Here is a 57,671-nt window from a genome sequence, read left to right on the forward strand (position 1 = left end):
TTAAAACAGACAAGAGTAAAGACCCATTGAAGATTAATCGTAAAACTATTCGTAAAGCGATTAGTTTTTTCTTCTTTTCAAGAACGAGCATACGAGAAGATATGGAGAAATTCAGTAAGTTTTCTTCCGCTATCTTTGCTATCGTATATGCCTGTTTTGAAAAGAATTCAAAGTTGCAGCTTTTAAAGAATGGACTATACAGACTTTCTTTACTCGGGACTCGATTCTTTGCTAGTGGTCTTGAACGAGATCCGGCAGTTATGAAACTCTATAAAGAGATTAACGGTAAATATGTACTCTATAATTACATGAGTATTTTGGAATCCCCAAATTGCCTGCAGAAACTCGACGAACATGATATGTACTGTTTAATTGATAGCGGTGCATTCACATTGTTTAACCAAAAGAAAAAGAAACGGCAAAAGCTTCAGCATGACTTATTCAGTGAAGAAAGTCTCGATGATATGGTATTGGAAGGGTATGCACGTTTTATGAATGCAAACAAAGACAATCCCAGGATCATAGGTTTCCTGCCTTTAGATTGCATAGGGAATGCTGAAAAGACAAGAGAGAACTATACGAAACTAAAAGCACTCACAGACGCCAAAATCTATCCTGTATGGCAATGTACGGATTCTTTAGGGGAATTGGACACTATAGTTCGGGAAGAGCATGAGATAGTCTTTATTGGCGGTCTTGTGCCTTATGTAAGCAAGAGAAAAGACTTCATAAGAGATGTGCTTAATCGAGTAACAAATCGATACCCAAACGTAAACTTTCATTTGTTAGGGATTGCTGATGAATTACTTATTGATTACGGCATCTTCTCAGCTGATTCTACAGCGTTTTTAAACGCTCGGAAGTATGATGATGGTCGTAAGGTATATATCCCAAATGGAGAACGTGTAGAAGCACCAGAACATATGTCTACGGTGGGTATAATCAAACAAAACTTAATGTTTCTTAGCGGATTAGAAGGCTGTATAAACCCTCAATTGTCCATTAATGAAATGTTTTTGGAGGGAGCGTAATAATGGAACCATATTTCAGCTGCTGCCACAGATACGCTGAATGCGATTATGGCAGGAAAGAGTGTTGTTTCGCTGAAACAAAACCAGATATGAAAGAACGTTGTCGGTGTTATGACTTAAAGAGAACAAAGAATCTAGAGGTAATAAGAGGGGAAGAAGAAATATTTGAAGAATTCACAGCAGAAGTAAGTACAGATGATAATCAAGATCCGCTTTCACTTGAACAATTAAGTTTATTTTAAATGTAAAACCGTTTGTAGCTTGTGCTATGAACGGTTTTTTTGCTTACCATAAACTTGCCTAAATACAAATTTAAAGTAGAACAAGAAGGTTTTTTATTTTGACAGCAGAATTTATCAATATAATCTCTGTAAAGTTAGAAAGGAGCTAATATATGCATCCGGAAATTTATTACTCCAGATTAGAAGTTAAAGATATTTACAATGATATTGAAGCTCGAGAGAGTTTAGAGTTTAGTCTAAAAGCGTTTGGAAATGAAATAGATACAGATGAGGATATATGTTTAGCTGAAATTAAAGGGCATATTCTTGATAATAAGATCTCCCATCGAAGCATTTTAATATCAGCGGATATGATATCTGCTCAAATTTGTCATTGCATTGAAAGTTTTTTTGTAATTGAAGAACCTAAAGATTTTCTGGATATCATTGCAACAGAAGATAAAAGACTGCCGATATGGGGAAGAGTTGCAGTATTAACGGATTTGGTGATTGAAGAAACCTATCAAGAAGAATTTAATGATGATATTCTCAGTGAATTTATAGACTATATTCAGACCACTAAAGGAGTAAATTTCATTATTATTCATCCAGAGGAATGTCCGATTATTAAAGATTCAAAGAATCCAATGCAAAGTACAATGGAGTACTTACATACGGAATATGACTTTATTTCTTCAGAAGGTAGCCACCCTTATATGCTTTTAAAAACAGAAATAGAAGAACTATCACCATTTGAAAATGAGGAATTATTCGGAGATGACGATGATGAAGAACATGAAGAAGAGGTTTTTCATTCTATTATGACAGATGTTATTTCTTCTATGGTATCTAAAGTAATGACCGATAATACCATATCTCTTAAAGCAAAAGCTATTTATAATTTACTAGTAATACATGATTTTGAGCTTCATGTTAATGATTTGGTTCATATTGCTAAAGAAGGAAAAGGCGCAATTATCAATGGCATGAAAGAACTTTTTGAAAAGAAGTATATTGATGGTGATTTAAAGAATAGTGAGTATGGTTTTAATCCGGAAATGTTCTTAAATGAATTAGAAAGTATAAAGGAAGAATTAGAAGATGATTTTCAAGAATCAGAGATATACGCTGAACTCAATCAACGAAACGAAATAGAACCAAAATATCAGATAATATTTGGAGATAAAGAGTGGTACTCATCCTATTGCCGACCTTTAATTGCAAGGTCCATACTCATGAAAAAGGATATGGACATAAACGATAGAATGAAATTTGGTAATACAGCATTAATATATGCATCGTTTCATGGAGACATAACTATGGTGAAAGCGCTCTATGAACTAAATAGTGATGTATTTAAACACAATGAAATTGGTGAAAATGCTTTTACCGCTGCTATTATCGTTGACCAATCACATATCGTTAGGTATTTCCTTAATTCAGGAACAACACCATTATCAAATGCAGAAGGGATAAGCGCACTTGCCATTGCTCAATCCCATAGCAGTACTAATTGTATTAAGTTGCTTGAAAAATAATATATAACCATTCTATTAAAAAAGTACTCTGGATAAGAGTGCTTTTTTATTTAGGTTATATAATTTCCCTCTAATTCCCACATCCAAAATGATTCTTTGTTTACCTGCTTATTGATAGAATATGTGCAGGTGATTAATATGTATTTAAGTCCTATGTTACTTCATAAGAGTGAGCCATTTTCTAATTCTGATTGGATATATGAACCCAAAATGGATGGGATTAGAATTACAGTTTCAAAATTTAAAGGAAAGATCAAAATTTGTACTAGACATCATAATGATGTGACCGAACGCTTCCCTGAGCTGTTTGATATTCCAATCAAAGAAGATTTTGTCCTGGATGGTGAGATTATCGTTTATGATCCAGAAAGTAAGAAAATTGATTGGGAGCTCTGTATGGAACGGTTTATGACCAGGAAATTTGAAAAGCGGAAGTTGCTGCCGGTTAACTATGTAGTTTGGGATATTTTACATTATGATGGTGAAGATTTAAAAAACCTCACTTTATTAGAAAGAAAGCTTATACTGGAATCTGTATTAACAGATACGGAGATTGTTTCAAAAATAAGATATATCAAAGAGCATGGAGAGAAGTATTTTGAAGCTATCAAGAATATAGATCTTGAAGGCATGGTTGCAAAACATATTGATTCTACATATGTAGTTAATCATCGTTCAAAAAATTGGTTAAAAGTGATCAACTGGAAGTATGTTGATGTATATATTACGGGATACAGAAAAGAAAAATTTGGGTGGTTATGTTCGGTTGAGGAACACGGTAAACTCCGTACAGCTGGTGTTTTAGAATTAGGTACTACTCCAACTGACAGAAAAGCTTTTTATAATGTGGCCAGTAGCATCATTCAAGAAGAGGACAGTAATTATACTTATATAGAACCGAAAATTAAAGCAAGAGTAAAGATAAGGAACTGGACTAGAAATAATATGTTGAGAACTCCCGCTTTTGATGCATTTATAGTTTAGTTATAAAAAGGGTAAACATCTCCATTTGGCGAAAATGTCAGGTGGAGATGTTGTTTTCTTTTTACGAAAGGAGGAAGAAATATGAGAGACGATTCAATCATTATTCCGTTAGAATTTATACTGGACAATAAACATACTCACGAAATGGTAATTAAGGAGATTGAAGAAATAAGTGTACTTCAAGTAGTTGAAAACGTTGTTCAAGAAGAAGAATATACTACTTTCTATATAAATTTTATGAACTATTTATGCTATTGGTTCTTTATGAGTGAGTTTAAACAAAAAGAAGTTTTTAAACTTACTACACTATATCTTGAAGAGGATAACTCAGCACTCATCGAATCAATTAAAAAGAAATCAATTAATTGGGAAATTGAGCATGTTGAAAAAATTTTGACCGAAAAGGGTGGATGGTGGAGTAAGAGGGGATATGAGAGATCATGGTACGAATTAGCAGCATTATTATCCAAAGGGTACATTGATGTTGATGTAAAACCTTGTCCTATTTATGAGATCCCAGGAAAAAAGCAATTTAATGATGAAGGTATTCATGATTATTTTTTCTACCGGGCTGCTAGAGACTCTAAGGGAAATGAAAGAATTGGTATTATGAATTGGTGTGCATGGAAGTGGCTTAAAGAACAGGGTGAACCACAACCAATATTACCTACAAGCGGATGTAATGTTTTTGCTGAAGAATTAAGAATATGTGTTAAAGTCGGTGAAGGTAATCCTACTTCAATCTTATCAAATCATCTTATTATGGGAAAAACGTATATACATATTCCCTATGGTGATACTCTTACTCTCTATATTTTTAAAGGAAATGAAAAATTTAAAAATTGGAGTATGAGAAAAGAGACAGAACGGTTAGATATCGCTGCTGAAGTAAATAGGTTTTATGAATTAGCTCGAGTTAAACAGGAGAAAGATGAAAAACTAAAACAACAAAAGTTTATTGAATCTGTCCAGTTAAAAAACATTAATGAAAATAAACTTCTTAACAATGAAACGATCATGAATATTTGTAGATACGATGAAGATAGTCCATTTAAAAATTCGTATATCTCCAGTGATAAGATAAGAAATTGGATAAAAACAGGTGAACTGAATGGAGTGAAAGACGGTAATCGGTGGTATGTTTCAAAAGCCGATTTAAAAAATTTCCTTAATAAACAAAAGCCAGATAAGATGTTTTAATAATAAAATCCCCGAGATACTTCGGGGATTTTTTGTGGAGGTAAAACCTATATCTAACGAGTAAAGCCGCTTAAATTTGATTGAGCTAGTGAAACTAATCTTTTAGTGATTTCTCCACCAACTGAACCATTTTGGCGGGAAGTTGTATCGGCCCCGAGATTCACTCCAAATTCTCTAGCAATTTCATATTTCATGGAATTAATAGCTTGTTGTGCTCCTGGAACCAATGCTTGATTAGAGTTTTGTTGTCGTGCCATTTTTAAGCTCCTTAACTTGTTTGATTTGAGTTTACTTTTAATTTGTGTATTTTTTACAAATGTATACATAACTTTCCAAAATTAATTATAATATGATTATCAAAATTAGATTTAAGACTAGGAGAAGAATATCATGTCAATAAGCGTAACACGTGAGATGGATCATTTAGGACGCATTGTTATACCAAAAGAAATAAGAAGAAATTTTGGAATAGAACATAACGATCCAATGGAGATATTTATTGATGGTGAGCAGGTAGTATTAAAGAAATATGTACCAAATTTCGCATGTGCAGTTACAGGTAAAGTCTCTAGTGAAAATAAGAAATTTGGAGAAAAGGGTCTTATTTTAAGTCCTGAAGGGATTAAAATCATTTTGGAGCAGCTGGAACAGAGAAAATAAGAGCTAGAATTTGTTGCTCTCTCAAGAATTACCTGTATAACACGAACATATATTCTTATATAATGAGCGTAGGATGGTGATTTGAATGTTGAGAGATCGCGGAAATATAAAATGGCAAGGTATGTTTCTTACAGAGCATGTTAAAGCATTAAGAGAGCATCAACTTGAACTTAAGAAAAAAAGTAAACCGGTAATTGACTTGCAACAGGTCGAACTAATGGAAGAAACTATTAGGGAAGCAATGGAATTTAATCAAGCTTTAAACTTTGTTTATTTTCGGGACGGGGAGAATCAGCTTTTAGTGGGGAAAGTACATTATGTTGATCCCTTTAAACAAGAATTAAGGATTGTAGATGAATTCGATAGTTTACATATGATGTTTGTTAATGAACTTGTAGACGTTCGTGTAAATTAGTATATTGTGAAGACTAAGCAGCCTTAGAGGCTGCTATTTCTATTCTGTTTATTGGGAAAATGGGCCTCATTAAAAGTAATTAAATCACTCGTTAGTATGATATTTTTCCCAATTTTCCTTTCTTTAAATTATGCTATCATGGAATTAAATGGTAGCAACTAAAGAAAAGGAAGGGACTATTTATGAGTATTGATACAGTTCGTATAGAAGAAATTACTCACCTATTGAACGACTGGTATCACGAAATAAGATCAAGAAACCTTATAACATCAGAGAAAATCAGACAAGAATTAGAGCGTAAATTTCAAATCATTGATGTTAAACAACTTCCTGATCTTTACATTCAATATTGGTTATTTGAATACCGTTATTTACTTTTGGTAGAGGATTTTGAACAAGCGGATAAAATTCTAACAAAGATCGAACCTAAAAGAATAACCCACAGTATCTTAGATTTTCATTACAACTTTTTTAAAGCTATCCATCACACAGTAAAAGAAAATTACAGCGAGGCCCGCAAATACTTCGAAGAAGCTAAAAAACAGTTAAAGTGGGTATCGGAACCCATAGAAGAAGGAGAATTCTTTTATAAAATAGCGGAATATTATTATCATATCGAACAACCATTATTGGCGGTACATAATGCATCGATTGCTAAGAAAACTTTTAATCAAGATGGATACGAGATTAAACAAGCAGGATGTGAAAATATCCTGGGGCTTTCTTGTATTTTATTAAAACAATATGAACAAGCAGAAGATTATTTGCTTGCTGGTTTAGATTTGGTTTTAAAACAGAAGGAAGAATCACTAAGCTTGTTATTTAGATACAATCTCGGTCTCTTGTATTCTGAACAGAATCTATCACTGGTTGCAATTACTCACTTGAATGAAGCTTATGAAAAAAGATTTAGACCACATAAGACAGCCTTTTTACTAGCACGGGAACATTATAAGCTGGAACAAAGGAATGAAGCAGAACTTTTAATAGAACAAGGACTTGGTCATTGTAGTGAGTTAGAAAATAATGAATATAAGTATCACTTAACTTTACTTCGTATGTTTCATAATGACTTTTCTGAAACAGTTTTCTCTGAAGGAATTACGTATTTTGAAAGAGAAGAATTATGGGGATACGTCCAAGAATATTGTGAAAAGGCTGCCCTCACCTTTTTATCAATGAATCAACATGATAAAGCATGTAATTGTTTCTTTTCTGCATACAAAGCAAAGCAAAAATTGGTAGAGAAAGGATTGTTAAAATGAAGAAAAGTCTTGTGATCTTAAGTATTGTTACTTTAATGGTTTCTGGCTTTTTTACTTTAAAAGAAACAACCGAACAAGCAGGCCATGGAGAAACTTTTACACCGATGAAATTTTAAATTATGGATAGAATTATAATTCAACAAAAACAGCTGATAAAGCTGTTTTTTGCTGACTAAGAACAAATACCTTTATAGAAGTTATACTCCTCAAGGGAATCAAAACACTTCAAACGGTCTCCTATGGTTAAACCAAAATCAAGATAAGCATGACTTTTGGCTGTTAAAAGATTTTTGTCTTGTACAATCTTTTTAGAAAGATATGATTCATTTAACCATTTACTTGCCTTTAATCTTTCATCATCTCGTAACGAGACAGTATAAGACCTTCCAGACAAAATTCCTGCTTTCCCTAATAATATAGGGGCATTACCTATTGCTGCGATGTATATGTTTTCCCTATCAAATGACTGTAAGAGTTTTAGGAAATGCATATTTCCCAGTATAAATGCATTTTTCCCCCCAGGTATAATCAACATTTCATAATCAAGTGGCCTTATTCTCTTAATATTAATCCCAGGTTGTATTGTTAAGCCACATTCACTTCTAATAGAACCCGGCGTATCGGAGAATGTGAATATTTCGTATTTCTTTCCAATTATCGATAGGGCTGTCATGATCTCAATTTCCCTACATTGTTGATATAAATAAATCAAAACCTTTTTCTTCATGATAAACCACCAAATACCTTTAATAGTTATTTATCCCAAAAACCGAGGACTATTTAATTATATCAAGGGGATAAGAGACTCGTTATTGGGAAAATTGGCGCAGGTCAATCGTTTTGATTTATGATGATAAATCTATATTTTCCCAACTTACTCTAATTTCATAAAAAAAGCCTGACTCAGTTGAATTGAGATAGGCTTTTAATTTTAATCAAAATGACTCAACCAAAAATTCATCACTTCTTTTTGTTGAATATGATAACTTTCATGTCCTTCAGAACGGAAGCTCTCACCACAATGAGATTTAGTAACTTGTAGATTACTAAAAACAATTTCTTCGCCACTATCACCAGTATAACTTCCATTACCTCCAACAGAAGCACATTCTTCTTTTATAGGTGTTCTTTTACCCTTTTCATCAACATAAAAGTATTTATCATTTACTGTTCCATATTTCATATCGGATGTTGAGGTAAAAAAAGCTCCATAAGTATCCATTTGCGGATCTCCAAAAACATTGAATGCTAAAGCTTCAATTGGTATTACAGTGTATTTTCCTTCCTTTTTTAATTGGGGCTCACCTGGAACATCATAGAATACAGTAATCGAACCTTCAAATCCTTCCGGAATTAAATAAATGTTATCGGTAGTATCTTCCTTAATAATATTTGAACAGCCATAAACAAATATTGAAAAGATTGAAAGTGTAATAAACAAAATGACTTTCATAGTTTTTCATCCTCGTCCAAATGTATTTTATATAACGCAGCAATTATACCCACCCAAACATACTAATTAAAAAATCCTTTAGATACAATAACTCCTAAACTAATAAAATGGGAGGCCAATTCATTAACAATAATAATGTTTATTGGTAATCTAGTAAAATTATGTAATACATTCCCTTTTACTAAGTGGTAAAATTAAGTAAAAAAGAGGGTTATAATGTCAAAAAAGATGAGTAAACGAAGAGAGAAACAGATTGAAAGTCAAATCATGCTAGGATTAATGGGTGCATTTTTCTTGTCCTATTTCTTAACAGGTTCGATTGAGGTATCAGTTATTCTAACGAGTATGGCTGTCATAATTGCTTTAGCATTTTTTATTTTTCAATCCATTGAAAGAAGGAATAACCTTCGAAAATCAGGGATATCAGATATCGATAAAATGGACGGAATACAATTTGAATTCTATTTGAAAGAGCTGTATTTAGGTTTAGGTTATAAAGCGAGGAGAACCCAATCAAGTGGGGATTATGGAGCGGACCTTATCCTAGAAGCCGGCAGCAAAAGAATTGTAGTACAAGCTAAAAGGTATAGTAAAAATGTTGGTGTAAAGGCAGTGCAGGAAATAAAGACATCACAGCTGCATTATAAAGCAGATGAATCCTGGGTAGTCACAAATAGTTATTTTACGAAACAAGCAATTACCTTGGCCGCTTCTAATCAAGTTGTTCTCATTGATCGAGATATACTTATAAAGACCATTCTTAAATTGAAGAATACAAATACGAAGGCTGTGAGCTAAATATTTTGAAGTATGTGAGAAGTATAATGGGAATTACGTCTTATTTGAGATTTCTAAGCAAATTGATGGGTCGGCCTTTCGAGATTTTAAAAATATATGAAACGACTTAAGAATGCTGATTATGTTGAAAAAGTGTGATCGAGGAAAATATAGAGTATAAAAAGTTGAGATCCCGAGATTACCCTTATATGAACACATTGCAAGCTTTTTTACGGATTTTCTAGAAAGAGGTACCTTTGGATAACAATCCAAACGGTTAAATATAAGCGTAAGAGAAATTCAAACTGCGGGTTACATTAGTTACCTTACACATGTTTAATAAAATTACACTTAGTTGTTTAGGGGAGAAATTTTATGAGTAAAAATCGAATACTTCGCAAATTTATAGCAACGATATTTTCGAGCCTATTGTTTTCAGGTTTTATGGCATTAGGTTCATCCACTATGGGAAATCCTGGTCTCAACTATCTATTCTTTTCTGCTATCTTTTTTGTATATGCAGGAGTTATCATCTTTGTCTATGGAAACATTGTTTCAAATCTATTAGAATGGGTGTTCGACCGCTTTTTTAGACCATCTAAATTGGCATCAGTATGCTATATACTATTTCACGGAATCTTTGGTTCACTAATCGGTCTAATTGATTTAAACTTATCTATCGCGATAATGGGGTTTATCGCTGCCCTTCTCTATGGGTTTATTGACTTTTGGATAAACCTTCGTCAAACCCAAGGACGAACGTTGAAACCGATAACTTTGCTTTTAGTTATGTTTCTTATACCTTCTATTGTATTAGGTTTTTTTAGCGATACAATAGATCCCTTTACAGAAGAAGAAGCTCTGGATTTTGTGGTAACCTTACCTGAATATGATGGATTCCCGAATAAGGCAGGAAGATGGGAGTTAACAATCCATGGGTTTCATGTTGTACGGGAAACGATCGTTAAAAAAAAGGATGACGGGACGTATCACATCACATTAAAAGAAACAGGGACGAGAGGCGAAGAAAAAACCAACTGGGAGGTTACTTACCGTGTGGAGCGTGGAGCAAGTTGGTTAGAGAAGGGTGAACCGAGCATACGGCCTCATTATTCCAAAGAAGGAGCAGGGTTATATAGAGTCCAATAAGTTAACAACATTTTTGGCTAACCTTATTACGATGAGTGTATATCAATACCAACTGTTAAATATATGCGTATAATTTAAACTAGGGTATATAGGTCACATTATTATAAAGCCTAATGGAAGAATAGCAAGGCTTTATAAGATCTTAGAAGAACAGGTTCAATGCCTGTTCTTTTTCTATGTCTAATAAGTTAGTGCTTACCTACTATTTTCTTAGAAACTGAAAATATATGTATCTTTTCTCCTCTTAATAATTTAAAATTTTCCTGCTATACCAAATTTTTTATATAAAAAGGGGAGTATTGTTAGTGGTTTTTTACAAAAAATGTTTAATTTGGCTAATGGCGCTTTTATTAGTTCTTAGCTCAGTGCCAAGCTATCCCAAAGCAAAAACCAATGAAAAAAATAGTAGCATTGGGATATCTAGTAATAAAGACAAAGTAGATTCAAAAGTTGTTCCCGAATCAAAAAAATCTAAAAAACGTGAGATTGTTAAACAAAGGACTGATAAATCCAAAGTTTACGATAACGGAGATGGTACGTTTACCAAAAAAGTATACTTTGAACCAGTCCATAGAAAAGAAGATGGAGAATGGAAAGAAATAAGTTCAGTACTTACTGATGAAAATAAGTATGGTATAGAAACTGAAAATACCTGGATTAACGCTGTTTTTAACAAAAAGATGGAGGATGGGGAATACGCTACTTTTTCTTTTGGCGATGAATCTATTTCTTTCTCCATTTTAGAAGCAGCAGGAAGTAACAAAAAAGCTGATGTGAAAGATGTAAAACCTTCACATAAGGGTAACGAGTTATTCCATAAAGGAATTTTCCCAGGAGTAAATTTAAGAAATTTAACGTTTGACCAAAGCGTAAAAGAAGATATTGTATTAGATTCATATAAAGGATTTAATACTTTTACATTTAAATTGAACACTTCTCTCGAAGCTAAAGAACAAAAAAATGGATCAATTGCTTTTTATAAAAAAGGAAATACAGATCCAATCTTTGTCCTTCCAAAACCATATATGACAGATTCAAATATTGATAAAACGACGTTTGATTCAGTACGTTCTGAAAACGTTCATTATACTCTTACAAAAGAAGATAATGGTTATTTCTTGACAGTAACGGCTGACGATAAGTGGCTTAAAGATCCAGCAAGAAAGTATCCAGTTTATATTGATCCTACTACCTCAATAGAGACTAATGGTGATGCATTTGTTACCGACAGATATAAAGATAACAACTATGGTACTAAGGATAAAAAATGGAGTCCTTCACTCAATCAATATGCGCTAAGTGTTGGTTATACGAGTGGGACTGGAACGAACAACACCTTCCTTCAACAAGATATAGGAGCTTTAAAAGGTGCAATTGTTGAATCAGCAGAACTAAATGTATATGTAACTCAAGCATATGACTCTACTATCAAAAACGGCCTATGGCTAGACAGGGTATCTGGAACATGGGAACCAAACACTCTGACATGGAACAATAAACCTTCATCTGTAAACATTGGTAGTGTGACAGTAGGGCAAGATCAGTGGGCTAAATTTAACGTTTTAACTACAGTTAAAGAATGGCTAGACGGAACTAGACCTAACTACGGCTTTAAGCTTCATGCAAACAATAATGGGGAGACGTTTTGGAAAAAAGTAGTCTCTGGAGATAATGTAAACTACAAGCCATTTATCTCTGTTACTTATAGTTATAATACGCCTGCAGCTCCAACAGTTGATGCTAAGTCTAATGGTCCTGGCTCAAATTCAGGGTATTTATATTTAAATTGGGATAAAGTAGCTGGAGCAACGGGTTATAAGATTCACATTTATAACGGTGTGACGTATGACAAAGTGACCGTTGGTGATGTATCTAGTTGGTCAACAAAAGGAAAGAACTTATGGCCAACTGAAGCTCAAACTACAAAAGGTGAATATCAACTTAGAATTGCTGACAAAGATGGTGGAGAGTTTGCTTTCAATCCAATGCCCGTTTATAAAGCGGCTGAACGTGATGGAGGCTTATATGCTAATCGAAGAAATTACGTTGTAAGAGTCTCTGGGATATTCCCTGGTGGAGAGAGTCTTCCTTCAGCTGGTGTATTACCGTTTATGCCTATGGAAACACCACACACACCAACAGGAAGACCTTATCCTAATGAACAGAGCGAAAAATCAGGATATGTCAATTTGGAATGGAAGCCTACTCCGGATGCAGCCGGATATAAGATCTTCATGTTTAACGGAAAAGATTATGAAGAAGTAGACAATGTTCCGGCAACCCAAACATCATGGACAACACAAAATAAAGGCATATGGCCTACTGCAGCACAGATTACACAATCTTCAGGAGTAGTTAAACTTAACACTGTAAAAAATGGTACTAAAGGGCAGGGAACAGAATTAGCAATTGACCCTTCACCTGTTTACAACAAAGCAGCAAGCGGCTATGAAGGGAAAATGAACTACTGGTTTAGAATTCAGGCGTATAGCAATAACAGTCATCCTGAGAGCGCTATTTCATACGCATATATGCCTACCATGCCCGGTGCAGATCCTTTTCTTGGTATGGAAGATTATTGGACAGGAATAGGGGTTGAGAACGGTACGGTAAATGCCGCTACTGGGAACTTAATAATCTCTAAAACTGACGTTTCAATTTCCGGCAGAGGACCCGGATTGAGCATAGGTCGTACGTATAACAGTAAATCTACTGCTATCGGCTTGTTTGGTAGAGGATGGCACAGTGAAGCAGAAATGAAAATGGTTGCTAATGGAAATGAAGTGAAGTTTACAGATGAAGATGGAACCATACACCGTTTTCTAAAGCAAGCGGATAACTCATATCAACCACCGACTGGTGTTTACTTAGAACTTCAGGAAACAACAAATGATTATATTCTGACCTCAAAAGACCAGTCAAAAATTTATTTTGACAAGCTTACTGGAAATGTATTAAAAATGGTTGATGGTCATGGGAATACCACATCATATACGTTTACTAACAATAAACTCCAAACCATTAAGGATGCTTCTGGGAGAACGTTGACATTTGAGTATAACCCTGAAGGCTATGTATCAAAAATTATAGATCCTAAAACGCGTATTACATCATATCAATATCAAGGCGAACAATTAGCAAGTGTGACAAACCCACATGGGGAAGAAACACGTTACGAATATGATGGTAGTGGTTTTTTATTAAAACTCATAGAACCAACAGATACAGCAGATGTTCCTGTATCAACAACATACACCTATGACGAAGAAACAGATAATAGAATTAAAACAATCAAAAATCCTAAAGGGAAAATAACGAGTTTAGAATATGACTTTACGAATAGAAAATTAACCGTAATTGATCCAAAACTAAATAAAACTTCTTATGAGTTTAATCCTGCTGCTAATCCAATTAAAATGGTGAAAGATGCTGAAGGGTTAAAGTTAACAACCACTTATTTATATGAAGGGAATAACTTGAAAGAAAGTAGAGATCCAAAAGATCAAGGTGCAACCGCAGCGACTGAATCGTATCAGTATGATGTTGAAGGTAACGTTACTAGCGCCACCGATAGTTATGGTACAGAGAGCTATTCTTACAATAATAATAATGATGTAACATCTATTACTGATACAGAAGGGGACGTAACCTTAATCGCTTATGATGGGCTAAATGCTGTTTCGGAAACAGATTTAGCTGGGAAATCATCTTCAGTAGCCAAATATGATGCATATGGAAATTTAACGCAATCAAGTGTTGAACTAGGGACAGCAAACAATGAGTTAGTAAACAATAGCTTTGAAGCAGGTTTAGCATCTTGGGTTCAAGTTGTCAGTCTTGATACGGGTACTACAAGTGCAGATAGTTCCAATTCATATAAGAAGCTAGGGGGAGAAAAGTCGATAAAAATATCCCCTAAATCATCGTCGATTGGAAACGAATTTGGATATATTGCGCTGACTCAAGTAGTACCATCATCTCCTGATACGACCTACTCTCTGAGCGGGCTAATTAAAACCGTTGATTTAAAAAATGCAAATGCGTATTTTAACATACAGTTTATTGACCCAACTGGTAAAGCAATTAGTTACCTAAGTAATCGTTATAGTGGTTTAACAGGAACAAAAGACTGGACAGCAAGACAACTGACATTTAAAACACCAGCAAATACTGCGAATATTAAAGTATTTCTGGAAGTAGATCATAATTCAAATACTACGTCGGGTAGTGCTTGGTTTGATGCTATTCAACTTGAAAAGAGCGAGGTATCGTCTAGCTACAATCCACTCATTAACAGTAGTTTTGAGATGGACTTAACTAATTGGACAGGTACTGGTGGAATCATTGATACTCAACGCTTTGAAGGGAATAAATCTTTAAGATATACACGTACGAGTACATCTCAGGCTGACAATCAATATACGCAAACAATAGTTGTTGGACAAAAATTTGGTGATGAACCACTCACACTAACTCTAACGGGTCTATCAAAATCTCAAAATGTCGTGAACAATAGCAGTTCTGAACCTAATACAGATTATTCATTACTTGCAAAAGTCTTCTATACTGACGGTACAAGTGAAGATTTTTATGCCAAATTCCCGATCGGTACGCAAGAGTGGAATCGTTCGGCGGTAAAAATTACAAACAATCAACAAAAACTTATTGAGCATATCGATGTTCTGCCTATTTTCCGAAAAGGAAATACGGGAATCGTTTGGTTTGATGCTATTCGTCTGTTAGAAGGAAATGTACTATCAAAACAAACCTATGACCCTTCTGGAAATTACGTTATTGAGTCCGAAGATGAAATGGGTAGGACAACATCTTCATCTTTCGACGAAGTAGGAAGATTACTAGAAGAAGTTAATCCAAAAGGTATTAAGAAAACATTTAAATACGATGCTTCTGATCGATTAACAGAGCTATTGTTGTCAAATAACACCAAGATTATTTATGACTATAACAAAAACGGCAGTATGACATCAAAGACAATAGTCTCAGCAAGTGATAATAAAACGCAAAAGTTTGAGTATATGAACGATGTAAATGAACAGTTAGTACAAGTAACTGATCCATTAAGTAATGTTACAAAGTATGATTATGATGATAATGGCAACTTAAAACAGGCTGAACTTCCAAATGGAAAAACGATTGAATGGAAGTACGATGGGGCAGACAGATTACACCAAATATTACGAGATGGAACTATACGTTTTGAGTTTGGGTATGATACAAATGGTAACGAAATATCCGTAAATGATATTGCTACCCCATTTATTAAAAATAGAGTGTTTGACAAACAAAATCGTGTAACTTCTATCACAGAGCGGGGCGGTAAAGTTGACTGGACATATCCAACTGATTCCGACAAGTTACAATCTGTTTCCATTACTCATGGAACAAGTTTAGAAACCCGAAGCTTTGTTTATAACGAGCTAGATCAAAATACTTTAGTTAAAGATGGTACGTTAACATATCGCTTTAATTACGATGAACGTGGTAATGTTCGTACTTACACCGCTGCAAATGGTTCAGGAGCAACATTTAATTACGATGATGCAGGACAAGTAACAAATCTATCTGTAGGAACAGCTTCTGGAGAAAATATCTTAAGTGAGCGTTATACGTATGATAAGAATGGTAATCGAACAAAAATCGTTGGTGCAGACGGTACGTCAACACTTTATGAGTATGATTCCTTTGATGAATTGACAAAAGAAACCCTGCCAGATGGAACGATTTTCGATTATCTGTATGATGGATTTGGAAATCGGACCAAGGTTACCAAAACGTCTGGTTCACAAACTTCTGAGACTATAAGTGAGTTTAACGATGCAAATCAACTAGTTAAGTTTGGTAGTGAAACTATTACTTATGATGAAAATGGGAATCGAAAGTCAGATGCTCGGTTCAATTATGAATGGAACGCTGCGGACCAATTAGTAGCAGTAATTAAAAAGGGAGAAACATGGCCATTTGCGACTTACGAGTATGATGAAAATGGGCGAAGAATCCAAAAAGTAGTTAACGGTGAAGTAACCAATTATTTCTATAACGGTGACGGATTAAACGTTTTGTATGAAACTGATGGTAATAATAACGTTGTTCGCTCTTACATCTATTCCGAATCTGGACAATTAGTTGCCTTGAAAAAGGGAACAGAAGTTTACAATTATCATTACAATGCCCATGGTGATGTCATAGCATTAACAAACACTCAGGGGATAAAAGTCGCGTCTTATTCATATGATGCCTGGGGAAATATATTAAATGAACAAGTAGACTTAGTGGTTAATGATAACCCATATAAATATGCTAGGTACCGATATGATAGTGAAACAGGATTATATTACCTTATGGCAAGGTATTATAATTCAAAACAGGGAGTATTTTTATCAATCGATGCTTACCCTGGTAACGAGAATGACAAACTTTCTCAAAATGGATACATTTATACTAATAACAACCCTGTTATATTTATTGATCCAGATGGGAATAAGCATGTGTATGCCAGGGGATCAGATTTTGGCAGTGGCCCAATTGCGGGCGGATTTAGAGGTACGAGGTTAGGTAAGTGGGTTACCGTATCTAAAAATAAGAATTGGACACGTCATTACGGTAGTATGGATAGTTTCTTAAAGAAAAATGGCTATACAGTTGGACCAGCCAAAAATACATTTGATATGCAAAAAAAGATTGTTTATAAAAAAGGTAAACCTGTTGGTGAAATCCATATTGGGCAACCCCAATATATCGGTAATAATACAAGAAATGGTATGACAGGAAGTATTTATCCTACACATTACCAAAAGTATAAAACAGGTACTAAGCAATTATCGAATAATCATATATATTTTAAACCTTAAAAAGGAGGGATTTCTTTGAGTAGCTTTAATTATATTACCAAGTTTCATCAAGTTGATATACAGGATGTGATTTCGATAATATTTTCGTTTAATACTGAAAATGATATTGTTCTATTCAGTGCTATCGAAAATAATTTAGAATATGAAAGCATTGAAGATAAAGAGTTTATAAATAAAAATAAATTGTATAAAAGTAATCAGTGGATATTCCCTGAGGAAGTACCAGGAAATATACCGAATATTATTTGGTATAAAACAAAAGGTAGAGAAGATATTAAACGAGCAATAGAAATTGAAAGTTTGTTTAGATGTATCATTTTGCCAAAGGGCTTAGATATCGTACATTTTAATTATTTAATCTATATAATTGAAGATTATGAAGGACCAGTTTTATGTGTATATGATAAAACAAATAATTTTAATGACAAAGTGCTGCCCAAAATACAACCTTATTTGGGTGATTGTAGAATAAGTAAAAGTATTTAAAGCTTATTCAAGCCTTAGGAGAATATTTCTCTTAAGGCTTTTTTAGGAGGGAGTGCTGAATGAAAACTTTTTTATCTGCAAGAAAGTTAATCAAATTAAACCTCGCATAATCTTATTTATATAGATGTAAAAGCAGCTTAACTCTGACAGGTACTAGTTTTTTATCTATTATTCAGTTACTACACTTTGCTTATGTGAACGGATTTATTAACTGAAAAAAATAACCACTATTTATAAGGTAGTCTCGTAATTCTCCGGAACAGAGGGTTATTTTATTTACTGTACTATGCCTTTAATTGAATGGAAAATTATTTATTAAATGAATCGAAATTATATAGAAAGGTTTTGATATTGTGTACGACAATGAAGTTTACAACCTAATTAAAAAAAATATCTTAGTGGATAGACACAAGATTATTGTTGCAAAAAATTATATTTTAGAACAGGATACAGTTGTAATTGAAATAGAAAATTTGTTGAATAAATTCACCAGTTCACAAGGTTATCCTATGATAACTACTTTTGTTATTCATGAAAGCGTCCCTTTAGAAGAACAAGTTCAGCAAGCTAGTGGATTTATTTCTTGGTATATAGCTTTTTCACAAGCTATTTTAGAGTTAATACATAATAATTATCTACTTGTTACCAATCAGCAACTTTATCCCTATAACGGACTTCAAATCAACTGGACAACAGTAGTCCCTGGTTACGGTGGGAGATCAGCAAGTTGGAATTTTACAGAATATATAGTATTAATTCCATCCCAAGTGAAAAAGTCGTTTACTCAATTAAACAATAATTTCACATTGTTTGACGTTGACCTTTTTATATCTAAGCTAGAAATAGATAATGCTCACCCGGATGTAATTGAAGCAATCATTGACACAATTACCTGTTTTAAAAAGGAATTATATCGCCCAACTTTAACCATGCTGGGGAAAGCTGTAGAAGGAGCGTGGATAGAACTGGGTATATCCCTTCTAAACTATGCAATTAATCAAAACATTGATGAGGAAAAAAACAATCAATTATTAGAAAGGTTAATGGGACCTGATAGTTTTGCATTTAAAGTAAGTAAAGTAATAGATTTGTATTCAAGTCACTATAAAGATTGGTTTAAACCTGTAAAAGTTGATACAAATATTATTCCATCTCAACTTGCTGAGATAAAAATATGGACAGATGTAGTACGAGAAGCAAGAAATGCTATCCACTTTGGTGCAAAGGTAAATAGTGATAATAATTATGAAAAAACCGCGATAATCTTATTGGCATCAATTAGTCATTTCAAAACAATATATTCTTTAAAACTTTCTGCTGATACTTTAGTAGATAGAGAAAAGTGATCCAGCTATACAGGATACATAGAAAAACCCCTGCCTATTAAGGTAGGGGAGTTTTTATTTATCCGCTTTATTAACAGAATCCTTCAGTGTATTGTCAAATACATGCGTGTATATCATCGTGGTATTTATATTACTATGACCTAGTTGCCGCTTTAAAGTTGCAATGTCTTTATTCTCTTTATAGTGGTTTGTAGCAAACGTGTGTCTTAGTTTATGAATTGATAAAGCTCCTTTGCCAAATGCGTCTGCATAACGATCTACCATCTTTTGAGCAGCACTCTTAGATAATCGCTCTGATTTCCCTGTACGAGTAGGAGAAGAAAGGAAGAGGGCTTTTTCGGATTTATCCGGTATATATTGTTCCTGGCGTATTTCCTTATAAGCTAAAAGGTCAAGAAGGGCGATATCACTAAATACAACTTTATCGTGTTTGTCACCCTTACGCTTCACCAGTACGTGTGATCTATTCCAATCAACCATATCTATATCTATGGAAACAATTTCAGCTACACGCATTCCTGAGCCTAATACAAGGCTAATTAAAGCTAAATCTCTAATTTGGTTTCTCTTATATGCCTTAAATTTACGTGGATTTTTCTTAAACACTTCACCATATCCATGAGCCACAAACTCTCTAAACTGAATAATTTCATCTTCTAATAAGATCCTGCTCGATATATGTTCAGCTTTTTTTGCTTCTGAATGCTTTTCTTTTACAATATCAATTTTGGCCATAACGTTTCGTTTAATGTAAGGATAGAGATTATCATCTTCGGCAATTTGAGATAGATAATGAAATAGTGATTTTAAAGCTGCAATTTTGCGTGCAACAGTATCTTTTGCATTACCTAATTGTTGCCTGCAAAAGTTCTCAAAACTTTCTATGTTTATTATTCTCAGCTGTTCCAGTACATTAAGAGGGACTTCTTTAGCCGGACCGGGTGAAATTGACTCCGATACAAGCCAGTTAAAGAATAGTTCGTAATCTCTACAATAATTGATTAAAGTTTCCTCTGAATTTTTACGTCCCTTATGAGCTATAAATTCACTAACGTACCAGGGAAGGTTTTGTAATCGTTGTTCAACTAAATGCATTTGTCCAGCCATTTATTTAACCTCCATGAAAATTCTACATAATTAATACACGCGGTAATTTTATTAATTAAATTATATCGTACATATGTTTGTATAACAATTGTTACCATGCAATAAATTCGACTGAACTGAAGTTATGTGGAATTCTTAACATAAAACAAAAAAGGAGTCCTAATTAGGACGTCCCCTATTAAGTGTATAAGGGTAGGTTCATTGAGCCTTCTTTTTTAGAACTTCTTCATGTGAGCCAATATAGATTTTTGGACCTTCACCGAGTTACCATTACTTTTAACATTTTCTATAAAATCTAAGTAAACAATCGTGACCACCTCTTCAATACTTACTTCTACACCTTTTAAATAAGCGGTTAAATCATGAATGAGTACTTCACCCCTTAACAACTCTGATTCACTAATCCGAATATCCAAATAAGCAGTTTTTGCATTATCTTCTGAATCGGTATTTTCTTCTACTTCCTCATCTACGATTTCAAATGTAAATACATGTTCTGTAAGCGGCTTCATGACCTTTTTCGCTTTCTTTTGTTTCTTGAAGTATCTTTGCTTTCCACCGACTAAGTATGCTGCAATTTGGTCATTTTGAGCTCCTTTCTTTACTTGGTTAAGAAAGTCCTGGTATAGCATCCAAATTAGATCATTTATATCAAAATTATAAGGGACGCTATCTACGTGATTATCACGAAGATCATTAATAAAAATCTTCCCTCTTAAATAGTCATAATAAGGCATCTGTATGTTTAAATACCTATGACTAGACAGAAAGTAGCTTAAAAAACCTTTCGTTTCTGAAATGCCCTTTAAATGCTTTTGGAGTAGGTTTAATCCACTATAAGATTTTATCAAGCGACCCCTCTCCTTCCAGCCAATTTAAAACAGAATGAATGATAAAGTATACAACTTTACGTTCCGAAAGGTTCTTCTCAATAGCAAAACCAAATGGCCCTCCAATATCGCTGTATTCATGCTCTAATAGATTTGTGTGCATATAAACCTTCGTGTCAGTATATTGCCCTTCCCACTGTATTAAATCCTCATACTTTAAACCGAATCTCAAGAGCAAAGTATTAAACTTCGTTTGGCTAAGTGGTTCTTTACCTTGTGAACGGTAAATCCTCCCTACTTGTTTACAGTAACTTTTGAGCTTCATTTGATTTATTGCAGACACTGGAAATTTGATATTGTGTTTTTTATCGATTCGTGTTGCTCGAGCTTTGGACACCTTCGTTTTTTTTGCAGGTTCATTTGGCTTGTCCCTTTTAATGGGTTGATCGTTAAACAACGGGTTAATGTATCCCACTATCTCCCCCACCTTCCAGCTTGATATACAGTAAAATGTCACGGTCATTTTTCCACTTTTCCACTCTTAATAGATATATAGATGGATAGCGGGACAAATAGAACTAAAATGTATATTTAGGGGATTTGTGGACCATAATGAACCTAAGAAAATCAAAGGGAAAGGGTGTTCAGCCAGTGACTAAGAAGGAACGAGAAAAACAAAAAAAGATGATGGAAAAGGCGGTAAAGGGAGCAAAGAAAGCGGGATTTAAGATAGTTAGTGTAAAAGTTAAGTAGTTTTTGAAAATATAAAGTGACAAACAGCGGGACACCGTTTCCTTAAATTAAGGAAACGGTTTTTTGTATCCTCCTTCAAGTTTTGTGTATACATTGGCTAAACCCTTACATATCAACAACTTCAAAGGATATATAACTTGATAAAAATGTTGACTTTTCCAAAAATAGCCATTATAATTAGTGTAATATAGTTAGTATTTATTATAAATCGGTGGTGATAATATTAACACATTACTAAGTGTTGCGAATGGATATCTACAGTATCATAGAGGAAAGCAAACAGGATTAGCAGGCTTGATGGGAATTATCTTTACGATTTTTCTCGTGTATCAATGGGATCATGTTGTTCCAGTATTAGAGTTTTTAGGAATTATTGACTGGTTAGATAGCATGGGATTGATTTATGAAGATGCAGCTTACCTCACTGGTTTCTCTATATTCATGTTCGCTATTAAAGCCACTATAATATTTTGTATATTGGTTGCTGTCTTCCTAGTGTTAGGAATTATTCTAACTATGATTGGTTCAAGTAGCGTAGGATTTTTCCTGCTTGCAGTTCCATTTATTATTTTATTCTCGCCTTTCCTTTTTATATATGTATTAATTAAAGGTGCCTTTGAAACAGAAGAAGAAAAAGCGGAGAATCGGCGTATATATCTAGAGGGCAAAAAAACAATTTTAGAATTAATTCAAGAGTCCTCTGAAGAACTTACAAAAGAACAAGCATTTAATCGTTTAAATCGCCTCCCTACTTCTGGAGACACAAACTTTTTAATTGCGGTAACGAAAAATGAAGACATTTATCTACTCTTACCTAACCCGGTTGGAGTTTATTTTCACGAAGGAGTACCTGCAGAAAAACTTGCTGTTGAGAAAACAGAGGTACCAATAGGTAAAGATCCAACTAAATTACCTAACCGCCTAACTGCTACATTGAGCGAAACAGGTTCAAAATATACTACTCTACCTATAGAAGATATTAATTACATCTACAATTATAATAAAAAAGACTTTAATCCGGTTATTAACAAATTTATCACGACAAAGAGATTTGATAATTACTTGAAAAAAGCAATTAATTCTTACTTCACAAGAAAATTCAACCTTAAAAGACTAATGTCTGAATCTAAAACAAGAGAAGATTTTAACAATTATGCATCCCAATTAGTTGAAATGAATGCATTTAACGAAGATATAGTTAAAATGATGTGGGAATCAGAACAGTTTTTAACTGCCGAAAAGGAGTAACAATGAAAATTCAATTGTTAAAAGACCTTGTGTATCCTCATAAGGAAAATCTAACAACAGTAAAGCAGTGGGATGGCTATGCAAAGGAGCATGGACTCCCCTCTTCTCAAGTCTTAATTTATAATTTTGGAACATGGACAGAAGTTAAAAAGAGTTTTTCTTTATCTAAAGTTAGAAGATCATCATATACTACTGATGAGTTAAAAAAAATAGCTTTGGAACATAAAGAACACTTTTGTAGTTTATTAAAATGGGATGTATATGCTAGAAAACATGGTTATCCAGTTTCAGCTACCTATATAAAAGCATTTGGCAGCTGGAGTAATTCTAAGAAACAGATCGGAATAACCCCTGAAATAAAAAAAAGTGACACTTATTCAAAGGAAGATATTAAAAGCATTTTAAAGCAACATGCTAATAATTATCTTAATCGTAGACAATGGGATGAGTACGCGAAAGAGAATAAGCTCCCTACTTATAAAACCTTAAAAAAACATTTTGAATACGATGAGATATTAGAAATTGTTAATAAGAAAAAGACTTTTAATCTTACCAAAGAAGACTTAATACAAATTGCCAAAGATCATAAAGATAAATTTGTCTATGCCAGCGTAACACAATGGAGTAATTATGCTGCTGATAAGGAACTACCTTCAAGTCATAAGTTTATTAATATGTTTGGTTCATGGCGTAAAGCAAAAAACAAAGTTATATTGTCTCTTGATCCCGAAGAAATACCTAAAAAATAAATAAACAAAAAAACAGTACTTTTTAGGTAACGGTTTCTTTAATAATACCAAGTGTACCAACAAGGACAAGTACTCTTTCTTTATCGACTTAAGCAGCAGTTTTATAAGAGGTAATGTACACCTTATTAATTTGTGCTAAAGTGCATAATTGTGGGTTTTGTTCATCAATGGAGTGATGAAAATTAAAAAGAGGTTATGGATTTCAGTAGCTATTGTAATATCGGTTCTAATGCTATTCTTAGGAATTGAATACAACAATAAATTAGCGTTCAGCACAGGTCCTGAAGAAGTGTTATACCATTCTGACGAAAACACTTATAGTATTCAGCAGATTGTTCATCAGGAAACTTTTTCAGAAGATAAGTATGCATATATCTTATTTTTAACCGAGGATAAAAAGCCTGAAGATTCAATAGTGCTTGCTGAGTTTAAAAAAACTAGTACAGGATGGGAACTGAAAGGAATGGTTTTAAATTCTCTAGAAGGTTTACAGACAGTCGGAGATGGTAATAATCGGACATTATATGGTCTATCCCCTTCTGATGTTGAGACAGTAAAGTTAGGTGAACGAAGCGCTCAACTTTTTTCTATAGGGGAGAACAAGAAAAAAATATGGTTCATCTATAAACCTACAAAAAAAGAATTGGACTTACTGCCGATTTTTTATAATAAAGAAGGGCAGAAACTTTCATAACAATCTTTTAACAATTTTATTTAATAAGGTTCTTTCTTCAACAAACGTGAGCTTTAATTAAATAGAGGTATTTGAAAACGACCAGACAAATATCTGGTCGTTTTAACGTTATTTATATATCTTAGTGATATTTCACCTGCTACTAGCATTGCGAATTACGCTTATCTCTTTCGAAAGAGAAATAGTTATCTATTTGGTGCTGTTTTCTATTTGTTCGATCATATCCCATGTTGATGTAGTAATTACTTGTACACCCTTTTCGTGCTCAGTGTGAGAATCCTTTAATTCTTGGAATTTTAGGTTGATAATCGCTTTTTTATTATCCTCATAAACAAGTGTTAAATTGGCTTCATTTGTATTAGAATTATGGAGCCCTTTAACATTCTCATAATGAATGTCTTTGATTCTTCCCTCCCTAGAGATAGATTTAATTATATCTTCTACTACCTTTTCTTTATCCTGTTCCTCTTTTATGAACAAATCTTCAGATATGGATTGCACATGAAATGCTGACATAAAAATATTCACTTCATTTTGTAGTATACCGGTAAGAAAATAATTGATTGCTTCTCGTTTGGTATCTTCTTCTTCATTTTCATTATGAGCATGAACTGGATTAAAATAACCAGAATCATTTAATTCCTCATTAGAATCCATCCATTTTGAGGTTGATTCCGAATATTCTCTTGCCTGTACAATTTCATTTAAAACATTTTCTTTGGTCGACTTTATATCAATCTTTTCAACGTGTTTATCAGCACTTACAGTAAAATAAAAATAGACACCGAGTAAACCACTCATCAATAAACTTAAGATTATTACTCTCTTATTCATTTATCATTTACCTTCTTTATCTGCTTGCAGCTGTGCCCTTAATATCTTCCACTCATTAGCGATAGTAGCTTGACTAGTTTTTATCTCCATATATTCATTCCTTAAAGTATCTTTGTCTATTTCAGTATCTGCGGTATTGGCCATATCAATAGCGTTAAGGAGTAACTGGTGTGAACGATTGATAATAACGATAAGATTTTGGTGAGCTTCAAAAAGCTCAGGATCTACATCAACCGATTCAACGTCAGTAACTAGTTTGTTTGAGTTGTTAATGCTTTCTTTTAGATTCGAAGAAAATTGTTCCCTGGTTAATTCTTTTGTGTAAATGCCATCTAATGAGTCGTTAAAGGTTTGGAGAATTCCCGTCATTTCTTCAATAAAACCTTGAAGCGATTCATCATACTCTTCAAGATAGGATTTGTTTTCTTCGGTTACTTTTACTTTAGCAGTTACATTCTTTTCTTTTGAAGAACAAGCAACAAGTGCGATGCTTAAAAGAAGTATTAAAGTTATACCTAACCATTTCTTCAATATAAGGTCTCCTTTTTTAGAGGGGTTTACTAACCCCTCTTTGAGTTTTGTTCTTAAAAAGGTACTAGCAACGCCGGATTCCTTGCGTTTGCTTTATTTTTGGTCCAACCGTTTAAGTGAACTTCAAAGTGTAAGTGGACTCCAGTAGAATCCCCTGTAGTACCCATATAGCCTAAAAATTGCCCTTGTTTTACTTGAGCTCCATTTGCTACTGCTCGGTTTACCATGTGAGCATATACTGTTTCCCAAGTTTGTCCATTGATATTATGTTTGATATATACAACATTTCCATAGGAACTAGAAAAAGCGGAACGTGTTACAATGCCATCTGCTGCAGCAACAATTGGAACATTTGATTTCCCACCCGATGCAATGTCAATTCCGTAGTGCATTCCACCACTTCTGACACCAAAAGGAGAAGAAATAGGACCTAAGGTGGGACGCATGAAACTACCAGGTTTAAGTGGAGGAGTTGCCCCACCGCCTTCATACGTTGCACTTGTTTTAAATTTTTCTGCATTGGTCAATACTTTATTTACATACCAGTCTGCATGATTGTACGCCCAAATTGCCTTGCGCGGATCACTTTTAAAACCACTTGCAGATAGGTAGTTAGCTGCTGTATGTATGGAATCTTCTAAGTTCCAGGGATCTGCTTTGCCGTCTCCATTTCCATCAACACCATATCCTCGACCACTTGCTATAACCGTAAGACTTGTAATATCTAGTGCAGGAGAAACAAGACCACCACCGATGTTGTATTTCCAGCCTACCCACGTTGCTGGCATGAACTGGACGTGCCCAACTGCTCCCACTGATGAAATCATTGTAGGGTGAGTAGAAAAACCTGTTTCGACGAAATGTATTGCTGCGAGAACATTCCAAGAAACTCCATACTTTTTCTCAGCCGCTCGATAAAATGGCATATATTGTGGAGGAACACCAGCGCCAGGGATAATAGTACCATCGAAATAAGGCATACCACTAAAATCGCCCCCTGCTCCCATTGTTGATAACCACTCTGTATACGCAATTTGCCCCCCTATAAACAAATAATTTGCTTCAATTAATTTTTTATCATTTAGCCCTAAGCCATAAGAATTTAATATTCCATCAAAAGTTGCATAATCTGTAATAGATTGTTGTGTAGAAGTGAAGTATTGATGGCGTGTTTTTGTTGTAGTTTTGACCTCAATCTTTTTATCTACCATTACATCTACAAATTTCTGCACGTATACCTTCACAAGAGTGTCATAAGAGTTGCTTGTTGGGTTTTTTTCTATTTTAAGTAGTTCATCGTATACAGGATGGTTTGGATAATAATAGGGATACTTACTGTCTTTTAATGGATCTACTAATCTTGCAGGGGCCATAATTTCTATCCATTCAGCTTTTTTAGCTGGTACTTTAATTGTTTTGTATGTTGTTACAGTTTTGCTTTTCCATTCAGTAACTTTTTTTGTATAAGTGAACGTTGTAGAACCATTCCAGTAATCAACATGATTTATCTTAGTCACCATGTTTTTCGTGTGTTTTATATCACCTGTCTTACATTTACCATCTTCACACACAGTTACTTGTTTTTCCTTCCATTCATCATATTCGCCATAATCAAATGTTGGTGCTAGTGATGATGCTATATTCCTTATAATTACTTTGATATCTTCTTTTGATTGAATAGCTTCTATCTGAATGGTTGCTGCTATTAAGCCTTCCGGTACTCTATAAGGGCGTTCAATACTGCTATTCATGTCAACTGTTGCATTTGACTGTTTGACAATATATTCATAGATAGCTTTATCGTTACCTTCCAATCCTTCTCCTGTCCCCATAAAAAAGGAAAAGGAAAGAGAGATAATAATTACCAATATAATAATACCTATAACAATTAGGATAACAGGAAGACCGACAGCTCCTACTATCCAGCCTAATAATTTTAATAAGAGAACTGATAGTTTTTTTACTGCGGCTTTTCCTGCGATAGCTAACTTCTTAACACCTTTTTTAGCGAGTTTTTTTGCAGTTTTCTTACCTTGTTTTTTAACTTGATGTTTTGCATATTTTCTAGCAAAGGACTGATCTTCGCTCTGTTGTTTTTGAGTTAACATACTATCACCTCAAAGACTCAGCGAATGACTTGTTTCTAAATTGCTCATTTTGTTTTCTTGCCAGTGTTCTTTTGTTCGGGGGCCTATTTGCTATAAGATCGCTTGGCTGTAATGAACTGTTGTAATCGGTTGTTTGAGAAACAATTAGCTTATTATTTTGTACTTCACATTTCCTTTGAATAACCGTTTCGGAATTTAATCTTGTATCACCGGGTCCATATGGTGAAATCCGATATTGAGTTCCATCTTTTTCTCCAACTAGATAACTTCGGTTGCGATCAACAACCATTTGAATATCTGTCATATCATTTTTGACATCTTTTAAGTAATATTGACCGCTATCTACCATCTGATTGTAACTCTGAATTTCTTGAACTACTCTTGGATTCTTTGGTGTGTTTCTATTCGCTACAATTTTGTTTGGGTTTACATTAATGGTACGATTTTGAGTAATGCGCCCTCCACCACTATCTTCACTGTATACATTAGACATAGGAGTGAATTGTCCATCTTGTATAGTGAGATCTTGAAAGATAGTTTGTCCTTTTTTCAAAGTTGAATCGCCAGAGCCAAGTCGAGAAACAGTTTTTACGTTACCAGTTTTATCTCTAACTTGTAGGACTGTTTCTGTATTACTAGTTACCATTCTTATTGCTCCGGAAGCGATTGTTTGTCCATTTGGACCCATAACCGTTTCCGCCATTTGTTGTATTTCGGATATTTCAGCAACTTGATTATTAACTGCATTGTTATAAGGGTTAAACCCTTTAAATCCAAAGCCTTTTGTATTTTGTGTGTTTCCAGCTGCGTAACTTGCTCCTATTTGATAGCCACGCACTCCACCTATTACTCCCGTAGTCATTGCCACCATATTCTTAAATCCTGCTTGTCTGCCAATAACATCTTGTGGAACATGCGATTTAAAAGCAGACCATCCTTGTTGAGTACCAGTACCTATTGCATCTCCAAATGCAGTGATAACATTTTGACTATCTTTATTTTTATTGAATTCAACATACGCAGTAGCTCCTAATGTTTTAAAACCTTGCCCAATTTTTGAATCGCCCATAAATTGACTTACTTCACTTAGTCCAGTGACTCCTCCAATAGACGCTCCTAACATGCCTGCGCCTGCCCAGGCAGCTTGTCCAAACTTATTTTTAATAATAGAGTGATCAAGAGGAATATGCTTAGGCATACCGCCTTCGCCTTGTGGTTTGGATAAGGAACTAAGGTGTTCCTTAAAAATGGCAGGAGATTCTTGATCCCAAGCTTGAAATGCTTGTTCTTCAGTCATTCCTTCTCCACCAATTTTTTGGTCAAGAAAACTTTTTTTCATTTGAGCGGTTTTAAGCCCTGCTAGTTGACTGTTTAAGAGCTCAACATTTACTGATTTTTTACCGATTAAAGAATCACCTTTAACATATAAAGACTCCCCTTTAACAGAACTTGTTGCATCTTTGACAGCAGTAATGCTTTCTCTTGAACCTTTGCCAATTTCACTATCTACTTTGGAACCAACATCATTTATAAAAGCATCTTTATTAATGAATGAATTATCTAACGTAATTCCATTACCTAATTTATTTGCGGTGTTTGTTGCGATCTTGCCAATAGCTTGTCTTTTTCCTTCAACCGCTTGTTGCCATGCTGTATCCTTATTCTGATTATGTTGTAGTAAGTCATCTTGAGTTGGATTAGCAGGTAAAGGATTGTTAGCATCATAATCTTTCATAAACTGAGATTTATTATTTTTTGCCCAATCGTTAGTAAGGGTGTTGGTTGTTGCATTTACCAAATCGGAAGCTTTGGAATGTTTGCCACTTGTTTCTTTTAATTGCCCAACAGAATTACGTGCTTCTTCTAAAAAGCTACTCTTTTTAGAGGAAATTTCCTTATCCCACATGGAATTCAGATCAGAAGAACTTGCGTCAGGAAAGCGTTCTTTCAAATCTTTCATAAAAGAATCTTTATTTTTATCTGCCCATTTGGTTGTTTCATCGTTTGCAATTACATTAGACAGTTTTTCGTCAGCATGATCTTCAGCATCTAAAATCCCCTTGCCTTTATTCCAACCAGCTACCGCACCTGCTTTTAAACGATTAAAACCTGTTTCTGCAGCAAACATACCCGTTCTTCCGGCAACACCACCTACAATACCTCCACCACTAAAACCTACTGATGATCCAATTATTGAACCCATCGGCCCCATAGGTGCTCCTGCAATGGCACCTGCAGCACCGAATACAGCCTTACCATTTTTGGATAAGATCTCACCTGCTCTAAGCATACGTTCCGCCCTAGAGGTTGTACCAATATCTGTTCCAGCACCTGCGAGAACACTCTTATCACTTGTTTCACCGTCAGAATTAACACCGTCTTTCACTTTCCCTGCTACTTGTCCGGCTGCCCCTCTTAACGATTGAGCAACAGTTTCTCCTTGCAATGCTCCTTTAACAGAACCATATATCCCAGATAATGCTGCACCGCCCATCATTGCTGCTGATTTGGACATAGTGCTATTCATTTGTCCTCCTAAACCAATTAAGGATCTTAATGACTCAGATACTGGGATAAAAATCATATACAATAAGATGCTACCTAAACCAAAATCTTCATTAGCGACTGAAGTAATTACCCAATATAATGCGGCATGAATAGATTGAACAAATACAGTCCCTGTATATTCTTTGAAAAAACTGCCAAGTAATGGTTTGGTTTGTGGGATAAGATAAAGAGCTACTACTAAAGGTGACATTATAGTTAAGATAATGAGTGTAATCGTACGCATCATGTAATAAAAGTTTGCCCATATCCATAAACCTAATAAAACTAGCCATATCATTAGTGTTCCGAGAGGACCTTTTTCGGCACCATCTATTGTTTTGTCAAATATATCTCCATCAGTTATGGCTTTTGCACTATCAAATGAAAGGACAAACCAAGAGTTAACTGTATATAACACTTCAAAAATGACATTTAAATTGAAAAATAAGAGAACAACTACAATGAAGTCTTTAAAGTATTCAAATGAAGCTGTACGGTTTGCGGGATTTATTCCCGCTGACGATATTCTCATACCTGCTAGTATGATTGAGATAAGTATGATACCAACTGATATGGATTGCATTAACGCCATACCCGAGGAAACTACCGTAAATTGTTTTACATCGAAAACACCATAAAATAAATCAGTGGAACCATCACCATAAATTAAGGTATGGAGAGTATCTAAATTACCCCTAAATGGTCCAACAACCCAACCTATTACTTTATCCAATAGCATTTCAATAAGATCAACAATTTTGTCATCAAACAAAAAAGTCACCTCCCTTTACTTTAGCTTTGCTGTTGCATTAAACGTTTCCGCTTCATTTTTTCTTCATATACAGCCTGGTTAGATTCAATGAAAACTAATTCTTCCTCAGTAGGATTGGTTTGTAACCATACTGAACTTTTACCTACCCGTAGTATCCCTTCCCCCTTGTCAGGATTTCCGAAAAGGATGTCAATTTCACCTGCACTAAGGTCAAAGTTTTCTTTTATAGCTTTTAAGTCAATCTTATTTTGCTTAAGGAAAAAGAAAGAGTTAGTGTTTTGAAGAATTCCACGAGCTTTATCGTTTAATACAAATCTTACGAAATCTTGAGACGCGATTCTTAGGCCGGCATTTCTTTTTCGTGCTCGACGAGCCATCTTCTCTAAGAAACTTACCGTTTGATCAGAATCTATTAAACTCCAAGCTTCATCACAGTAAACAAACTTCTTTTTATTAGCATTATCAAGGTTCTTAACAAAATGCTCCCATAAGTAGGTAAGGATTACGTGATAAGCGATAGGTCGTAAAAACCCTTCTTCCATTTGACTAATATTAAAGTTTACTAACCTTGCATCTTGTAAAGATTGAGTGACACCTTTACCTAAATGGGTTTGACCATCAAAAATAGGCTTTGAACCAGTTTTTAAGAATGGGCGGATTGCAGCAATTAAACGCATAGCCTTTGGTTCATTACCGTATTGTCCAATTAAGTATTCAAATACATCTGAAATTGTAGGTTCCGGCTTTCTAACCTTCGACTGAATTAACTGGTTATCAACTTTCACTACTTCATTACTAAATAATGAATCGGGATGTGATGTCAGCTGGAGTTTTTCAGTGAAGATATATTGTACGGCTTCTTCTAAATAGTTTCTTTCAAATACATCAAGCCCTCGGTCCTCACTATTTTTTCCGCGGCAAATAATATCAAAGAAATCTAAGCTATCATTCACTTTTTCTCTTAATGGGACAAAGCGAATGTATTTTTTTCCATATTTTTCAATGATTTCACGATCATCTGAATCTTCGAGATACTCCAATTCTTCATCGTCTTCATCAAGAGGAATATCAGTATAGTTAATTGCAAGTGGATTAATGCAAATATCCTCTTCCTCACTGATATTTAAATTAATTCCTCCTAAACGCTTTGTCACGCGCACAAATTCCGCTTCTGGGTCTATCAATCTTGCGAAGATATTGTTACCAGTTAACTCACGTGCAATAAATAGTTTAAGAGCAACCGATTTCCCGCTACCGGATGTTCCAACGATAAACATGTTATAGTTGTCAGGTCGGTAATCTTCGTTTCCGAAACTGTTAATGAATTCTAATTGGCCAGTAATTTTATTTTTACCTATTGGAACGCCACCCATATATCTTCCACTACCACTAATAAAAGGAGCAAAAGTAGATAATGCTCGACGATCCATGTTTCGATAAGCGTCTGCAATCTCAACTTTTCCAAAAGGCAGCACACTTCTAAAGCCTTTTTTGATTCTTCCCCAAGTACTAACAAGTGATATAAACTTGCTACTCATTTCATCCTCTATAGCTTCACTGTAACGATTTAATTCTTTTTCGCTTGAGGCATATAACATTCCAAGTGTTGCAACATTGAACATTGAGTTTTCCGAGAACTGTATCTCGCTCATGAGTTGGTCTGTGTCTCTAATTTTTGCTTGAAGATCATTAATCTGATCAATGTTTCCTCTCTTTGTTTGGAAGGAGAGGTTAGATTCAAGCATGGTAATTTGCCGTTGTAATAATCTTACGGCGTCTGCTTGTTGAACTTTATGAACATCAATGTAGACATCCATTTCTCCGCTTGAAGTTAGACTATACAACCAGTTGGTTTGCATTTTGCGAGGATACCCATCACGCGGGATAAACATAGGTCTAAAAAAGGTTTTTGAGCCGAGTGATTGTTTAATAATGCCATGATCTTCTGAATCGATTTTTACACCTTCAGGAGATATAATTTCAAACATTGAAGGCTTCGTGTCCATTTGGTAATTTGGTTCATTTGAAAAATCTGTTTGCTTTGCAGAATCCTTTTGGTTAGCTTGCTTTTTCTTCGTGTTTTTTATCATTTTCTTCAATGGCCTCCCTTACCGCTTCAATGCGATCATCTGTCTGATCAGCTGTAATATACATTGCGTTCTTTTCATACTCGACTAAATCTTTAAATCTTTGTTTAACCGCTTTTCGTCTATTAAAAGTGTGATAGAGCAAATCATAAATTCCTTCTGTTGGAAGTAGCGATACTTCGATTTCAGCTTTTCTAAGTTGCGACTTTGCAGCATTTAAACGTCTCATTAATTCAGAAAAGGCTTTTTCAATGATTTTTTCTTCCAATTCATCTTTGCTGTCACTCATGATTTCTGACGGATTAATTTTATGAGTAAATACTAAATATCGTTTTGTTTCGTATCGTGGTGATTCTGTTTGCCATCTAATAAGGTCATCTATCATTGCTTGTCCAAAACTTAAAGCTGCTTCATTCAAGTCTTCTGATTCCCTCATACTCTTCTTCATATTTGAGATTGGTTCTGAAATATCAATAAAGCGGTTTTGAAGGTAATATCCTACTGGATAGTTGATAGCGGCTGTCCAACTTTCACATACTGTATCAATGGCTTCTTGTTCGTCTTGACTCTTCAAGAAGTAATTTACCGGTTCTACTGCAGCTATCATGGTAAAAGAATTATCATTAAATCTGATCATATGGCTTGATATATCTTTTACATTGCTAAAAAGTTCTTCAAATAAATGAGGTTCTTGTTCCAGTTGTACTTCATGCTTCCTCTTTTTCTTTTTCTTTACGTTTGTAAATGATGTGTCTGATACCTTTTTCTCTTTCCAGGGCAAGATCGGTTCCTTCAGCATTAGTCTGAAAAAGACATACAATCCTATTCCGACAATCCCCATAATTAGAAGGTCTTTCATTACTTATTCACCATCCAATCTTTAGGTTTAGTGCCTTTTCTCCAAATTCCAATTTGATTTTTATATCCTATTTTTATAAGAAAATAGTGGTCGAAATTTAAATGCAGTTTTGATTTCTTAAGAAAAGCAAAAACAAAAACTGCTATCAAAACTGGAATTGCTGTTATAACACTTACGAATGCTCCAACCATGTAATTAGGAAATAGATTAAATACGATTGGCACATAGGCGTAGATTAGAGCACCGCCGACTATTATATAAATTAATTGCCTTACAGATATGAATCCTAAGATGGTTTTCTGTTCAGAAGACATATCAATAGGCACTGTTTCTTTTCTCATTAGAACACCTACTTTAAAAATGTACCCCTCTACCAAGACAGATTAGAGGGGTAAGCATTTTATGGATTTAATTTTTAAGAGCCGAATCCTGCAAACCAACCTGCAATTGTCGTAGCTTTTACAATGATGAAAATTCCTAAGCCAGCCATTAAGATTCCGATAAAACCTTGTGTACGAGCTTGAGGATTTCCACCTTGTGCTGCAGATAGTTTCATACCCGCAAAAAGCAAACATAAGATTACCCAGAAACCACCGATACCTGTTACGAAATATACGATGTTTTTAAGATCCGTATAAATCTTACTGTTCTTTAAATCCCCTTGAGGTGTAATGCCGGATTTTTTCCATGCAGCAGCAGCTTCTTCAGGAGACAATAATACAAAAGATAATGCAAAAATTGCTGAGAAAGCTACAAAACCCATTGCTTTTTTAAGACCTTTATTCACGCATTCACCCCCTTTAATAAGTAACAAAAAAGCCCCGAAGTAACTTAAAGTAAAACCACTCTTAAAGAGTCGTTTCCTAAGTTTCTTCGGGGCTGTCCCGTTAGTTATATTAATATGTTATGTATTTATAATAATAGAATAGGGGTACATGGTCAACAGTTTTATGTAAATATTTCTCAAAGGAAATATGTTTTTCCAATTATAATAATCCTTATGCTCTGGGTTTCATAGTATGAGCATTTTGAATGGTCTCCCACTGAGTCCGCGCATCTTCTTTAAGTTTTTTATTAGTTGTTGCATTTAATTCTTCTACTGTTAATTTGATGATTCTTGCTCCTTTAAAGTCCATGAAATGAAGGATAATTTCATTTGTTACCGCTTCCCTGATTTTATGCATGAAATGATAACGAACTTCCATAAAAACAACTTCCTTTCATCTTCAATTAGCACTATTTCTTCTTTTGAGCCTCTCTAAAGCTCTTTATTACATTAATGGCTAAATCTAGCTCAATTTCTGTAATTTCTTCCCCCCCTAGAGTGGGTTTATATTTAAGGATTTCATAAATTGAGCTTTTAGCAGATAAGGATGATGCTGATTGTCCCTCAGCTAAAAAACCTGCTATATTCATGAGTTTATTATAAGGAACATCCAACGGAACAGCGAGCTTTCTTAAGATGTCTGGTTGTGGATGACGCTCTCCTCGTTCTATTTGTGATATATACGCTTGTGATATTTGAGCTTTGCTTGCAAGCTTTCTCATGGTTAGTCCTTGTTTTATTCTTGTCTCTTTTATGAACTTACTTAAGTCCATCACGTTCCTCCTTAAGTTGTTTCCCGATTTGTTTTATTTCATCTAGGATCCTTTGTTTTCTCTTATTGTCATTACATTTTATATATTCCTCAAACAAACGACCAAACTCATTAATTAATTTCATATAAAAATCTTCTTTCATATTTCCCCTCTACTAATTACTTAGACAGAATTTTTTACCTGTAAATTACCATAACAACACAAAAAATAATAGCATATACCTAGTCCATAATTACAATTCTCTATAGATGTTCAACATTCCCTAGTTTCATTTTAATATATTGTGTAACATCTAGGAGGTATATTTATTAGTCTTAAAGAAGGTGATTTAAATTTTTTATACAAATAAAAACTTTGAAAAAGTAAAAAAGGGTTTACGTATCCCGGTAAGCTGGAGAACAGAATTCGGGTTTGAAGAAGGAATAGAATTAGGTATTAGTTATAAAGCAGGAATAATTGAAATCGATAAATCTGTCAGAAATTTTTCTCAAAGGGTTAGCGCAAGAGGTTATATAACTATCCCTATAACTTTAAGGAATTTACTTCAAGATGATATTTACGGTATTTACGTAGACCAGGATGAAAGAAAGATCGTTTTAATTCCAAATAAAAAAGACTCTAAATAGAGCCTTATAATAAAAAAGTCTTTTTAATATCCGCTTTTCTTATAACTTGTTTTGGGTCTTCGAAATAGTCCCTATAATCTTTCATTAAAGATAAGTCAGCAACCACTGTATTATTATAAACAGCAACTACTTCACCTTTTAAGCCTCCAAAAGTCTCAATAATTTCTCCAGCTGTAACTTTTATCATTTAAACGATCATTCCTTTTTATTCGATTCTTTCTTTTAATGTTATCGGTGACACCTTTAAATCATTTAAAAATATTAGTTAATAAAAAGAGCTCACCTTTTGGTAAGCTCTTTAAAACATTTTCTTGATGTGAGGAATTTTAGAATTTAAAAAAACGTCATCTATACCTTTTCCGTCTTTCTCAGACCAAAGTATAAGGTTTCCTCTAAAGCCTTGCTGCTTTAATTCCTTTGCACATTCCATCAAGTGACTCTTTACATGACGATTCGATACTGCATCGGCATCAAAACATAGATTAACTTGTTCTACTCCCATTTCTTTCATAATAGGAATCGCTAATCTCCATGCTCCAACACCCGGAAGCGCTAAAAAGGTTTCCCCTATTTCTTCAATTTCTAATGGATCATATAGTTTCTCGATACAATCAGCTGCTATGTCGCATTTTAAAGGACCTTCAGAAAGCCAAACCGTTTTTGCTTTGTGAACAGTACCCGGTTTCCAATCTTTTAGTTTAGAAGTAGGTACCGAGATATGAATAGGAGCAGGATCACCAGAGCCTGTTCCTTCGGGTTTATTTGCTGAACTTAACCAATAATAACGATTACCTTTAGCTAAACGTACCCACCCCATGATATCTTCCTCATGCTTGATAGTAACAAACTCTTTGGTTAATTCCATTCGTTCTTCAAAAATTATTTCCCCATCGTATGTGACTTGAACTAAATTTGGCTGTTCTTTCACTCTAGCCTTTAATCCTTGCTTACGCACTTTCACATCGACGACATTCAAGGGCTTATCAATGCGATATTGAAAACCGACAACTTGATTGTAATGGTTTCTAAAAGGAATCAATATTCCGTTTGCGCCAGCGATAGTCCAATACTTATTATCTTTTAGATAAAAGCCGGGTATGCCAGTAAAACCATCACAATCTAATTCTTCTTTCATCATTCTTGTAACTTCCCAGGGTTTCTCGGGGAAACTCCGATACTCTCTAATAGCTACTTGCTGATCAGAAAGTTGTCTTTCGTCAGATGTTAAATGTTGATAGTGTTCTTCATTCAGCTCCAAACAATCCAAAAAGACTCCATAAGCTTCATTTAGATTGTGAGCATTTTGTTTTTGATTACATTCATATTCCGGTACTTCCGTTTCATCAATCTTTTGTTTTTTGTCTCCTGTAAGTTTGTGCAGATAACTTGGCAATGCGGAGTTTTTAGAAAAGCTTTTATCGCTTTCAATTCGTATACATACGACAGCGTTTCCGTCTTTATGAATCATACATGCGCCAGTGCTTCCACAAATAATACAAGGAGTACGATAATATTCATACCACCCTTTTAGTTTTGTTTTTCTCATAAGATTCATTTGCATTTGATAAAAGCCACCCTTCTCCAACTTAATTTAGTTATACAGATTCTCTAAAACGATGGTGATCAATCGGAGGCATTACAGTAACTACCTTAAACAATAGTTGTGATTGTTTGGCGATAATAACGACAATAGGATTAGAGTCCTTATCTCGGCCAGCTATAGCTACTTTATAAGCACCTTGCCTTTCAACGATTTCACCATTAAAGATTGCTGCAACAATATCACCCTTCGAGTAACCGCGTTTTATTAAACGTTGTTTAGTATGCGTACCGATTATGATTTTTCCTTTTCCCGTCATTAACACTTTTTTAATTTCCTTCATATTCATTTGATTTTCACCTCCACTAGACAAAATAAAAAACGACCAATGGGATAATAGAATAAGAGCAACGCAAAAATACTCTTGTCCTAAAAGCCCAAAGGCCGTTCGTTTAATTAAAACCCGCTTATCATAAACAGATAGCTTAAAAATAAAAACAAAAATTTGATTACTGTTATGATAGCACTTACTGTAATAACCGGGCAAGAAGTCTTTTCAATTTTTGCCAAATGTTAAGTTTATACCTTTCTACATATTCAGAACCTAGTAAATGTTCAGCTATTATGTCGAGCTTCGGTTCCCATGCTTCTCTTACCTTCCGCTTGTCAAACATCGGGAATTTCTCATAGTTGTTTTTGCTTACCGCTTTACTCATTTCAGGAAGAGCAGTCATAAACTCTATATCCATATCGTCAGTAAAAGATTGCGAAACTTTTTTTACACGACTATGAGGAAATTCTCTATAGTAGATTAGTTTTGCAGTTACATTATGTTTTTTAAGAATGCTCGATATATAGTTCTTCCAATCTAAGTGCTGGTGAAAGGAATCATCAATGAGTATCCATAATTCATTTAGATGATGTAAACTGTCTAATGTTAGTTCATTCATTTCTCCAGTGGGGATATCAACTAGGACAATATCATGGGTATTCGTAATATTGAAGTAATCCTTTGTCACTTCCTCTGTCCATTCCATTTTTGAATCGTTTTCGCCTAGCGGTAGCCATCTGATTCTCCTATAAACCCAATTCGTTGATTCCACTGGAATCGTATTTGTTTTACTAAATTCCCTAAATGAATGCCAATCAGGAGGTAAAGAATCATAACGTGTCAAAACGCTTTTTAAAATTTGCTGATTATTTGGATATTCCATAACAGCTATTTTTAATTCCTTAAACTTCTTTAAATAGATTGCGAAATTTAAAACAAAAGTAGAAACCCCTATGGTTTTTGGAGACCATATACCGATTGTTTTTCTGTTATATAAGTTATTTTCTTTATAGAAGTGTTTTATTTTATCAGCATTCTCAGGAAGGTAATCTGAAGTATTTTTCTTAGTTGCATCAGGTGTTTTATCACCCTGTTTATTATCCTTTTTAGGGAATATATCAATCGTTTGAGGTTTACTGGTGTTTGCATCTTCTGATTCTGGATTATCGTTAGTCTTAACAGTTTTTTCTTCTGAATTTATGGCAGCTGCAGTGTCCGGTTTATTTTGTTTTCTTTCAGCCTTTGTAGTGAGATTTTCTGAATTTACTTTAAGAATAGGATTCTCAAGTTTCATAGTTAGTATATGTGTTCGTATCTCATCAATAGTTTCACAGAGAGTGATATGTTCCTTTTTAGTTTCAAGTTTTTTGCTAGGATCAAAGACAATTACTTTACCTGAATCATAAGATTGTAACCAATCATCATCGATAAAATCTGCTTCAGTAATTATAGTTTCGAAGGAGTGAAGTCTGATTGTTTCTTGCACTTCGCTTCTTTCTATGGTCTTGTTTATATCAATTGATATTAGTTCTGTATCGGGGCCGGTTAAATTTTTCTGAAACCCTTCAAAACTTTCTTTATCAATTTTAGAAACCGCTAAGTATATCTTTGCCATATAACTCCTTCTCCCGCTTTAAGAATTCATTGATCTTTGCTTTTATATGTGGGCTAAAAGGAAGTTCTTCCCTTTCCATTTGCCCGATATAACTCACACTAATTCCTAATTCTTTTGCAAACTGAAATTGATTTAAGTTCAACCTTTTCCTAAGAATAATCAACCGTTCCGCATCATTACCTAACTTAATTTCATTAAAAGATGTCACCGTAAACATGAATATCCCCTTTCTGAATATAAACAAAAAGCCGCCAAACTCCCCCATAAAGGGGTTTTTTAGCGGCGGTCGCTTTAGTTAAATTAAACTGTAGGTTGATTATAGCATATTAATAGATTTGAATTAAAGTCCTTTAATGGTAAATAATTACGATTATTAAAGAATAAAATTGTCACTTGTTGATTTTAAATGTTGTTTAATTATGGATATACTTGTATAATTTAACCATAAATCTTTTCTTTTTAATTTTTTGGCAATCCTATTGGATTAGCGGATACTAACAAACACGTAACCTTTGAGGTTAGATGGATGAATTATAAACATTTTATGTTTATTTTTCTGTACCTATCAAACTCTCAAAGGTTTTTTTGTGTTTATTTTCAAAAAAGTTGAAGAGGTGGAGATTTAAAAAACTTTAAGGGGCTGTTGTCATGTTAAAAAAGGATTGTAGCATGGAAGAAGTCACAAAACGATTAGAAGCACCATTCTCTGCAAATGACATTGAGTGGCGTGTAAGTCGTTCTGGAAATTCAAACGGGAAGAATTGGGCGATGGTTTTAGCTTATGTGACAAATCGCGCTATTCAAAATCGTTTGGATGAAGTGTTCGGTCCAGCTGGGTGGAAAAACGACTACAAAGAATTCATGGGAGGTATCCTCTGTACTATTTCCTGTTATGTTGATGGAGAATGGGTTAGTAAATCAGATGGAGCCGAGCTTACAGCGATTGAATCTCTAAAAGGTGGACTATCAAGTGCCATGAAACGTTGTGGTTCACAATGGAAAATTGGCAGGTATTTGTACAACCTTACAGAGACTTACGTTGAAATATTCCCAAACAAACAACCAGGATCTTTGTATATGCAAGATAAGAAAAATAATGTAAAAGGATATTGGTTTCCGCCAAAGTTACCGGATTGGGCGTTGCCGCTAAATGAACAAGGAAAGAATAATAACTCTTCTAATCAAAAGCAGCAACAACAACGTTCTAACGAGAATAATCAGCAGAACAACCAAAATCATGGTAACAATCAAAATCAGCAAAACAACCAAAATCGCGGAAACAATCAAAATCAACAAAGAGGAAATCTAAACAACCAGCAGCGTTCTAACGGTTACAACAACCAACAGAACAATCAAAACCGTTCTAATGGCAATAACCCACAGAACAATCAAAATCAACAAAAAGGAAGTCAAAATCAGCAAGATAGATTTAACCGTAATGGCGCAGTCAGTACGATTAAAACCTTTTTAAATGATATTGGTTTAATGAAGAATCCAGGATGGGTGATGCCTTTGTTCAAAAGGATTAATCCTAATATCCAACAAATAACGGTTTCAGAGGTATTTGAAAAGGCATCACAACAAGAGCTACAGAAGATCTACAATGTCCTTCGTCCAGTTGCCGACTTAAAGTTAATGGCCGACACCTACAAAGTTAGGATTGAAGATGTTTTGCAATATGTTCAAATCATCTGCCCTACTACAAAGATTACTGATTTAATCTCTTGTATTGGATTAGTAAAGATTGAATATGTTAAAGCATCTGCTGACATGATCAAGAGCGATATTAACAATGGCAGCTTAAAACAAACAGCTTAATATAGCGGGATTGAAACACAAAGGAGTATTTTCTCTTTTGTGTTTTTTTATTAAAAACTATAAGGGGGAAAAAATCATGTTGCACTTTAAAATCAATAGTCAAGTATTAGCAGATTCTTTAAAAAAGATAGAAAAGGTGGTTAATCCAAAACACACCATTCCTATTCTGCAAGGAATCAGCATGGAGGTAACACAGGAAGAAATCATTCTAATTGGTTCAGATAGCACAGAGTCATTCCGCTATCATATTCCAGTGGATGGAGAAAGCGTTGAGGTATTTGAATGTGGTAAGGCAGTTCTTCCTAAACAGGTTTGCGAAATAGCGAAAAAGCTTAAGACCCAACTTGAACTGAAATTGGAGAATTTTAATCTATCCATTAAGTACGGGAAGAAATCTGAATTCACTTTAAATACTTTCGACTATGAAGAGTATCCAAAACTGCCAAAGTTTAATATTGATAAACCTTCTCTTACTTTTAAGGGAGCGGATTTTGGTGTTCTTATTAAACGAACAGCGTATGCTGCTTCTGATTCAGAAACCCGCCCGATACTAACAGGTGTGAATATGAGCTTAGAAAGTGATTGTATGACGCTTGTAGCTACTGATTCTCACCGTTTAGGTCAAATCAAATCTACTAAGATAACTACCGAAGAACCGATGTCATTAGTAATTCCGGCTAAAGCCCTTGATAAGCTGGCTAAAACATTCGACTTGCAAGAGGATATTAGTGTTTATTGTGAATCGAATAACCAGGTGGTATTTAGGAGTGGACAACTATTCTTTTATACAAGAGTGCTGGAAGGAAATTACCCTGACACTACCCGCTTAATGCCTAACAGTTTCAAATCGGAAATGAAGATTGGCCGGAAGGAACTGCTGGATAGTTTAGATCGCATAAGCGGTTTGGCAAGCGGAGCGGATAATGGTAAAGGTGGCGTGGTTAAGCTTTTTGTAAATGGAGCTGCAACAATATCTACTCACCAATCACAAATCGGTAAGGGTCAAGAAGTGGTGGAATATGAAGAATTGAATGGTGAAGATAATTTCACTATCTCATTCTCAGCAAAATATCTCATTGACGCTTTAAAAGCGGTTGAGAGTGATTATATTTTGTTCAAATATCAAGGTGATAATAGACCTTTTATCATAACTCCTACAGATTCGGAGTACGATGAAACGCAACTTATATTACCAGTAAGAACTTTGACTTAATAAAAAGATGGGAGGTACTTCTACTCCCCTCTTTTTTATTGGAGGTAAAACCATGAAGATAGATTTTCAAAAGCTATCTAACAAATTAAAAGAGAGAGAACAATCTAAATTAGCAGATGAAAGCGGAATGGCGAATGTCATTTATTACATTTGGAATCACCACTCCATAAAGAATATAGATTTTAATTCTTTTAGTTTAGAAGATGCCAAACTCGCTTTTGAGGAATTTTACTTTATTCCTACGTTTGAGGAAGAACCAACAACCGCAGAACTAGAAGAACTAAAGAGTAACAAGTGGAGTATTCTCACTAATACCGAGAATATGATATACGCACTTGTGAAATCAGATAAAAAAATCTATTTAAATGATGATGATTTCATTTAAAAAAGGGGTTTTTAGTAATGGATCTAGTCATGGATTCAGAAACAAAATTAAATTATGACTATTCGATCTCTAATTTTATCATGCTGAAGGTTTTTCATGATGCTGGAGTAACCATAACTGGTTTATCCCAATTTATGATGGATGTTAATTACAACTACTCCGCTAATGCAGATATATTCTTTGAAGGAATAAGAGGAATATTCGTTAATGCTGAGAGACTTTCGCTTTATGATGATGAAGATGATTCGGAATTTAAAGAAATGACTGAAGCGTTAGATATGAGTAGTGATTACGCATATAAAATGTCAGATTGGCGATTAGCAAAGGTTTTCGGTTCTTCGCTGAAAGAGGAATTTATAAAGGAAGCAGAAACTGCTACTAACTATCTGGCAGAGCATTGTGAATTCGATATTAAAGTGGATCTTCACTATGGGATCGTGGTGTTTTTGGAATGGGAAGGTATGATGCACGAAATAGCAGAAGCAGTCGTGACGATTCATGACCTACTCGACCAATATATTAATAGATTAGAGGGGAATTAAATGGATTTTATCATTCGTTTAACGGATAGAATCAGTGACTTTAATGGTTGTGTCGAAATGATTCAGTTAACGGACAGATTCGATAAAAAGGACACTAAGCTGGAAGAAATGCTAATTGTTGAGAATCGCTTAGTTGAGGGTTCATTTAAAATGAGCGTTCAAGAACTTTTTGCAACGATACAAGATGCTACTGTAGGTGACGACCATATCCCTACCCCGCTTTTACCAACAAATTGTTTAAAACACGTTTGGGTTAATCGAGTTGGAAATGTGCATCGTGTGTATGTTGAGGTTCCCAAGAAACGATGGGATATAACCTACCATAACCAGGCATTTAAAGATGTAGGATTTCCTAGAATGATATTTAGGTACATGATAAAAAATCAAAGCGTTGAACTAGAAACGATTGTGGCGGTTAAGGATCAAGTATTAATAAAAGAGGATACTCCTATTTTCCATTTTCCTTTTTCACATGTTAGTACAGAAGGATATGTATGTATGGGCGGGAATAAGTTTCCTGATGTTAAAGCCATACAACAACTCGGGACTTTTCATACCGTTTTTTTATCATCACCTTTTCAGGATGATTACGGTGCGAAAACGACGACAGGAAAGCAAATAAGGGAAATCTTCACTTCGCTTAAAGGTAATGATTTTAACGATGAGTGGTTATTAAAAAAAAATAAAACGTTCAATGAACTTTAAAAAACGGGAGGAAAATAAAATGAGCTTAAATCAAACAGATATTTTTTCAATGTTTAACATCGAGGATGAGGTTGAAACGAAAAAAATTGAAGCGGCAAAGGCAGCGGAAGAAGCAAAAGCAAAACAGATCGAGAGAATAAACGCAATGAAAGGCAATGCTGAAAATAATGGTAAAACAGGCATGAAGCCGTCAGTAACCGAAAAGAAAGACCCCTTCAAGGTAACTGTTAGCACGATTATCCGTTATGCAGGAGAAGAAAGACCTGTTACTAGCTACTTCTCTATTGAACAATTGGAGAATGGATTAGCAACAAAGAAAAAGGATTCAGATGAAGTTGAGTACAAGCCGATTTCAGAAAATGATCTTCGTAAGAAATTAGAAGAAGATTATCCAGAGCTTGTCGCTAATTTCACTTCCCTGGTGTATATCGAGAAAAAGGATATTGTTGTTCCTGTTCTTCAAGCGAAGAAAAAAGGAAATAATGATTGTACGGAGGAATCCCCTATTATTTTAGGGGATTCTTTTTATACACCATCTCCAAAAAAGAAAATCCCTTTTCAATTATTAGCTGAATTCCTAGTGATTGCGAAAGACTTTGCAAAAACATTCGGAACAGAAGTCCATGCTGATTTTTATCTTGATTTAGATACAGATGAGTTCTTCATGGATATTCCAAAGCAGCGGGTTAATCCAGTATTAGTCGAAATTACGGAAACCCCATTGGAATCAGCACTTAAATTTATTGAAAAGCGGTATGTCAAAGTTATGGAGATCCATTCTCACCATTATATGTCTGCAACTCCTTCATCCATTGATGATGCCAATGAGCGGTCACAAATCTTATATGCAATCGTGGGTAGACTTGATCGATTGTTCCCGGAGATAACTTTGAGAACTTTTGATCTAGCTACACAGCGGCATATCCCTCTTAATCCATCTTTAGTATTTGAAGAACAGGATTATCAAAACGATGTTCGATATATTTACGATACTTCTGTAGTGGAGGTTGCGTGAAATGGAGAAGATTAGTATTGATTTTTCAGAGGGAAGAAAAAAGAAAATCTTTGCTCATGTAGTCATTGTTGGTGCTGGAGGAACAGGAGGACTTGTCATTCAACAGGTAAGTCAACTGTTCAATGTTTTTGATGTTTATGGTCGAATGGTTCTTGCTGATTATGACCATTTTGAAGAGAAGAACAAAGCCAACCAGTTATGCTTGGATAAGGACATTGGTAAGAATAAAGCTGATGTTCTAGCACAAAGGTACAGGGCAGCTTACCAAGTCGATATTTCAACATTCTCGTCAAGCTATATAGAAGATGTTGATACTTTAGATAATTTATTTAATACGGCTTATGAAGGTTGCCATAATTATTACACAACATATTTACCAATATTAATCTCTTGTGTTGATAACAACTTTTCTCGACAAGTTTTTCATCAATTTTTCGAGCGGGAGCATAACCTATTATACTTAGATGTTGGAAACGAATCTGTAGTGGTCCCAAGTGACTATAGACAACGTGCAAAATCTGAATGGACTACCGAAGAATTGATAAATTACAATCGCTCAGGGTACACAGGACAGTTGGTTTGTGGTTTAAAGCTGAACGGAAATGTTATCACAGAACCGATAGCGTCTGTTTTTCCAGACATTTTAGAGGATAAGGATGAAATCAAGCCTTCTGAATTATCGTGTCAAGATCTGGCCGCTTCGGACCCACAGCGTCTGATAACCAATAGGTATTCAGCTATGGCTGTAAACACTATCTTAAATGAGATTTTTGAGACCGGTTGTTTATCAACTCATAAGATTTTCTATCATTCTAAAAAAGCCTATATGAGAAGTGAGCAAATCACACAAAAAGAGGACTAAGCTCAATTTTGAGCTAGTCCTCTTTTTATACCCAATTATCCAATATCATAAAACTCTTCTACTGAAGCTGCTGATATAACCAGTTGTCCTCTATTCAATTCGTTAAGAGTCATTATTCTAACAGCGATTGAATCAATAATGCTTTGCTGATTCATAGCAGAAAGGCTACTCTTAACATTGACACTTACATAATACTTTGTACTTTGATCTTCAGTAAATACTTTCATTACAGTAGTTACCGCTACTCTGTCATAGCCATTATATTTGGTTTCAATAACGTCCCAAACTTCACCTGCTTCACTTAGTATGCTACAAGACAGGTAGTTTTGAGGATTGATAAAGGAAATATCGTCAATCGTTCCAACAATACCTCTATGCTGTGGTTGATAGGTTTGAAAACCTCTCTTCTGTCCTTCATCTACAAATGCCCATTTAGCCCCCATACAAGCCGAATTGAGCGATATGTCCATCAAGGTAGGGTAAATGTCTTCATACTCTCTTACAAGCCAACTGGTAAGCGCTTTTAAAGGCTCATGTGTGATTACATTCTCTAACCCGCTTTCTCCAGTTGCTGATTTAAGTAAATCAGGTAATTGTTGTGCGATCATACCTTCTGATTGTTGAAGCCAAGCATCGGTAATAGGAGAATCTTCGACATTAAGGATTTCTAAAGCGATAAAATACCCATTAAATACTTGTGACTTAACACACTGAAACAAATCTTTTTCCGCTTTCTCTTGATCGTGCTCTTTTACAATACGGAAAAGCTTATCTTTATAATACTCATAATGTGTTGCTACTTCTCTGTTGAATTCTTCGTTATTTTGAAGATGAGCTTTTAACTTCTTATCCGTATAATCAAATAGGTTAGTTTCAGTGGCGGTTATAGTTGTCATTTCTTCACTCCTATTTATTCGTTATTTGATGTTTCTTCTGTTGTTTCTGTAGCGGAATCTGGTTCAGTATTTACCTCGGAGTTTGCCTGGGTTTCCTCTGCTGCAACTTCCCCTTCTTCAAAAGGTGGCGAGGGACTGTCCTCAACAAATTTCCACGCGCCATCTTCTTTGGCAATAGTTGATATGAAATACTCTTCACCGTTTGTAGTGATTACTTTTCTGTAAAAGTGACCTTCTTTTTTCAAACGGCCTAACATTATTTCTGTAAGTACATAACTTTCGCCCTGGATATTTTTACTTTTGTATAAACCTTGCAAGGAGCCGAGAATCGTAATGGCATCTTCTTTTGAAGGTAATTCTTGTACAGTGGATCTACTGCCGTACTTTGTTAAGAATTCATAATACTGTTCAGGTGAAATTTGCTGAGTGTAGAATTTATAAAGAACATCTGCTACATATATCGAAAAGTCGCCACTATTTTCATAAGAGTTTTTCGCTTTTACGTCCCCTACTGGAGTAATTATTTTACCAGTATCTAAATCACTTTCGTTAATCACTTCATCTAGCGGCTTAGCGAGTTTTTCATATGTCTCATTTTCCTTATCCTTCTTTTCTGCCTTTTTTTCAGCGCTTGCCTTTTTTGCTTGTTCTTTTTCCTTTTGCTTTTCTTCAATTTTCTCTTGAAAAGCTGTATTGAAACAACCAGTCATAAGTAAAGAGGTTGTAAGGAGTGACAAGATGAGTATTTTACGATGTAATTTCATACAGCACCTTCCATCATGCTTTTCTTCTCTTTATCGGTTAGATAGTTGAGGAGCTCAACACTATGTATAGCGGAAATGTCGTTCACTGAATTTAAAACGAAAGTTGGAATATCCGTTATTTTAATGCTATTAGGGCTGGGTATTACAGGAACTTGTAAATGGTGCTCTACACAGTATGAAATAGCCTTAATATGCTCTCTATCTACATTGGTAGGTATGGAGATTGTTTCTAGTTTTCTATCTCCGAATAAATTTATACTGATAATGATTGATTGTAAGTTTATTAACTTAGGATCTAATATCATGCTGAATATTTTCCGGTTATCTTTGTACCACTGTTCTTTTAAGGTATTTAAGGTATTGTGTGAATGGATGGAAAACTGTCCTTTATCGGGTTCAATCGTAACGTGATCTTTTAGTTTCTTATTTTTGATAATGTCAATTAAATATAAAGTTTTCTTTCTGTCTAAAGGTACCTTTAATACAGGACCAGAAGAATAATTGTCAAACTCTCCTTCTCCAATAAGCGCTGCTATAGCTAATTCTTTTAAGCCGTTCGTAACTTTTTTATCTTCCACATTATTCAAACCTCCTTGTAGACGCAAAAAAACCCAAGAATAAACATATCTACCTACAAAGATATGTTTACACCTGGGTCATTCCCACTCGTCATATTTATATGCTTCAAATTATACACTCACCATATTTTTCCTTCAAGAACTTTTTTGAATGAGCTTACCTTCCAGTAACAATTTTAAATAACTGGAAGCAGAACTTTCTTCTATACCGAGCTCTTGAGCGATTTCTTGTATGGGAACCTTTTTTTCATAGAGATTAAATGCATATGCTCTTCTCATGGATACTAAAGTGAGAGGTTGTTTAACCAAATCCTTATAATCCTCGGAGATTGCCCTTAAATGATTAAGTATGGACATAACTTCAACTGGTCCAAGTGTTTCTGAACCATGCGGTTTTGTTGTAAATACATAATCAGTTTCAGTTAACGCGATACTGTTATAATAACCTAAAAATGTAGCTGCTCCACTACCTTCTAGTGTTAGTATTCTGTTATTAAGTTGAATTATGGCAGTGTTTTCATAAATGTTATCTGTAACATCACCTTTTTTAAATCTAAAATCAGATGTTTTTAACCCTTTTGAAGCAAGGATAAATACTGCTTTCCTTAATTCAGAATAACCAGGATTATCTAATACTTTTTCAAGTAATAATTCGATAGTTTCATAAGGTACTTCAATAGATGGCTTATCTTTTACTTTCCATCTTTTAATTTTAACAGCTGGATCAACAGGAACTTTATCTCTTTCCCAAAAGTAATGAAACATCGTTTTTATTATAGCCAATTCTTTATTGATTGTTGAAACGCTCTTTTCATTTTCTGATTGATGTTTTAAATAGCCTTTTATATCACTAGAAGAAATTTGAAACGGTTCCTTATTATCTGGATAAAAAGACTTGATGTAGGCAAAAAATTGGGTAACTACTCTTTCATAACTCCTTATTGTTTCTGAGCTATATCCCTTTTCTTCTATGTGTTTAATAAATCCATAAGGCATTGTGTTTCAACTCCTTCTTAAAACTATTTTTATTCTTATTTTTCTACTTATTTAATTTATTTTCCTTTATTAATTACGTACGTGGCAATTATATGGTTCATAAAAATGTACATCCGAGTTGTGGCACAACAAAAACAAATGAAAGTTATGAAGGGTACATCTGTACCCTAATAGATTATAGTTCAAACCAATAAAAAAAGCCCCTTTTAAGGGACTTTTGTGATTAATTTGCAATTGTGATCCCGATGGCAGCAATTAATGCCAGAACGGATAAAGTAACTACAGCATTATTTAACATTGAAACTGTCTTCTCTTTCATTAACAGGAACATTTGCTCCACCTCAATCTCTTAAATTATTTATTTAATACTATATACCATATTTCCATAATTTTCAAACACTTTTTTAAAGAGTTATAGATCGTACTGTTTTTTAATTTCACTTTCAAAATGTTCGTCAATATAATCTCTAATGAAATCTTCTCTTTTTTGAGTATCTTCTTCTGTTCTAAACAGCCCTACTCTCTTAGTTTTTTCGTCAGCAGGTTTTTGGTTCCACTTTTCTAGGGCTAACTTTTTCAATTTAGTCTCTACTCTTTTGGTGGTCAATGTTTGTTCTAACCTTTCCCTTCTCTCTTGTTCAGGACTCTTGTTTTCTCTTAGAATTTGTTTAAGGTTAGAAATCTCTTTACTTACTTGTTTAAATTGTTCATTTACTGTATCGCCATCTGTTAGTAGTTTCGTAGAATTCTCCAGCTGCTGGAATCTATTTTCAAATATCATCAGCAAATTTTCTACTAGCTTTTTATTCGATTCCTCAATTTGTTCAAGTGTAACTTGTGTCCCCTTCTCGTGGATTGTCGGATAATTATTAGGTTGTTGAGTACGGACACTACTCTTGAAAGTTGAAAATATCTTTCTAATAGCTTGAAATTGTAAACCCTCTCCTTTTAATTCATCTATCTTATTGAAGTTTTGTATATCCTCTTCTGTATAATATCTGTTTTGATTTGTATCTCTGTTAATTACTAATACATCTTGCATTTCTTTTTCCCAGTTTCTAATGGTGTTTGTTGATACTCCTACACGTTCGGCTACTTCTTTGATCGTATAGATTACTTCAGTAGAATTAAAATTTTCTAATTCCATGATTCCACCCTCTCTTTGGGTTGAAAGTAACTTGCAACCCCTATTAAATATAAATTATAGACCCCTCCAACGAGTTCTTCAATCTATTACTTTTATTTTTTCATTTCCTTATCAATATACTTTCAATCTCTTAAACATACACTTTCAGCATAAGTTATAATAACACCTTCATAACCTTGCAAAATTAATTTCAATAAACTGCAATCAAAAATTAGCACCTTGAAGTCTAACTTGCAATACTCTGAAATCGCCCTTTCAGAGGGGTTGCAAGTTACTTTCATGCTGATTATAAATACCAATGGTATACCTTTCATATACCTTTGGTTAATAAAATGTATATGAAAGGTTAATAAATTTATGAATTAATTTCATTTACTTGGTATACCTTTGGTTGGTAAATGGTGGACAACTTTCCAGCTTTACGTTATCATGATTACTAGATTATTAATCTTTAAACTTTAAGGGAGGAACTAACATGTATTTAAAAGTTGGAAATGATAACGGAAATTCTGAACAGGCTATAATTATAAATGGAGATTTATATCGGCAGCCAAATGTAAATGCATTTGTTCAAAGTGTTCCTAGTTCAGATGATACTACGGTTGAAGCATTGATCCCAAACATCATGAACAATTTAGTAGTGAGCATTGAGTCTCCATCTACAAGAATTAGAAGTGGTACATATTATGTTGGTAAATTTGCCTTAGAAAGCGGGAAAACACTTTCCAAATTTACTGTTGGTATTGATAAAAAACATAATTCTGATTTACCTATTATTAATACCTTAGGAAACATTGCAGGATACGCAGTTCTAAAGAGTTTTGAAAAAAACAACACTATTCCAACCGAATTAAAAGTTAAAGTAGACATGACTACAGCACTTCCCATTAATGACTGGAATCCTGAAGCATCAAAAATCTTTATTGATCGCTTTAAAAAGGGGAATCATAGAGTATCTGTACATGTAGGCAACATCTCAATACCTGTTACAGTAACTTTTGAAGATGTATATGTAATGCCTGAAGGGACACCAGCTGTGTTCGCAATGCAAAAAAACTTTAAAGTTGCCGAAAATGCTTGGCGTAAGGATAAAATTTTTGATGATTTTAACAAACTTTACGACGAGAAAATCGATGGTTCCTATTTCAGTGATTTAAAAGTAGCTCACGTTGACATTGGGGATGGAACAACTGACTTTGCGATTACAGAAGGACTTAGATTTTTACCAACTTTTAAATTAGGGAAAAATGTAGGGGTAGGACACGCGATTACTGAAGCTATTCCACTTTTCGAGGACGCTACCAACTTATCCAATATTGAACGTCAAGAGTATTCTAAATATCTTAAGGATAAGAAACATAAGTACTATAGCGATGCTCAAAGGTTTTTCTTCGAAGGAAAGGTTAATCAATCATCGGAAATCGTTTCTTACTTGCAGCAACAATTAAACAAGATTAGAAATGAAGTTGATTTAATCCTTGTTTATGGTGGCGGTAGTATTGCAATGAGAGATGCCTTAGAGGAAAGAATTGCAACTGTAGCAGAGGATGCTCGTACTAAATTATTTTATGTCCCTTCAGATTACGCAGTTACTTTAAATGCCGAGGGAATGTATCTTTTCGTTACAAGTAAGATCTTTGATAAATACAAGAAACAGCAAAAAGAAAAAGTAACAAACTAATTTACAAGGAGTGAGAAGAGTGGCCAGGGGGAAAAAACAGAAGAAAAAGCCAGGCGATATTGTCACATGGAAGTTAAGAGTTGATGAATCTCCAATGATAGTAGAGTGGATCAACAATCAAGACAATATTATGGACTCACTTCGTTTTCTTGTAGAAAAGGAAATTTTTGCTAATGGTAACGTAAACTTGCAACTAGTGGTTCCTTCAGTAAGACAATTTAACATAGAAGAACAAAGAAGTGAACCTTCAACAATTTATCTAAACAACTATGAAACTCCTACTAAGGTTGAAACGGAAAGACCAAAAGAGCATTTGAAAGTTGGAGTTGAAACAGATACGGAACAACCACAACAAGTGACTCCTGAAAAAAACAACTTGGTTGTTTCTAAAGAAATAGATAAATCAGAAATACCTGCAATTGAAGAAGAGAAAACAGAAGAGAAGGAAGCAGAAAAAGGACCTGATTTCGACGATGATTCTTGGATATAGCAAAGCCCTCATTTTTGAGGGTTTTTATTTTTGCATGCTTGTAAGGAGTCGGACTATAATTGTTCAAATTACCCAAATTAGCAGCCTAGACTAGTTAAATGAAGAACATAATTCGCACACATTTCTTTTGTCACGCCTCGAATTTACTTTCAATTGACCTGTCATTATTAGCAAAAAAGGATTTAAAAGCGATTAAATCGAATATTTAATAAGATTAAAAACGGGCGTCCTTATTACACAAACGAGCAGGGTTGTGGAATAATAGTTGTCCAAAGAAGGGCGAGAGTATTAATGAATAGAATAATAAAGAAAAACGTTTTTACATAACTGGAAGTGAAATAAAACGTTTAATCAGTTCTAATGAAGGATGTATTGCTACTGATAGAATTACAGTAGATGGTTGTAAAGTAGGATTTATGTATAGGGAAGAACCATATCAAAATGGTAATCCAGATAGTGGTTGGAGGTTTATGGCTGGAGATGAGGATGATGAATATATGAATAATGCTGCTAACCATTCCGTTTATCAAGTGAATACGATTTGTAATTATGATTCAGAAATCATACCTCTTCTTAACTCAGAACCAGGAATTGCATACATTCGTGATGAAAATGGTAGATTCATTCGTGATGAAGAATGGGAGACACCTAAAGACTAAATTTGTTTATTGGAAAAAATATATATAATTACCTAAATAGCTTTTAAAGGGTGGTCTATGTGGATCGAAGATTAGTATCAATGGCATTAACGACATTAATTGTAATAATCTTTATGTTAGTAAGTGATTTTATGAATTCAAATTTAGAAATAAATAACTTTTTCTCATATCTTTTTTCCTTTGAAACTCTGTTTTTAATATTAACGTTTGGAACCTTATTCTTTATTTTGTTAATCCCGGCAGCATATCTAATCGAAGACAATTTAAAGATTAAACAAACCCTTTCTCAAATAGGTCTTTATCTTGTAATAGGTGGATTAATTTCACCCGTAATCACTTTCCTTCTTAAACGTGAATATACATTAAATTTACACCTTAGTTTAAGCATAACGGGCGCATTTCTTTTATTTGGATTAATACAAAACGTTAAAGTAACTAACCATAATAGATAACAATGTTAAACCCTTGAATTAAATTCATTCAGGGGTTTAAATGTAAGCTCTAACTGTAAGTGAGGATGACAATCACGAAAGTTTAAAAGAAATTAGTGATGGATTAACGGGAGAACTACAAAAGATGGTTGGATCTCCCGTTATAGTAGCAAAGCTAAATAATAAGGGTGCATTTCTTCAGGAAGGAGAAGTGCACTTTGTTATTGAATTGAGGAGATAGGGTAGTGAAATGATAAGGAGTTGTATAAATGATTAACAAAGCTGAAATAAAGGCAGCTCCACTTTCAGGAGAATACAAAGAAAGGATTTATGATATTTCTAGTCCCTGGAATTCCCAGGATTGGACATGGGTCAAATTCGAAAATAACGATTATACTCAATGGTTTGGACATTTTCGAGGTTCACCTCGTGCTGTTTCTGTATCCCATAAACATAATAAAGTATTAGTCCTTACTTCAGATTATTTATTTCTACTTGATCGGTTGAACGGAGAAATGATTGAATATGAATCACAGCCGCAATATCAAAGTTTAACTATATCGCCATTAGGCGATTTTATTATTGCTGATTATTACAATATTGAAATTATAGAATCTTCATTAGCAAATAAACAGCTGATAGAAAGTCCTATTCAAATGGATTTTATTACATTTCAAGGGTGGCACAAAAATTTGCTTTTGATTATATGTGAAGAATTTCTAAATTCTTTGGACAACCAAATGAAATTAGAATTAAATGTTGAGACTATGAAATTAAGTTTAAAGTAATATTAAAAAGACAATATTGCAGAAATGAGTTATTCCCGGTGCGATTCCCTCTAATTAAATTCAATATGAAAATGTAAAAGCACTGCGATTTTTGCAGTGCTTTTACGATTGCGATTTAATAAGCGATTCTCTATGTTATTTCATTTTGTTTTTCAAAGGAGAAACTGAATAATTTTATAATCAAAGGTATATAAAAGGTTGACCAATTATTTACCTTTAATATACCTTTTGTTAACCACAAAAAAATAAACTGGGGAACTAGGAAAAGTGGAAAAGTGACCTGGATATAAACTGCTTTTTTAAGGAACTTATATAAGAAGAGAAGGGAGAAACGATAGGTAATACTATTCATAATTTTATACAAAAAGAAAAGTATAATTTAAAAGCTGATTCATGACTATAAATACTTGGTTTTTACTACTAAGTGCGGAGCAACTTATCTTGCACCCAGCAAGCTGCTCCCTCAAGCACTCGTTTAAATATTAATAAATAGCGGGAAAAAGGTGCATCCGGACTTCAGACTTCATCCTGTTTTTCAATGTCGTAAAACTCTGTTTTAAGCAGATGAAAAGGGCAACAAAAACGAGTTTGTCTTGTACCCTAATTTTTGGACTAATTTCTCCTCAATAATGGTTAATGTACTCTAATAAATAATTGGATAATATTTATAAATATTCACATATATTTGAATAATTTATTGTCCAAATAAATTTACTAATGCTATACTGTCAATGACATATAAATAACAACCAAAGGGATGTACCCTCGATTCAACGCAATGGCAATGTCTTTGTCTATTGCTTTGTTTTATCGTGTGGTACATCTTTTTTTGTTTGAAGGAGGATTCGGATTGCAAACAGAACTATTAGTGCCGGGAATTACTCAGTACAGGATTGAAGGGGAGGATGAACAGAAGGAACATAAATTCATATTCACCGATGGTAATCAAACATGGTTAAAAGAAAGGGACATTGAATGCTTAAAATGGCTTTGGGATATTAAAATCTTATCGTTAAAAAATTTCAAATATTACACCACGCAGCTCTATAATGTGGAATATGATTCTAACAGGAAACGTGATGAAGTAATTAAGAATAGGTTCCAAAGATTTAGAAATAGAGGGCTTATTGAAAAACTTGTACACAAAGCTACAAAAACCGTTTTCTTTAAACTTGGTAAGAATGGTTACTCTGTATTAGAATTTTTTGGATACATTCCGCCAGGGGAAAGATATTACGCAGAATTAAAGAACGCGGAGAAGATTGATCACTTTAACGCGATCAGAAACACGCTTATTAAGACCATAGTACAAATAAAGAAGCAAAATTTAGCAGATGAAAATATGGAATATGATGCTATCGGTCCGTATCCATTAAGCTCTAAAATGATTGAACAACACAATGAAAAAGAACCAGAAAAGAAGCAGCTAGCTTTTTTTAAGCCTGATTGGATACTAAAAACAAAAAATGGCTTTTTAAATATTGAGGTAGACACAGGTAAACAAAATTTAGGAGTTATTAATGCAAAGATCAACAATTATCTAGATTATTTTGAACACAATCCGGGTGGTGTTCATGACGTTATGTTCGTGGTGGTAGATAATGATGATACATATTTTGAGTACACTGGCGAGTATGGAAAGAAAAGAAAGGTACGTCCCGTTAACATTAAAGAACTAATCATTAACCGCATTGCTCATAAAGTTCCGAATATTAACTTCTATGTTACAACTATGCTTCCAGCTCCAACGTTAATCGTCAATCTTCTTAAGGGTTACTATCCAATAAGCAACCGCTCAGAACATGTAAAAAGTGTTGCTGCCGCGTTAGACAGAAATCCATCTTTCAATTACGAAGTTGAATTACTTGAAAACGTCAATGATGATTATTATTTTGCAGAAGTTGATCCATCCATGTATGCAGACGGTATCTACAGACTCTCGAAAAATGGACAGGAGTACGAAACGGTACTTGTGAAAGTAATGGAAGAAGGTAGTACAAGTTGTTATGATGAAATCGTTTATCTTAATGATTTAGTGAATAAGAAGATGTTCAAAAAGAAGGTAGACCGAGTTATTGCAATCTATAGGCATCAAAAAGAACTTGAAAGTGATTATTTCAATGTATCTTTAAACAAAGTTTGGTTCGTAGGGAAGGATCTTCTTTTTAACAATCCGACTGAACCTCCTGCATTCTATCAGTTTGAGGGGACAAAGAAAGAGGTGCAGCTGATTGAAGGATAAGCTCGTTCCTAAACTCCCGCTTCTTTCTATGATTGTTGTTGGGATTATCTCTTTGTTTTTCTCATTTAAAGGGATCTTCAACTACACTTTCTTAATGAGTGGTCAATTTATGGGTGCAATACCGTCTTTTATCTTATTCGGTGATTCTACTCAGCCTAGCTTTATCTTTTTTGTTCTATCATCTGTATGGCTGATAGCGGGCTGGTTGGTAAGTACAAAGTTTAAGGAATTCCAA

57 protein-coding genes (2 of these 57 running past the window's edge) are annotated in these 57,671 nt (G+C 34.3%); 30 read left to right on the forward strand and 27 right to left on the reverse strand.

Features of this window, described 5'->3' with window-relative positions; genetic code table 11:
- From AWM68_RS05855 to AWM68_RS05875, 5 genes are all read left to right on the forward strand, one after another.
- Positions 1 to 1,031 carry the 3' portion of a hypothetical protein gene (locus AWM68_RS05855; protein ID WP_066238450.1) on the forward strand. Its footprint begins 136 nt before the window's first position, so 1,031 of the gene's 1,167 nt are visible here — the last part of the coding sequence; its start codon lies beyond the left edge, outside the window; it ends in the stop codon at positions 1,029 to 1,031.
- A 2-nt stretch (positions 1,032 to 1,033) separates the two neighbouring features.
- Positions 1,034 to 1,273, forward strand: coding sequence for a hypothetical protein (locus tag AWM68_RS05860; RefSeq protein ID WP_066238452.1), 240 nt, complete (start codon positions 1,034 to 1,036; stop codon positions 1,271 to 1,273).
- A gap of 152 nt (positions 1,274 to 1,425) precedes the next feature.
- The gene (locus tag AWM68_RS05865) at positions 1,426 to 2,790 is read left to right on the forward strand and encodes an ankyrin repeat domain-containing protein (protein WP_066238455.1); all 1,365 of its coding nucleotides are present in this window, start codon (positions 1,426 to 1,428) and stop codon (positions 2,788 to 2,790) included.
- Between the two features lie 138 nt (positions 2,791 to 2,928).
- Positions 2,929 to 3,774: an RNA ligase family protein gene (locus AWM68_RS05870; protein ID WP_066238458.1), complete on the forward strand. Its 846-nt coding sequence runs from the start codon at positions 2,929 to 2,931 to the stop codon at positions 3,772 to 3,774.
- 81 nt (positions 3,775 to 3,855) lie between these two features.
- A complete protein-coding gene (locus AWM68_RS05875) occupies positions 3,856 to 4,974 on the forward strand; it encodes a helix-turn-helix domain-containing protein (protein WP_066238461.1) in 1,119 nt (372 codons plus the stop codon).
- A 53-nt stretch (positions 4,975 to 5,027) separates the two neighbouring features.
- On the opposite strand, the gene AWM68_RS05880 is transcribed toward AWM68_RS05875, so the two are convergent.
- Positions 5,028 to 5,231 carry an alpha/beta-type small acid-soluble spore protein gene (locus AWM68_RS05880; protein ID WP_066238464.1) on the reverse strand — a complete coding sequence of 68 codons (204 nt, stop codon included), beginning with the start codon at positions 5,229 to 5,231 and terminating at the stop codon, positions 5,028 to 5,030.
- A gap of 133 nt (positions 5,232 to 5,364) precedes the next feature.
- On the opposite strand from AWM68_RS05880, the gene AWM68_RS05885 reads away from it, so the two are divergent.
- The 3 genes from AWM68_RS05885 to AWM68_RS05895 all read left to right on the forward strand — a co-directional run bounded on the left by AWM68_RS05885 (position 5,365) and on the right by AWM68_RS05895 (position 7,314).
- Entirely contained in the window at positions 5,365 to 5,634 is a 270-nt protein-coding gene (locus tag AWM68_RS05885) for an AbrB/MazE/SpoVT family DNA-binding domain-containing protein (RefSeq protein ID WP_231868377.1), read from the forward strand.
- A gap of 85 nt (positions 5,635 to 5,719) precedes the next feature.
- On the forward strand, positions 5,720 to 6,049 hold the full coding sequence (locus tag AWM68_RS05890) for a YolD-like family protein (RefSeq protein ID WP_066238471.1): 330 nt from the start codon (positions 5,720 to 5,722) through the stop codon (positions 6,047 to 6,049).
- Positions 6,050 to 6,231: 182 nt separating this feature from the next.
- Positions 6,232 to 7,314: a hypothetical protein gene (locus tag AWM68_RS05895; protein WP_066238474.1), complete on the forward strand. Its 1,083-nt coding sequence runs from the start codon at positions 6,232 to 6,234 to the stop codon at positions 7,312 to 7,314.
- Positions 7,315 to 7,486: 172 nt separating this feature from the next.
- Here AWM68_RS05895 and AWM68_RS05900 read toward each other — a convergent pair whose 3' ends face one another.
- Complete coding sequence (locus AWM68_RS05900) at positions 7,487 to 8,041, reverse strand: DJ-1/PfpI family protein (RefSeq protein WP_066238479.1); 555 nt, start codon at positions 8,039 to 8,041, stop codon at positions 7,487 to 7,489.
- Positions 8,042 to 8,245: 204 nt separating this feature from the next.
- Positions 8,246 to 8,767, reverse strand: a complete 522-nt coding sequence (locus AWM68_RS05905) for a DUF6843 domain-containing protein (protein WP_066238482.1) — start codon at positions 8,765 to 8,767, stop codon at positions 8,246 to 8,248.
- A gap of 216 nt (positions 8,768 to 8,983) precedes the next feature.
- Here AWM68_RS05905 and AWM68_RS05910 point away from each other — a divergent pair, with 216 nt between their 5' ends.
- The 5 genes from AWM68_RS05910 (at position 8,984) to AWM68_RS05930 (ending at position 19,394) form a co-directional block, all read left to right on the forward strand.
- A complete protein-coding gene (locus AWM68_RS05910) occupies positions 8,984 to 9,565 on the forward strand; it encodes a restriction endonuclease (protein ID WP_066238486.1) in 582 nt (193 codons plus the stop codon).
- A 354-nt stretch (positions 9,566 to 9,919) separates the two neighbouring features.
- Positions 9,920 to 10,693 carry a hypothetical protein gene (locus tag AWM68_RS05915; protein ID WP_066238489.1) on the forward strand — a complete coding sequence of 258 codons (774 nt, stop codon included), beginning with the start codon at positions 9,920 to 9,922 and terminating at the stop codon, positions 10,691 to 10,693.
- A gap of 305 nt (positions 10,694 to 10,998) precedes the next feature.
- Positions 10,999 to 17,562 (forward strand): DNRLRE domain-containing protein, encoded by a 6,564-nt coding sequence (locus AWM68_RS05920; protein WP_066238494.1) that lies wholly within the window; start codon positions 10,999 to 11,001, stop codon positions 17,560 to 17,562.
- A gap of 15 nt (positions 17,563 to 17,577) precedes the next feature.
- Positions 17,578 to 18,048: a hypothetical protein gene (locus AWM68_RS05925; RefSeq protein ID WP_066238497.1), complete on the forward strand. Its 471-nt coding sequence runs from the start codon at positions 17,578 to 17,580 to the stop codon at positions 18,046 to 18,048.
- Positions 18,049 to 18,401: 353 nt separating this feature from the next.
- On the forward strand, positions 18,402 to 19,394 hold the full coding sequence (locus AWM68_RS05930) for a hypothetical protein (protein ID WP_066238500.1): 993 nt from the start codon (positions 18,402 to 18,404) through the stop codon (positions 19,392 to 19,394).
- Between the two features lie 54 nt (positions 19,395 to 19,448).
- On the opposite strand, the gene xerS is transcribed toward AWM68_RS05930, so the two are convergent.
- From xerS to AWM68_RS05945, 3 genes are all read right to left on the reverse strand, one after another.
- On the reverse strand, positions 19,449 to 20,501 hold the full coding sequence (gene xerS, locus AWM68_RS05935; RefSeq protein ID WP_066238503.1) for a tyrosine recombinase XerS: 1,053 nt from the start codon (positions 20,499 to 20,501) through the stop codon (positions 19,449 to 19,451).
- A 215-nt stretch (positions 20,502 to 20,716) separates the two neighbouring features.
- Positions 20,717 to 21,352: a hypothetical protein gene (locus AWM68_RS05940; RefSeq protein ID WP_066238507.1), complete on the reverse strand. Its 636-nt coding sequence runs from the start codon at positions 21,350 to 21,352 to the stop codon at positions 20,717 to 20,719.
- Complete coding sequence (locus tag AWM68_RS05945) at positions 21,336 to 21,806, reverse strand: hypothetical protein (RefSeq protein ID WP_066238509.1); 471 nt, start codon at positions 21,804 to 21,806, stop codon at positions 21,336 to 21,338. Before AWM68_RS05945 ends, AWM68_RS05940 begins: the two co-directional genes overlap by 17 nt.
- Positions 21,807 to 22,378: 572 nt before the next feature.
- Between AWM68_RS05945 and AWM68_RS05950 the strand changes: the two genes are divergently transcribed.
- The 3 genes from AWM68_RS05950 to AWM68_RS05960 all read left to right on the forward strand — a co-directional run bounded on the left by AWM68_RS05950 (position 22,379) and on the right by AWM68_RS05960 (position 24,775).
- Positions 22,379 to 23,332 carry a hypothetical protein gene (locus AWM68_RS05950; RefSeq protein WP_156488318.1) on the forward strand — a complete coding sequence of 318 codons (954 nt, stop codon included), beginning with the start codon at positions 22,379 to 22,381 and terminating at the stop codon, positions 23,330 to 23,332.
- Between the two features lie 2 nt (positions 23,333 to 23,334).
- Complete coding sequence (locus AWM68_RS05955) at positions 23,335 to 24,081, forward strand: hypothetical protein (protein WP_066238515.1); 747 nt, start codon at positions 23,335 to 23,337, stop codon at positions 24,079 to 24,081.
- A gap of 175 nt (positions 24,082 to 24,256) precedes the next feature.
- Complete coding sequence (locus AWM68_RS05960; RefSeq protein WP_066238519.1) at positions 24,257 to 24,775, forward strand: hypothetical protein; 519 nt, start codon at positions 24,257 to 24,259, stop codon at positions 24,773 to 24,775.
- Between the two features lie 189 nt (positions 24,776 to 24,964).
- On the opposite strand, the gene AWM68_RS05965 is transcribed toward AWM68_RS05960, so the two are convergent.
- The 16 genes from AWM68_RS05965 to AWM68_RS06035 all read right to left on the reverse strand — a co-directional run bounded on the left by AWM68_RS05965 (position 24,965) and on the right by AWM68_RS06035 (position 40,441).
- Positions 24,965 to 25,609: a hypothetical protein gene (locus AWM68_RS05965; RefSeq protein WP_066238522.1), complete on the reverse strand. Its 645-nt coding sequence runs from the start codon at positions 25,607 to 25,609 to the stop codon at positions 24,965 to 24,967.
- Between the two features lie 3 nt (positions 25,610 to 25,612).
- The gene (locus tag AWM68_RS05970) at positions 25,613 to 26,140 is read right to left on the reverse strand and encodes a hypothetical protein (protein WP_231868378.1); all 528 of its coding nucleotides are present in this window, start codon (positions 26,138 to 26,140) and stop codon (positions 25,613 to 25,615) included.
- 53 nt (positions 26,141 to 26,193) lie between these two features.
- The gene (locus AWM68_RS05975; RefSeq protein WP_066238528.1) at positions 26,194 to 28,248 is read right to left on the reverse strand and encodes a peptidoglycan DD-metalloendopeptidase family protein; all 2,055 of its coding nucleotides are present in this window, start codon (positions 28,246 to 28,248) and stop codon (positions 26,194 to 26,196) included.
- A gap of 4 nt (positions 28,249 to 28,252) precedes the next feature.
- Positions 28,253 to 31,567, reverse strand: coding sequence for a hypothetical protein (locus AWM68_RS05980; RefSeq protein WP_066238531.1), 3,315 nt, complete (start codon positions 31,565 to 31,567; stop codon positions 28,253 to 28,255).
- Positions 31,568 to 31,587: 20 nt separating this feature from the next.
- Positions 31,588 to 33,657 carry a VirB4 family type IV secretion system protein gene (locus tag AWM68_RS05985; RefSeq protein WP_066238533.1) on the reverse strand — a complete coding sequence of 690 codons (2,070 nt, stop codon included), beginning with the start codon at positions 33,655 to 33,657 and terminating at the stop codon, positions 31,588 to 31,590.
- Entirely contained in the window at positions 33,626 to 34,513 is an 888-nt protein-coding gene (locus tag AWM68_RS05990) for a hypothetical protein (RefSeq protein ID WP_066238535.1), read from the reverse strand. Before AWM68_RS05990 ends, AWM68_RS05985 begins: the two co-directional genes overlap by 32 nt.
- Positions 34,513 to 34,854, reverse strand: a complete 342-nt coding sequence (locus AWM68_RS05995; RefSeq protein WP_066238539.1) for a PrgI family mobile element protein — start codon at positions 34,852 to 34,854, stop codon at positions 34,513 to 34,515. The genes AWM68_RS05990 and AWM68_RS05995 overlap by 1 nt, the downstream gene beginning before the upstream one ends.
- 74 nt (positions 34,855 to 34,928) lie before the next feature.
- Positions 34,929 to 35,300, reverse strand: a complete 372-nt coding sequence (locus tag AWM68_RS06000) for a pilin (protein WP_066238541.1) — start codon at positions 35,298 to 35,300, stop codon at positions 34,929 to 34,931.
- Positions 35,301 to 35,511: 211 nt separating this feature from the next.
- Positions 35,512 to 35,718 (reverse strand): hypothetical protein, encoded by a 207-nt coding sequence (locus AWM68_RS06005; protein ID WP_066238544.1) that lies wholly within the window; start codon positions 35,716 to 35,718, stop codon positions 35,512 to 35,514.
- 31 nt (positions 35,719 to 35,749) lie between these two features.
- Positions 35,750 to 36,112: a helix-turn-helix domain-containing protein gene (locus AWM68_RS06010; RefSeq protein ID WP_066238550.1), complete on the reverse strand. Its 363-nt coding sequence runs from the start codon at positions 36,110 to 36,112 to the stop codon at positions 35,750 to 35,752.
- Positions 36,099 to 36,254, reverse strand: coding sequence for a hypothetical protein (locus AWM68_RS21300; protein ID WP_156488319.1), 156 nt, complete (start codon positions 36,252 to 36,254; stop codon positions 36,099 to 36,101). Before AWM68_RS21300 ends, AWM68_RS06010 begins: the two co-directional genes overlap by 14 nt.
- Before the next feature lie 488 nt (positions 36,255 to 36,742).
- Positions 36,743 to 36,925, reverse strand: coding sequence for a DUF2187 family protein (locus AWM68_RS06015; protein WP_066238553.1), 183 nt, complete (start codon positions 36,923 to 36,925; stop codon positions 36,743 to 36,745).
- A 111-nt stretch (positions 36,926 to 37,036) separates the two neighbouring features.
- Positions 37,037 to 38,284: a DUF3854 domain-containing protein gene (locus AWM68_RS06020; RefSeq protein WP_197468134.1), complete on the reverse strand. Its 1,248-nt coding sequence runs from the start codon at positions 38,282 to 38,284 to the stop codon at positions 37,037 to 37,039.
- Between the two features lie 49 nt (positions 38,285 to 38,333).
- Complete coding sequence (locus AWM68_RS06025; RefSeq protein WP_066238559.1) at positions 38,334 to 38,627, reverse strand: DUF4258 domain-containing protein; 294 nt, start codon at positions 38,625 to 38,627, stop codon at positions 38,334 to 38,336.
- A 178-nt stretch (positions 38,628 to 38,805) separates the two neighbouring features.
- Positions 38,806 to 40,224 carry a hypothetical protein gene (locus AWM68_RS06030; protein WP_066238562.1) on the reverse strand — a complete coding sequence of 473 codons (1,419 nt, stop codon included), beginning with the start codon at positions 40,222 to 40,224 and terminating at the stop codon, positions 38,806 to 38,808.
- Positions 40,196 to 40,441 carry a helix-turn-helix domain-containing protein gene (locus AWM68_RS06035; RefSeq protein WP_066238565.1) on the reverse strand — a complete coding sequence of 82 codons (246 nt, stop codon included), beginning with the start codon at positions 40,439 to 40,441 and terminating at the stop codon, positions 40,196 to 40,198. Before AWM68_RS06035 ends, AWM68_RS06030 begins: the two co-directional genes overlap by 29 nt.
- A gap of 431 nt (positions 40,442 to 40,872) precedes the next feature.
- Here AWM68_RS06035 and AWM68_RS20990 point away from each other — a divergent pair, with 431 nt between their 5' ends.
- From AWM68_RS20990 to AWM68_RS06070, 7 genes are all read left to right on the forward strand, one after another.
- Positions 40,873 to 42,042, forward strand: coding sequence for a Rad52/Rad22 family DNA repair protein (locus AWM68_RS20990; protein WP_231868379.1), 1,170 nt, complete (start codon positions 40,873 to 40,875; stop codon positions 42,040 to 42,042).
- A 76-nt stretch (positions 42,043 to 42,118) separates the two neighbouring features.
- Positions 42,119 to 43,255 carry a DNA polymerase III subunit beta gene (gene dnaN / locus AWM68_RS06045; protein ID WP_231868380.1) on the forward strand — a complete coding sequence of 379 codons (1,137 nt, stop codon included), beginning with the start codon at positions 42,119 to 42,121 and terminating at the stop codon, positions 43,253 to 43,255.
- Positions 43,256 to 43,307: 52 nt separating this feature from the next.
- Positions 43,308 to 43,640, forward strand: a complete 333-nt coding sequence (locus AWM68_RS06050) for a hypothetical protein (protein ID WP_066238567.1) — start codon at positions 43,308 to 43,310, stop codon at positions 43,638 to 43,640.
- 17 nt (positions 43,641 to 43,657) lie between these two features.
- Positions 43,658 to 44,182: a hypothetical protein gene (locus AWM68_RS06055; protein WP_066238570.1), complete on the forward strand. Its 525-nt coding sequence runs from the start codon at positions 43,658 to 43,660 to the stop codon at positions 44,180 to 44,182.
- Positions 44,183 to 44,887 (forward strand): hypothetical protein, encoded by a 705-nt coding sequence (locus AWM68_RS06060; RefSeq protein ID WP_066238573.1) that lies wholly within the window; start codon positions 44,183 to 44,185, stop codon positions 44,885 to 44,887.
- A gap of 19 nt (positions 44,888 to 44,906) precedes the next feature.
- Positions 44,907 to 45,902 (forward strand): hypothetical protein, encoded by a 996-nt coding sequence (locus AWM68_RS06065; RefSeq protein WP_066238576.1) that lies wholly within the window; start codon positions 44,907 to 44,909, stop codon positions 45,900 to 45,902.
- A gap of 1 nt (position 45,903) precedes the next feature.
- Positions 45,904 to 46,764 carry a ThiF family adenylyltransferase gene (locus tag AWM68_RS06070; RefSeq protein WP_066238579.1) on the forward strand — a complete coding sequence of 287 codons (861 nt, stop codon included), beginning with the start codon at positions 45,904 to 45,906 and terminating at the stop codon, positions 46,762 to 46,764.
- A 35-nt stretch (positions 46,765 to 46,799) separates the two neighbouring features.
- Here the strand turns inward: AWM68_RS06070 and AWM68_RS06075 are convergent, their stop codons facing one another.
- From AWM68_RS06075 to AWM68_RS06095, 5 genes are all read right to left on the reverse strand, one after another.
- On the reverse strand, positions 46,800 to 47,660 hold the full coding sequence (locus tag AWM68_RS06075) for a hypothetical protein (protein ID WP_066238582.1): 861 nt from the start codon (positions 47,658 to 47,660) through the stop codon (positions 46,800 to 46,802).
- 14 nt (positions 47,661 to 47,674) lie between these two features.
- Positions 47,675 to 48,424 (reverse strand): hypothetical protein, encoded by a 750-nt coding sequence (locus AWM68_RS06080; protein WP_066238585.1) that lies wholly within the window; start codon positions 48,422 to 48,424, stop codon positions 47,675 to 47,677.
- Entirely contained in the window at positions 48,421 to 49,002 is a 582-nt protein-coding gene (locus tag AWM68_RS06085; RefSeq protein WP_066238588.1) for a hypothetical protein, read from the reverse strand. Before AWM68_RS06085 ends, AWM68_RS06080 begins: the two co-directional genes overlap by 4 nt.
- Positions 49,003 to 49,137: 135 nt before the next feature.
- Positions 49,138 to 49,998 carry a tyrosine-type recombinase/integrase gene (locus AWM68_RS06090; RefSeq protein ID WP_066238591.1) on the reverse strand — a complete coding sequence of 287 codons (861 nt, stop codon included), beginning with the start codon at positions 49,996 to 49,998 and terminating at the stop codon, positions 49,138 to 49,140.
- Between the two features lie 412 nt (positions 49,999 to 50,410).
- The gene (locus AWM68_RS06095; protein WP_066238594.1) at positions 50,411 to 51,145 is read right to left on the reverse strand and encodes a MerR family transcriptional regulator; all 735 of its coding nucleotides are present in this window, start codon (positions 51,143 to 51,145) and stop codon (positions 50,411 to 50,413) included.
- 475 nt (positions 51,146 to 51,620) lie between these two features.
- Here AWM68_RS06095 and AWM68_RS06100 point away from each other — a divergent pair, with 475 nt between their 5' ends.
- The 7 genes from AWM68_RS06100 to AWM68_RS06130 all read left to right on the forward strand — a co-directional run.
- Complete coding sequence (locus tag AWM68_RS06100; RefSeq protein ID WP_066238597.1) at positions 51,621 to 52,826, forward strand: ParM/StbA family protein; 1,206 nt, start codon at positions 51,621 to 51,623, stop codon at positions 52,824 to 52,826.
- Between the two features lie 19 nt (positions 52,827 to 52,845).
- A complete protein-coding gene (locus AWM68_RS06105) occupies positions 52,846 to 53,316 on the forward strand; it encodes a hypothetical protein (RefSeq protein WP_066238599.1) in 471 nt (156 codons plus the stop codon).
- Between the two features lie 371 nt (positions 53,317 to 53,687).
- Positions 53,688 to 53,975 (forward strand): DUF2185 domain-containing protein, encoded by a 288-nt coding sequence (locus AWM68_RS06110; RefSeq protein WP_269446781.1) that lies wholly within the window; start codon positions 53,688 to 53,690, stop codon positions 53,973 to 53,975.
- Between the two features lie 59 nt (positions 53,976 to 54,034).
- Positions 54,035 to 54,427: a hypothetical protein gene (locus AWM68_RS06115; protein WP_066238604.1), complete on the forward strand. Its 393-nt coding sequence runs from the start codon at positions 54,035 to 54,037 to the stop codon at positions 54,425 to 54,427.
- Between the two features lie 248 nt (positions 54,428 to 54,675).
- On the forward strand, positions 54,676 to 55,194 hold the full coding sequence (locus AWM68_RS06120; RefSeq protein WP_066238607.1) for a hypothetical protein: 519 nt from the start codon (positions 54,676 to 54,678) through the stop codon (positions 55,192 to 55,194).
- 850 nt (positions 55,195 to 56,044) lie between these two features.
- A complete protein-coding gene (locus AWM68_RS06125) occupies positions 56,045 to 57,436 on the forward strand; it encodes a replication-relaxation family protein (protein WP_066238609.1) in 1,392 nt (463 codons plus the stop codon).
- On the forward strand, positions 57,426 to 57,671 hold the beginning of the coding sequence (locus AWM68_RS06130; RefSeq protein WP_066238612.1) for a type IV secretory system conjugative DNA transfer family protein. It continues 2,430 nt past the right edge of the window; only the first 246 of its 2,676 coding nucleotides appear in the window; its start codon is at positions 57,426 to 57,428; its stop codon lies beyond the right edge, outside the window. Before AWM68_RS06125 ends, AWM68_RS06130 begins: the two co-directional genes overlap by 11 nt.

Origin of the sequence: Fictibacillus phosphorivorans (assembly GCF_001619875.1) — a bacterium.
In the GTDB taxonomy this organism is placed as follows: Bacteria; Bacillota; Bacilli; order Bacillales; family Fictibacillaceae; genus Fictibacillus; species Fictibacillus phosphorivorans_B.

Coding starts and splice junctions, on each gene's coding strand:
- AWM68_RS05860 (WP_066238452.1), top strand. CDS start 1,034: ATGGAACCATATTTCAGCTGCTGCCACAGATACGCTGAATGCGATTAT.
- AWM68_RS05865 (WP_066238455.1), top strand. CDS start 1,426: ATGCATCCGGAAATTTATTACTCCAGATTAGAAGTTAAAGATATTTAC.
- AWM68_RS05870 (WP_066238458.1), top strand. CDS start 2,929: ATGTATTTAAGTCCTATGTTACTTCATAAGAGTGAGCCATTTTCTAAT.
- AWM68_RS05875 (WP_066238461.1), top strand. CDS start 3,856: ATGAGAGACGATTCAATCATTATTCCGTTAGAATTTATACTGGACAAT.
- AWM68_RS05880 (WP_066238464.1), bottom strand. CDS start 5,231: ATGGCACGACAACAAAACTCTAATCAAGCATTGGTTCCAGGAGCACAA.
- AWM68_RS05885 (WP_231868377.1), top strand. CDS start 5,365: ATGTCAATAAGCGTAACACGTGAGATGGATCATTTAGGACGCATTGTT.
- AWM68_RS05890 (WP_066238471.1), top strand. CDS start 5,720: ATGTTGAGAGATCGCGGAAATATAAAATGGCAAGGTATGTTTCTTACA.
- AWM68_RS05895 (WP_066238474.1), top strand. CDS start 6,232: ATGAGTATTGATACAGTTCGTATAGAAGAAATTACTCACCTATTGAAC.
- AWM68_RS05900 (WP_066238479.1), bottom strand. CDS start 8,041: ATGAAGAAAAAGGTTTTGATTTATTTATATCAACAATGTAGGGAAATT.
- AWM68_RS05905 (WP_066238482.1), bottom strand. CDS start 8,767: ATGAAAGTCATTTTGTTTATTACACTTTCAATCTTTTCAATATTTGTT.
- AWM68_RS05910 (WP_066238486.1), top strand. CDS start 8,984: ATGTCAAAAAAGATGAGTAAACGAAGAGAGAAACAGATTGAAAGTCAA.
- AWM68_RS05915 (WP_066238489.1), top strand. CDS start 9,920: ATGAGTAAAAATCGAATACTTCGCAAATTTATAGCAACGATATTTTCG.
- xerS (WP_066238503.1), bottom strand. CDS start 20,501: ATGGCTGGACAAATGCATTTAGTTGAACAACGATTACAAAACCTTCCC.
- AWM68_RS05955 (WP_066238515.1), top strand. CDS start 23,335: ATGAAAATTCAATTGTTAAAAGACCTTGTGTATCCTCATAAGGAAAAT.
- AWM68_RS05960 (WP_066238519.1), top strand. CDS start 24,257: ATGAAAATTAAAAAGAGGTTATGGATTTCAGTAGCTATTGTAATATCG.
- AWM68_RS05965 (WP_066238522.1), bottom strand. CDS start 25,609: ATGAATAAGAGAGTAATAATCTTAAGTTTATTGATGAGTGGTTTACTC.
- AWM68_RS05975 (WP_066238528.1), bottom strand. CDS start 28,248: ATGTTAACTCAAAAACAACAGAGCGAAGATCAGTCCTTTGCTAGAAAA.
- AWM68_RS05985 (WP_066238533.1), bottom strand. CDS start 33,657: ATGATAAAAAACACGAAGAAAAAGCAAGCTAACCAAAAGGATTCTGCA.
- AWM68_RS05990 (WP_066238535.1), bottom strand. CDS start 34,513: ATGAAAGACCTTCTAATTATGGGGATTGTCGGAATAGGATTGTATGTC.
- AWM68_RS05995 (WP_066238539.1), bottom strand. CDS start 34,854: ATGAGAAAAGAAACAGTGCCTATTGATATGTCTTCTGAACAGAAAACC.
- AWM68_RS06005 (WP_066238544.1), bottom strand. CDS start 35,718: ATGGAAGTTCGTTATCATTTCATGCATAAAATCAGGGAAGCGGTAACA.
- AWM68_RS06010 (WP_066238550.1), bottom strand. CDS start 36,112: ATGGACTTAAGTAAGTTCATAAAAGAGACAAGAATAAAACAAGGACTA.
- AWM68_RS21300 (WP_156488319.1), bottom strand. CDS start 36,254: ATGAAAGAAGATTTTTATATGAAATTAATTAATGAGTTTGGTCGTTTG.
- AWM68_RS06015 (WP_066238553.1), bottom strand. CDS start 36,925: ATGATAAAAGTTACAGCTGGAGAAATTATTGAGACTTTTGGAGGCTTA.
- AWM68_RS06020 (WP_197468134.1), bottom strand. CDS start 38,284: ATGAGAAAAACAAAACTAAAAGGGTGGTATGAATATTATCGTACTCCT.
- AWM68_RS06025 (WP_066238559.1), bottom strand. CDS start 38,627: ATGAATATGAAGGAAATTAAAAAAGTGTTAATGACGGGAAAAGGAAAA.
- AWM68_RS06030 (WP_066238562.1), bottom strand. CDS start 40,224: ATGGCAAAGATATACTTAGCGGTTTCTAAAATTGATAAAGAAAGTTTT.
- AWM68_RS06035 (WP_066238565.1), bottom strand. CDS start 40,441: ATGTTTACGGTGACATCTTTTAATGAAATTAAGTTAGGTAATGATGCG.
- AWM68_RS20990 (WP_231868379.1), top strand. CDS start 40,873: ATGTTAAAAAAGGATTGTAGCATGGAAGAAGTCACAAAACGATTAGAA.
- dnaN (WP_231868380.1), top strand. CDS start 42,119: ATGTTGCACTTTAAAATCAATAGTCAAGTATTAGCAGATTCTTTAAAA.
- AWM68_RS06050 (WP_066238567.1), top strand. CDS start 43,308: ATGAAGATAGATTTTCAAAAGCTATCTAACAAATTAAAAGAGAGAGAA.
- AWM68_RS06055 (WP_066238570.1), top strand. CDS start 43,658: ATGGATCTAGTCATGGATTCAGAAACAAAATTAAATTATGACTATTCG.
- AWM68_RS06060 (WP_066238573.1), top strand. CDS start 44,183: ATGGATTTTATCATTCGTTTAACGGATAGAATCAGTGACTTTAATGGT.
- AWM68_RS06065 (WP_066238576.1), top strand. CDS start 44,907: ATGAGCTTAAATCAAACAGATATTTTTTCAATGTTTAACATCGAGGAT.
- AWM68_RS06070 (WP_066238579.1), top strand. CDS start 45,904: ATGGAGAAGATTAGTATTGATTTTTCAGAGGGAAGAAAAAAGAAAATC.
- AWM68_RS06075 (WP_066238582.1), bottom strand. CDS start 47,660: ATGACAACTATAACCGCCACTGAAACTAACCTATTTGATTATACGGAT.
- AWM68_RS06080 (WP_066238585.1), bottom strand. CDS start 48,424: ATGAAATTACATCGTAAAATACTCATCTTGTCACTCCTTACAACCTCT.
- AWM68_RS06090 (WP_066238591.1), bottom strand. CDS start 49,998: ATGCCTTATGGATTTATTAAACACATAGAAGAAAAGGGATATAGCTCA.
- AWM68_RS06095 (WP_066238594.1), bottom strand. CDS start 51,145: ATGGAATTAGAAAATTTTAATTCTACTGAAGTAATCTATACGATCAAA.
- AWM68_RS06100 (WP_066238597.1), top strand. CDS start 51,621: ATGTATTTAAAAGTTGGAAATGATAACGGAAATTCTGAACAGGCTATA.
- AWM68_RS06120 (WP_066238607.1), top strand. CDS start 54,676: ATGATTAACAAAGCTGAAATAAAGGCAGCTCCACTTTCAGGAGAATAC.